This window comes from Mycobacterium sp. NPDC004974, assembly GCF_053600815.1.
Window position 1 is genome coordinate 57,672 of the sequence record NZ_JBSGAQ010000017.1, and the last position, 55,454, is coordinate 113,125.

Annotated in this window: 56 protein-coding genes, 1 tRNA gene and 1 pseudogene (1 of these 58 only partly in view); 20 read left to right on the forward strand and 38 right to left on the reverse strand. The window is 66.1% G+C overall.

Going from position 1 to position 55,454, the window contains the following annotated elements; genetic code table 11:
• Nucleotides 1-1,308: 1,308 nt before the first annotated feature.
• The 4 genes from ACWEFV_RS28495 to ACWEFV_RS28510 all read right to left on the reverse strand — a co-directional run bounded on the left by ACWEFV_RS28495 (nt 1,309) and on the right by ACWEFV_RS28510 (nt 4,024).
• Nucleotides 1,309-2,298, reverse strand: a complete 990-nt coding sequence (locus tag ACWEFV_RS28495) for a S1 family peptidase (protein WP_450072641.1) — start codon at nt 2,296-2,298, stop codon at nt 1,309-1,311.
• Between the two features lie 42 nt (nt 2,299-2,340).
• A complete protein-coding gene (locus ACWEFV_RS28500) occupies nt 2,341-2,505 on the reverse strand; it encodes a helix-turn-helix domain-containing protein (protein ID WP_450072642.1) in 165 nt (54 codons plus the stop codon).
• A 540-nt stretch (nt 2,506-3,045) separates the two neighbouring features.
• A tRNA-Arg gene (locus tag ACWEFV_RS28505) sits at nt 3,046-3,118 on the reverse strand.
• A gap of 291 nt (nt 3,119-3,409) precedes the next feature.
• Nucleotides 3,410-4,024 carry a TetR/AcrR family transcriptional regulator gene (locus ACWEFV_RS28510; protein ID WP_450072643.1) on the reverse strand — a complete coding sequence of 205 codons (615 nt, stop codon included), beginning with the start codon at nt 4,022-4,024 and terminating at the stop codon, nt 3,410-3,412.
• Between the two features lie 70 nt (nt 4,025-4,094).
• Between ACWEFV_RS28510 and ACWEFV_RS28515 the strand changes: the two genes are divergently transcribed.
• Nucleotides 4,095-7,340, forward strand: a complete 3,246-nt coding sequence (locus tag ACWEFV_RS28515) for an arabinosyltransferase domain-containing protein (protein WP_450072644.1) — start codon at nt 4,095-4,097, stop codon at nt 7,338-7,340.
• A 205-nt stretch (nt 7,341-7,545) separates the two neighbouring features.
• On the opposite strand, the gene ACWEFV_RS28520 is transcribed toward ACWEFV_RS28515, so the two are convergent.
• Both ACWEFV_RS28520 and ACWEFV_RS28525 read right to left on the reverse strand, forming a co-directional pair.
• A complete protein-coding gene (locus tag ACWEFV_RS28520; RefSeq protein WP_450072645.1) occupies nt 7,546-9,702 on the reverse strand; it encodes a hypothetical protein in 2,157 nt (718 codons plus the stop codon).
• A gap of 262 nt (nt 9,703-9,964) precedes the next feature.
• Nucleotides 9,965-10,426: an SRPBCC family protein gene (locus tag ACWEFV_RS28525; protein WP_135460264.1), complete on the reverse strand. Its 462-nt coding sequence runs from the start codon at nt 10,424-10,426 to the stop codon at nt 9,965-9,967.
• 130 nt (nt 10,427-10,556) lie between these two features.
• Between ACWEFV_RS28525 and ACWEFV_RS28530 the strand changes: the two genes are divergently transcribed.
• The gene (locus tag ACWEFV_RS28530; protein WP_450072646.1) at nt 10,557-11,066 is read left to right on the forward strand and encodes a DinB family protein; all 510 of its coding nucleotides are present in this window, start codon (nt 10,557-10,559) and stop codon (nt 11,064-11,066) included.
• Nucleotides 11,067-11,133: 67 nt separating this feature from the next.
• Here ACWEFV_RS28530 and ACWEFV_RS28535 read toward each other — a convergent pair whose 3' ends face one another.
• The 3 genes from ACWEFV_RS28535 to ACWEFV_RS28545 form a co-directional block, all read right to left on the reverse strand.
• The gene (locus tag ACWEFV_RS28535) at nt 11,134-11,598 is read right to left on the reverse strand and encodes a nuclear transport factor 2 family protein (protein ID WP_450072647.1); all 465 of its coding nucleotides are present in this window, start codon (nt 11,596-11,598) and stop codon (nt 11,134-11,136) included.
• Nucleotides 11,599-11,623: 25 nt separating this feature from the next.
• The gene (locus ACWEFV_RS28540; protein WP_450072648.1) at nt 11,624-12,229 is read right to left on the reverse strand and encodes an NADPH-dependent F420 reductase; all 606 of its coding nucleotides are present in this window, start codon (nt 12,227-12,229) and stop codon (nt 11,624-11,626) included.
• 75 nt (nt 12,230-12,304) lie between these two features.
• Complete coding sequence (locus ACWEFV_RS28545; RefSeq protein ID WP_450072649.1) at nt 12,305-12,820, reverse strand: MarR family winged helix-turn-helix transcriptional regulator; 516 nt, start codon at nt 12,818-12,820, stop codon at nt 12,305-12,307.
• A gap of 134 nt (nt 12,821-12,954) precedes the next feature.
• Here ACWEFV_RS28545 and ACWEFV_RS28550 point away from each other — a divergent pair, with 134 nt between their 5' ends.
• On the forward strand, nt 12,955-13,332 hold the full coding sequence (locus ACWEFV_RS28550; RefSeq protein WP_450072650.1) for a DoxX family protein: 378 nt from the start codon (nt 12,955-12,957) through the stop codon (nt 13,330-13,332).
• A 92-nt stretch (nt 13,333-13,424) separates the two neighbouring features.
• Here ACWEFV_RS28550 and hchA read toward each other — a convergent pair whose 3' ends face one another.
• The 8 genes from hchA to ACWEFV_RS28590 all read right to left on the reverse strand — a co-directional run bounded on the left by hchA (nt 13,425) and on the right by ACWEFV_RS28590 (nt 20,574).
• Nucleotides 13,425-14,306, reverse strand: a complete 882-nt coding sequence (hchA, locus tag ACWEFV_RS28555; RefSeq protein ID WP_450072651.1) for a glyoxalase III HchA — start codon at nt 14,304-14,306, stop codon at nt 13,425-13,427.
• An 80-nt stretch (nt 14,307-14,386) separates the two neighbouring features.
• The gene (locus ACWEFV_RS28560; protein ID WP_450072652.1) at nt 14,387-15,091 is read right to left on the reverse strand and encodes an anti-sigma factor; all 705 of its coding nucleotides are present in this window, start codon (nt 15,089-15,091) and stop codon (nt 14,387-14,389) included.
• Nucleotides 15,088-15,663 (reverse strand): sigma-70 family RNA polymerase sigma factor, encoded by a 576-nt coding sequence (locus ACWEFV_RS28565; protein ID WP_450072653.1) that lies wholly within the window; start codon nt 15,661-15,663, stop codon nt 15,088-15,090. Before ACWEFV_RS28565 ends, ACWEFV_RS28560 begins: the two co-directional genes overlap by 4 nt.
• 8 nt (nt 15,664-15,671) lie before the next feature.
• Nucleotides 15,672-16,439: a DUF1295 domain-containing protein gene (locus ACWEFV_RS28570; protein ID WP_450072706.1), complete on the reverse strand. Its 768-nt coding sequence runs from the start codon at nt 16,437-16,439 to the stop codon at nt 15,672-15,674.
• 8 nt (nt 16,440-16,447) lie between these two features.
• Nucleotides 16,448-17,716, reverse strand: coding sequence for a class I SAM-dependent methyltransferase (locus ACWEFV_RS28575; protein ID WP_450072654.1), 1,269 nt, complete (start codon nt 17,714-17,716; stop codon nt 16,448-16,450).
• Nucleotides 17,713-18,420: a DUF1365 domain-containing protein gene (locus ACWEFV_RS28580; protein ID WP_450072655.1), complete on the reverse strand. Its 708-nt coding sequence runs from the start codon at nt 18,418-18,420 to the stop codon at nt 17,713-17,715. The genes ACWEFV_RS28575 and ACWEFV_RS28580 overlap by 4 nt, the downstream gene beginning before the upstream one ends.
• The gene (locus tag ACWEFV_RS28585; RefSeq protein ID WP_450072656.1) at nt 18,414-19,715 is read right to left on the reverse strand and encodes an NAD(P)/FAD-dependent oxidoreductase; all 1,302 of its coding nucleotides are present in this window, start codon (nt 19,713-19,715) and stop codon (nt 18,414-18,416) included. The genes ACWEFV_RS28580 and ACWEFV_RS28585 overlap by 7 nt, the downstream gene beginning before the upstream one ends.
• A gap of 43 nt (nt 19,716-19,758) precedes the next feature.
• Nucleotides 19,759-20,574: an LLM class F420-dependent oxidoreductase gene (locus ACWEFV_RS28590; protein WP_450072657.1), complete on the reverse strand. Its 816-nt coding sequence runs from the start codon at nt 20,572-20,574 to the stop codon at nt 19,759-19,761.
• Nucleotides 20,575-20,636: 62 nt separating this feature from the next.
• On the opposite strand from ACWEFV_RS28590, the gene ACWEFV_RS28595 reads away from it, so the two are divergent.
• Nucleotides 20,637-21,734 carry a glutamate--cysteine ligase 2 gene (locus ACWEFV_RS28595; protein ID WP_450072658.1) on the forward strand — a complete coding sequence of 366 codons (1,098 nt, stop codon included), beginning with the start codon at nt 20,637-20,639 and terminating at the stop codon, nt 21,732-21,734.
• 49 nt (nt 21,735-21,783) lie between these two features.
• Here ACWEFV_RS28595 and ACWEFV_RS28600 read toward each other — a convergent pair whose 3' ends face one another.
• The 6 genes from ACWEFV_RS28600 to ACWEFV_RS28625 form a co-directional block, all read right to left on the reverse strand.
• On the reverse strand, nt 21,784-23,010 hold the full coding sequence (locus ACWEFV_RS28600) for an Nramp family divalent metal transporter (RefSeq protein ID WP_450072659.1): 1,227 nt from the start codon (nt 23,008-23,010) through the stop codon (nt 21,784-21,786).
• A 93-nt stretch (nt 23,011-23,103) separates the two neighbouring features.
• A complete protein-coding gene (locus ACWEFV_RS28605) occupies nt 23,104-23,334 on the reverse strand; it encodes a hypothetical protein (protein ID WP_167857974.1) in 231 nt (76 codons plus the stop codon).
• A 54-nt stretch (nt 23,335-23,388) separates the two neighbouring features.
• A complete protein-coding gene (locus ACWEFV_RS28610; RefSeq protein WP_450072660.1) occupies nt 23,389-23,655 on the reverse strand; it encodes a hypothetical protein in 267 nt (88 codons plus the stop codon).
• A gap of 24 nt (nt 23,656-23,679) precedes the next feature.
• The gene (locus tag ACWEFV_RS28615; protein WP_450072661.1) at nt 23,680-24,756 is read right to left on the reverse strand and encodes an NAD(P)H-dependent amine dehydrogenase family protein; all 1,077 of its coding nucleotides are present in this window, start codon (nt 24,754-24,756) and stop codon (nt 23,680-23,682) included.
• An 8-nt stretch (nt 24,757-24,764) separates the two neighbouring features.
• On the reverse strand, nt 24,765-25,556 hold the full coding sequence (locus tag ACWEFV_RS28620) for an SDR family oxidoreductase (protein WP_450072662.1): 792 nt from the start codon (nt 25,554-25,556) through the stop codon (nt 24,765-24,767).
• Between the two features lie 133 nt (nt 25,557-25,689).
• On the reverse strand, nt 25,690-25,971 hold the full coding sequence (locus tag ACWEFV_RS28625; protein WP_135458077.1) for a hypothetical protein: 282 nt from the start codon (nt 25,969-25,971) through the stop codon (nt 25,690-25,692).
• 142 nt (nt 25,972-26,113) lie between these two features.
• Here ACWEFV_RS28625 and ACWEFV_RS28630 point away from each other — a divergent pair, with 142 nt between their 5' ends.
• Nucleotides 26,114-26,593: a glucose-6-phosphate dehydrogenase gene (locus tag ACWEFV_RS28630; protein WP_135458074.1), complete on the forward strand. Its 480-nt coding sequence runs from the start codon at nt 26,114-26,116 to the stop codon at nt 26,591-26,593.
• Nucleotides 26,594-26,745: 152 nt separating this feature from the next.
• The gene (locus ACWEFV_RS28635) at nt 26,746-27,069 is read left to right on the forward strand and encodes a hypothetical protein (protein WP_450072663.1); all 324 of its coding nucleotides are present in this window, start codon (nt 26,746-26,748) and stop codon (nt 27,067-27,069) included.
• 1 nt (nt 27,070) lies between these two features.
• Here ACWEFV_RS28635 and ku read toward each other — a convergent pair whose 3' ends face one another.
• Nucleotides 27,071-27,949 (reverse strand): non-homologous end joining protein Ku, encoded by an 879-nt coding sequence (gene ku, locus ACWEFV_RS28640; RefSeq protein ID WP_450072664.1) that lies wholly within the window; start codon nt 27,947-27,949, stop codon nt 27,071-27,073.
• A 60-nt stretch (nt 27,950-28,009) separates the two neighbouring features.
• Nucleotides 28,010-28,645, reverse strand: coding sequence for a pyridoxamine 5'-phosphate oxidase family protein (locus tag ACWEFV_RS28645; protein ID WP_450072665.1), 636 nt, complete (start codon nt 28,643-28,645; stop codon nt 28,010-28,012).
• A 79-nt stretch (nt 28,646-28,724) separates the two neighbouring features.
• On the opposite strand from ACWEFV_RS28645, the gene pdxR reads away from it, so the two are divergent.
• The gene (gene pdxR / locus ACWEFV_RS28650) at nt 28,725-30,152 is read left to right on the forward strand and encodes a MocR-like pyridoxine biosynthesis transcription factor PdxR (protein WP_450072666.1); all 1,428 of its coding nucleotides are present in this window, start codon (nt 28,725-28,727) and stop codon (nt 30,150-30,152) included.
• 7 nt (nt 30,153-30,159) lie between these two features.
• On the opposite strand, the gene ACWEFV_RS28655 is transcribed toward pdxR, so the two are convergent.
• Nucleotides 30,160-31,083, reverse strand: coding sequence for a carbohydrate kinase family protein (locus tag ACWEFV_RS28655; protein ID WP_450072667.1), 924 nt, complete (start codon nt 31,081-31,083; stop codon nt 30,160-30,162).
• A gap of 23 nt (nt 31,084-31,106) precedes the next feature.
• Nucleotides 31,107-31,724 carry a cutinase family protein gene (locus ACWEFV_RS28660; protein ID WP_135460259.1) on the reverse strand — a complete coding sequence of 206 codons (618 nt, stop codon included), beginning with the start codon at nt 31,722-31,724 and terminating at the stop codon, nt 31,107-31,109.
• A gap of 125 nt (nt 31,725-31,849) precedes the next feature.
• Here ACWEFV_RS28660 and ACWEFV_RS28665 point away from each other — a divergent pair, with 125 nt between their 5' ends.
• Nucleotides 31,850-34,120, forward strand: coding sequence for an ATP-dependent DNA ligase (locus ACWEFV_RS28665; protein ID WP_450072707.1), 2,271 nt, complete (start codon nt 31,850-31,852; stop codon nt 34,118-34,120).
• A 29-nt stretch (nt 34,121-34,149) separates the two neighbouring features.
• On the opposite strand, the gene ACWEFV_RS28670 is transcribed toward ACWEFV_RS28665, so the two are convergent.
• A complete protein-coding gene (locus ACWEFV_RS28670) occupies nt 34,150-34,941 on the reverse strand; it encodes a helix-turn-helix domain-containing protein (RefSeq protein ID WP_450072668.1) in 792 nt (263 codons plus the stop codon).
• A 155-nt stretch (nt 34,942-35,096) separates the two neighbouring features.
• On the opposite strand from ACWEFV_RS28670, the gene ACWEFV_RS28675 reads away from it, so the two are divergent.
• Nucleotides 35,097-35,507, forward strand: coding sequence for a hypothetical protein (locus ACWEFV_RS28675; protein WP_450072669.1), 411 nt, complete (start codon nt 35,097-35,099; stop codon nt 35,505-35,507).
• A gap of 42 nt (nt 35,508-35,549) precedes the next feature.
• Here the strand turns inward: ACWEFV_RS28675 and rnhA are convergent, their stop codons facing one another.
• From rnhA to ACWEFV_RS28695, 4 genes are all read right to left on the reverse strand, one after another.
• The gene (rnhA, locus tag ACWEFV_RS28680; RefSeq protein WP_450072708.1) at nt 35,550-36,008 is read right to left on the reverse strand and encodes a ribonuclease HI; all 459 of its coding nucleotides are present in this window, start codon (nt 36,006-36,008) and stop codon (nt 35,550-35,552) included.
• Nucleotides 36,009-36,074: 66 nt separating this feature from the next.
• Nucleotides 36,075-36,722: a glyoxalase gene (locus ACWEFV_RS28685; protein ID WP_450072670.1), complete on the reverse strand. Its 648-nt coding sequence runs from the start codon at nt 36,720-36,722 to the stop codon at nt 36,075-36,077.
• Nucleotides 36,723-36,764: 42 nt separating this feature from the next.
• A complete protein-coding gene (locus tag ACWEFV_RS28690; RefSeq protein ID WP_135458057.1) occupies nt 36,765-37,091 on the reverse strand; it encodes a hypothetical protein in 327 nt (108 codons plus the stop codon).
• A gap of 171 nt (nt 37,092-37,262) precedes the next feature.
• Nucleotides 37,263-37,556 carry a hypothetical protein gene (locus ACWEFV_RS28695; protein ID WP_450072671.1) on the reverse strand — a complete coding sequence of 98 codons (294 nt, stop codon included), beginning with the start codon at nt 37,554-37,556 and terminating at the stop codon, nt 37,263-37,265.
• 263 nt (nt 37,557-37,819) lie between these two features.
• Between ACWEFV_RS28695 and ACWEFV_RS28700 the strand changes: the two genes are divergently transcribed.
• A complete protein-coding gene (locus ACWEFV_RS28700; RefSeq protein WP_450072672.1) occupies nt 37,820-38,224 on the forward strand; it encodes a DUF5709 domain-containing protein in 405 nt (134 codons plus the stop codon).
• On the opposite strand, the gene ACWEFV_RS28705 is transcribed toward ACWEFV_RS28700, so the two are convergent.
• Nucleotides 38,198-39,409 (reverse strand): MFS transporter, encoded by a 1,212-nt coding sequence (locus tag ACWEFV_RS28705; RefSeq protein ID WP_450072673.1) that lies wholly within the window; start codon nt 39,407-39,409, stop codon nt 38,198-38,200. The two genes, ACWEFV_RS28700 and ACWEFV_RS28705, sit on opposite strands and share 27 nt — an antisense overlap.
• Before the next feature lie 217 nt (nt 39,410-39,626).
• The gene (locus ACWEFV_RS28710; RefSeq protein ID WP_135458049.1) at nt 39,627-40,490 is read right to left on the reverse strand and encodes an LLM class flavin-dependent oxidoreductase; all 864 of its coding nucleotides are present in this window, start codon (nt 40,488-40,490) and stop codon (nt 39,627-39,629) included.
• A gap of 61 nt (nt 40,491-40,551) precedes the next feature.
• On the opposite strand from ACWEFV_RS28710, the gene ACWEFV_RS28715 reads away from it, so the two are divergent.
• A complete protein-coding gene (locus tag ACWEFV_RS28715) occupies nt 40,552-41,745 on the forward strand; it encodes an MFS transporter (protein ID WP_450072674.1) in 1,194 nt (397 codons plus the stop codon).
• On the opposite strand, the gene ACWEFV_RS28720 is transcribed toward ACWEFV_RS28715, so the two are convergent.
• The gene (locus ACWEFV_RS28720) at nt 41,729-43,009 is read right to left on the reverse strand and encodes a diiron oxygenase (protein ID WP_450072675.1); all 1,281 of its coding nucleotides are present in this window, start codon (nt 43,007-43,009) and stop codon (nt 41,729-41,731) included. The two genes, ACWEFV_RS28715 and ACWEFV_RS28720, sit on opposite strands and share 17 nt — an antisense overlap.
• Before the next feature lie 123 nt (nt 43,010-43,132).
• Between ACWEFV_RS28720 and cobF the strand changes: the two genes are divergently transcribed.
• Nucleotides 43,133-43,903 (forward strand): precorrin-6A synthase (deacetylating), encoded by a 771-nt coding sequence (gene cobF / locus ACWEFV_RS28725; protein WP_450072676.1) that lies wholly within the window; start codon nt 43,133-43,135, stop codon nt 43,901-43,903.
• A 6-nt stretch (nt 43,904-43,909) separates the two neighbouring features.
• A complete protein-coding gene (locus ACWEFV_RS28730) occupies nt 43,910-44,293 on the forward strand; it encodes a phage holin family protein (protein WP_358025334.1) in 384 nt (127 codons plus the stop codon).
• Here ACWEFV_RS28730 and ACWEFV_RS28735 read toward each other — a convergent pair.
• The gene (locus tag ACWEFV_RS28735) at nt 44,264-46,027 is read right to left on the reverse strand and encodes an FUSC family protein (protein WP_450072677.1); all 1,764 of its coding nucleotides are present in this window, start codon (nt 46,025-46,027) and stop codon (nt 44,264-44,266) included. The two genes, ACWEFV_RS28730 and ACWEFV_RS28735, sit on opposite strands and share 30 nt — an antisense overlap.
• Before the next feature lie 40 nt (nt 46,028-46,067).
• Here ACWEFV_RS28735 and ACWEFV_RS28740 point away from each other — a divergent pair.
• From ACWEFV_RS28740 to ACWEFV_RS28755, 4 genes and pseudogenes are all read left to right on the forward strand, one after another.
• Nucleotides 46,068-46,310: pseudogene (locus ACWEFV_RS28740) on the forward strand (DNA-formamidopyrimidine glycosylase family protein); the annotation flags it as partial.
• Nucleotides 46,311-46,433: 123 nt separating this feature from the next.
• The gene (locus tag ACWEFV_RS28745) at nt 46,434-46,922 is read left to right on the forward strand and encodes a zinc finger domain-containing protein (RefSeq protein ID WP_450072709.1); all 489 of its coding nucleotides are present in this window, start codon (nt 46,434-46,436) and stop codon (nt 46,920-46,922) included.
• A 44-nt stretch (nt 46,923-46,966) separates the two neighbouring features.
• Nucleotides 46,967-47,716, forward strand: a complete 750-nt coding sequence (locus tag ACWEFV_RS28750; protein ID WP_450072678.1) for an SDR family oxidoreductase — start codon at nt 46,967-46,969, stop codon at nt 47,714-47,716.
• Nucleotides 47,717-47,938: 222 nt separating this feature from the next.
• Nucleotides 47,939-48,352, forward strand: a complete 414-nt coding sequence (locus ACWEFV_RS28755; protein WP_450072679.1) for a hypothetical protein — start codon at nt 47,939-47,941, stop codon at nt 48,350-48,352.
• Between the two features lie 10 nt (nt 48,353-48,362).
• Here ACWEFV_RS28755 and pgi read toward each other — a convergent pair whose 3' ends face one another.
• The gene (pgi, locus tag ACWEFV_RS28760) at nt 48,363-50,012 is read right to left on the reverse strand and encodes a glucose-6-phosphate isomerase (RefSeq protein WP_450072680.1); all 1,650 of its coding nucleotides are present in this window, start codon (nt 50,010-50,012) and stop codon (nt 48,363-48,365) included.
• Nucleotides 50,013-50,062: 50 nt separating this feature from the next.
• Between pgi and ACWEFV_RS28765 the strand changes: the two genes are divergently transcribed.
• Together ACWEFV_RS28765 and ACWEFV_RS28770 are read left to right on the forward strand one after the other, a co-directional pair.
• Nucleotides 50,063-51,511: an NAD-dependent succinate-semialdehyde dehydrogenase gene (locus ACWEFV_RS28765; protein WP_135458029.1), complete on the forward strand. Its 1,449-nt coding sequence runs from the start codon at nt 50,063-50,065 to the stop codon at nt 51,509-51,511.
• Nucleotides 51,512-51,543: 32 nt separating this feature from the next.
• Nucleotides 51,544-53,601 carry a DUF459 domain-containing protein gene (locus ACWEFV_RS28770; RefSeq protein ID WP_450072681.1) on the forward strand — a complete coding sequence of 686 codons (2,058 nt, stop codon included), beginning with the start codon at nt 51,544-51,546 and terminating at the stop codon, nt 53,599-53,601.
• 4 nt (nt 53,602-53,605) lie between these two features.
• On the opposite strand, the gene ACWEFV_RS28775 is transcribed toward ACWEFV_RS28770, so the two are convergent.
• Nucleotides 53,606-53,926, reverse strand: a complete 321-nt coding sequence (locus tag ACWEFV_RS28775; RefSeq protein WP_286175134.1) for a chorismate mutase — start codon at nt 53,924-53,926, stop codon at nt 53,606-53,608.
• Here ACWEFV_RS28775 and pcrA point away from each other — a divergent pair.
• Nucleotides 53,919-55,454, forward strand: partial view of a DNA helicase PcrA gene (gene pcrA, locus ACWEFV_RS28780; RefSeq protein ID WP_167857972.1) — the 5' portion only. 807 nt of this gene lie beyond the right edge of the window; only the first 1,536 of its 2,343 coding nucleotides appear in the window; the start codon lies at nt 53,919-53,921; its stop codon lies beyond the right edge, outside the window. The two genes, ACWEFV_RS28775 and pcrA, sit on opposite strands and share 8 nt — an antisense overlap.

The following is a 55,454-nucleotide window of genomic DNA, read 5'->3' on the forward strand; positions in this document are numbered from 1 at the left end:
ATTTCGGACCGTCTACCAGAATCCTACGGTTTCGTGGCCTACGCGGGTTGCTGGGCAAGTGTGCGCAGCCGTAAACCCCTGAGCGCGAACGGATTCACCGATCTAGTGCTTGACGAACTGGCGTCTAACCCAACCGATTTCGAGACCTATAGTCGAACCGCACCGTTCGCGCACTGGCTTAACGGTTGGAGCCGGGAGCTAGAGAACGCATGGCCCGATATCAATGCGCTCGCTCAACGGCTGGTCAATGCGTATACAGCACAAGCTAATTCAAAGGCACTCAGCGGTCCTGTGGCAGAACGATTCCGGTGTGGTTTTCCCGCGTAACTACCAGTAGGCGACGTGCTTTTGCGACGTTCTGCATGTACTTGGCGTGTGGAGCAGTGGCGCGGACGGAGGTCCAATAGGCTCCTGCACCCGGGCCTACAGCTTGGGTCCTACGAATCCACTTTCGTCGGAACCACCGTTTGGTGAGGAGAGCGCGATACTGCTCCGATTGGATATCCCCTAGTGGACCATAGGGGTTCATCGGAAACCATTGGTAACAGACGTATCTACGATCCGTTGCCACCACCCAATCGACCAACATCCAATCTTGATCGAAGTTCGCAGCCTCTATGCGCATGTCATGAAAGTTCTCGCCCGATTTCACTACGGCGGTGTAGATTCCACTCGACTGGATGCCGCTTGTTGTTTCAACACTTACGCTGGTAGCGGATTCTGAACCGAGATTCATGAGCTTGTAGTGGTGCCATCTCGGTTCGTCTGTTTCTGGGTCATTTTCGGCGTGATCGTAGTGCAGCCACCACTGGACCGGCCTGTACCGTCGCCGAAAACGAAGTTCCGCGATAACGACAAGCGCGAACGTGGCGGGGGACAGAGTCGCCGTCAACCAATCAGCCAAGTTCACGGGTACCGACGCTACAACCGATTGTTTGCCGCAAGTCGGATGGACACGGTGGAAAACTAGCCGATTCGTTCTCCAGTGAATGAATGCCCGGGGCGGGTGTCTCGTGCGTCGTTTTGCCCGCTTGCACGGTGTGAGTGGACGGCCTAGCGGTGCGGGTCTGCCAGCGTGGCCCACAGCCTCACGACGGGGCATCTCGGCAGGTCGGTCGGGACGGTGCGGTCAGGTCGTATCGAACGGGTGTGCGATGGTCTACCAACATTCACTAAGGAATGAATGCCCCTTGAATCATCTAGCCCGAACAGTTCCCGGTACTAGCCCGCCGTGTGGTGTTGGTTCGTGGCTGGCTCTAGGTGCCGGGGCGGCTGTTGCGTTGGTTTTGGTTCGGCAACGGCGTTGCCTCACTCCTGGTCTGGCTGTGTGGGTGTTTCGGTTGGTATGCGAACATTGATTCGTCGCGCGTCGGAGCTGTGCGGGGTCGCGTTCGCCCGCAAGATATCCATGATCGCTGACAGCTTGTGCATCCGAGACAATCCCGCATGGTCGTTTGGGCGCTCGCTCTCCACATCGTTGATGTGGCCCATGTTGATTCCGATGAGAAAGCAGCGCCGGTAGTTCGTAAAACTCATCTTTCCCTTCGCAGGCGGCTTCTCGCTTCCTTGGGGGATGTTCACCTCAAAAGGCGGCAAGCCCTGCTGGGCCACGTATACAGGGCTTCCTGAGTTACCGCCCGTTGAAAAAGCATCAAAGAGAACCTGCTGATTCCCGTCACGGACTTTCGGATCTCCCTCAGTAAGCCGATAGTCTGTCTGCGGGTCGCTGGCTATCATCCCTGATCGCAGTACCGGTCTGATTTGGAGCCGGTCATACCAGATCGGATACCCGGGAAAGGCGACAAAATCTCCCGGTTGGATCTGCGGCCAAAGTTGTTCGCACTCGAGCAAGTACTCCCAACTAAGCGCATGGTAGAACGTCAACGTATTTTCGTCCGCTCCTGCGGCCCACTTGGAAACATCGCCGTAGAACGTTCCGAAAATTTCTATAGGTGTATCGGGTTTGGACGCGATCGGAATGATTGCGACGTCGATGGATGGATCGTCGTGGAACAACGGAGCGGGTTCTGTGATCGTGTGCTCAAGTCTCAATGATGTGCTCTGCCACCACTGCAGCTTGATTTCTTCGACTAGAGTGCCTTCTTTTGCAGGATCAGCCCACCCAAGATCGACTACGTGTCGGTTTGTGACAAGTGCAACTCTGTTATCGGGACTGGGAAACTCGACCAAAAAGCCTGTGCCAAAACCTGACGTGCGCGTGTCCCCATGTGTGTAGTGATGCGTTAAAGAAAGTCTGCATGCTGTGTAGAGCGTGTTTGTGCTGAATCCCGTGTCCACGGCCACGATCCTACCGAGTACGTCAAACCTATGCTGTCGCTTTCACTGATCAATGAACTTGTCTAAGTCGGCTTTACGGAACTTGATCAGCTTTGGCCCAACTCGCAGAGATTTCAACCTGCCCCGCGCTATGTAATTGCGCACTGAGTTTGAGCTGACGCCAAGGTATTCGGCTGCTTCTTTCAGCGACAGTAGTTTCTCAGGCATTCTGATCGATCCTAAAGCCGTGCCGCGCCAACTTGTTGATATCTGCCCGGTCAAAACGAAAACCTCCGCGCATACGGTACATGCAAAGATTGTTCAGTTGACGGTTTCTTTCCAGTAGATCTATCGAGATGCCCAAGCGTTGGGCGGCTTCGTTGAATGACAACGAATTGCGGTACTTCAACATGATCAATCCCTTTGGATGCGTTGGATATTCGGAATGGATAGCCAACGCTCTAGGGGTAGCGTTCTCGGATAATTTGAATCCCTGCGTGCTGAATTCGGCGCTTATCGGGGCGCGGTTTCGGCGGGCTAGGCCATATGAATATGCTAACCCGAATTGGTAGGAAACGTGCATATCCTGTTATTAACTGAATCCCGCTGGGGGTGTCGCTGGGGCCGGGGTGGGTGTCGGGGCCGACTGCATGGCTAACGGTTCACCGGCCCGGTTGTGGGAGCTTGAAAGCACGCGCAGAGCACGCGGTTCGCGCTAGCTACCTTCAAAATGGCCCGCTAGCTGCGGGTCTTGGATTGACAGTTAAGTGCCCCCGGCAGGATTCGAACCTGCGACACCGGCTTTAGGAGAGCCGTGCTCTATCCCCTGAGCTACGGGGGCGGGGACCTACCGAAATAGGCGTCGAAAACCCATAGGGACGACTCATGGTAGTTGGCCAAGCGTCAATCGGCGGCATCGGGGCCGTCGCGGAGTGGTGTTTGTGTTGCGGGCGCGTCTGATGTGCTGTGTGGGTTGTGAGTGACTGCCCGGCGGATGTGTGGCGAAGCCGATCGCCATACTGATCACGCCGCGACGCAGGTCGGCGAAGCCGCCCAGTGCATCTGCGCCGCGTCGCGTGAAGGTTCGACCGCCTCAGTGGCGGTGCCGGCTCGGGATCGGTGTCGTTGGCCGTCAACGCGTTTCCTCAGAGCCGGCCGGGCCGGCGGGAGTGAACGGTGCGAGCAGGAACTCATCGACGAACCTGGCGAAGGTGTCGTCGACGAAGGCGGGGTCGGGAGCGGTGAAGTACTCGATGATGAAGCCCTGGAAGGCTGCCAGCGCGATGCGCGAACGGGTTTCGGCGACATGGTCGGGCATGCCGAGCGCCTGCAGGCGGGCCTTGGAGTTGCGGGTCAGCAAGGACAGGGTGTCCCAGGTGTATTCGCGATAAGGGCTGTCGAGTCCGCACGCGGCGCCGAAGACTTGCAGCACCACACGCAGGCTCTGCTGACGTTCCCCGCGGGTGCACTCATACCAGTCCTCGAAGCACCATTCACGATGTGCCGCAATCGACTCCGGAAGATCCAACTCCTCGGTCCGGGGTATCGCCGCACGCTGCTGACGGTTCAGGACTTCGAGAATGAGTTGTTCTTTGCTGCCGAAGTAGTAGACCAGCATCCGGGCGCTGGTTCCCATCTGGGAAGCAAGCTCGCGCAGCGAGGTATCGACCACTCCGGTGCGCGCCAAGATCGCGCCCGCAGTGGCCAGTAGTTCCTCGCGTTTAGCGTGGTCGACCGGCCGTGGCACGCTTGACTGTAACAGTTGCTTCGGATACTGATGATGCGATGCGCGCGAACACGACAGTCGGGGAGGCCCGATGAGCTTGGTGCGCGACACCACCCCTCTTGCCGGGGGCGCTCCCGCTGAGGAGTCGGTGGCGCGATCGGGCCGACCGCTGCGGGTGACCCGGCTCGTTGCGATCATCGCGGGCCTGGTGGGGTTCGTGGCCAGTGCGCTCATTCCGGTGTTGCCGGTGGTGCAGACCACGGCGACACTGAATTGGCCTCAAAACGGACAGCTGGATAGTGTCGCCGCGCCGCTCGTCTCGCTGACACCGATTTCGTTGACGGCATCGGTGCCGTGCACCGTGATTCGCGAGATGCCAACTGCGGCTGAGCTGGTGCTGGGGACGGCGCCCGCGGCCGGCAAGCAGGCGATGCTCAACGGATTGTTCGTGACGGCCACCGCACAGCGCGTCGACGTGATCGCCCGCAACGTGGTTGTCCTCAGCGTGCCCCGCGCCCGGATGGACGACCCGGCATGCCGGCAGCTGGAGGTGTCCTCATCGACGGCGGGCACGTTCGCCTCCGTCTCCGGCCTGATCGATCCCGAGACCGGCACCGCGCTGCGTAGTGGGTTCGCCGACCCGAACTTGCGGCCACAGATCGTCGGAGTGTTCACCGATCTGACGGGTCCGGCCCCGCCCGGGCTGTCGTTGTCGGCGACGATCGACACTCGCTTCACCAGCTCCCCGTCACCGCTGAAAATGGCGGCGATGCTCGCCGGAATCCTGGGCACCGTCGTTGGGCTGCTGGCATTGTGGCGGCTGGACCGGCTCGATGGCCGCCGCGCGCAACGGCGCATTCCGGCCCGGTGGCGCTACTTCACCGCGGTGGACGCGACCGTCGTCGTGGTGTCGGTGTTCTGGTTCATCGCCGGCGCGGGATCGTCCGATGACGGCTATCAGTTCGGCATGGCCAACACCGCCAGCCATGCCGGCTACATGGCGAACTACTTCCGCTGGTTCGGTAGCCCCGAGGACCCGTTCGGCTGGTACTACGAGCTCATCGCCGCCATGACCCATGTCAGCCACGCCAGTCTGTGGCTGCGCTTGCCGGACCTGATCTGCGCGTTGGTGTGTTGGCTGCTGCTCTCACGTGAGGTGTTGCCCCGGCTCGGTCCGGCAGTGGCTGGTAACCGCGCCGCGGTGTGGGCGGCGGCGCTGGTGTTCATCGCGGCGTGGATGCCGTTCAACAACGGGCTGCGTCCCGAAGGTCAGATCGCCACCGGCGCCCTGATCACCTACGTCCTGGTCGAACGCGCCATCGTCACCCGCCGCGTCACCCCGGTGGGGCTGGCGATCGTCGTGGCCGCATTCACGCTGGGTATCCAGCCGACCGGGATCATCGCGGTAGCCGTGCTGCTGGCAGGCGGGCGCCCGATCCTGCGCATCATCGTCGCCCGCGCGAAAACGGTGGGGATCTGGCCGGTGCTGTTGCCGCTGGCGGCGGCCGGGGTCGTGGTGCTGACGGTGATCTTCGCCGATCAGACCATCGCCGCGGTGCGCGAGGCCACCGAGGTCCGCACGGCTATCGGACCCGCTCAGCCCTGGTACACCGAGAACCTGCGCTACTTCTACCTGGTTCTGTCGACGACCGACGCTGCCCTGTCGCGTCGTTTCGGAATTCTGATCACGATGGCGTGTCTGTTCCCGTCGATGCTGGTGTTGTTGCGGCGCAAGCGGATTCCGGGGATTGCCACCGGCCCGGTGTGGCGGCTGATGGGTGTCATCTTCGCGACCTTGTTCCTGCTGACGTTCGCGCCGACGAAGTGGATCCACCATTTCGGGCTGTTCGCCGCAGCCGGGGCGGCGATGGCCGCGGTGGCCACCGTGCTGCTCGGCCCGACGGTATTGCAGTCGGCACGCAACCGGGTCGCTTTCTTGGCGACCGTATTCTTTGTTCTCGCTTTGTGTTTCGCGTCGACCAACGGCTATTGGTACGTCTCCAGCTACGGGGTGCCGTTCAACGACAGTAGCCCGCACTGGGGGCCGGTCACCGCCAGCGCCATCCTCTTCGCGTTGTGCCTACTGACCGCCGGCTACGCCGGTTGGCTGCACCTGGCCTCACCGACGCGGCCGGAGCCTCGATTGACCCGCGTGCTGACTGCCGCACCCGTGCCGGTGGCGGCGGGGTTCATGGTGGTGGTGTGCGCCGGCTCGATGCTGACCGGAGTGATCAAGGAGTACCCCAGCTACTCCAACGGCTGGGCCAACCTGCGCGAGCTGGCTGGCGGGTGCGGGCTGGCCGACGATGTCCTCGTCGAACCCGACCCGAACACCGGATTCCTGGCCCCGCTACCCGGAGGCTACGGTCCGCTGGGCCCATTGGGTGGCAGTGAATCCGTCGGCTTCGGCACCAACGGAGTGCCCGAACACACTCTGGCCGAGGCGATCTGGCAGAGCCAACCCAAATCCGGAACCGATTACGACTGGGAAGCTGCCACCGCCCTGGACCAACCTGGGGCCAACGGTTCCAGCGTCGCGCTGCCCTACGGCCTGGACCCCGCGCGGGTGCCGATGGCGGGTAGCTTCACCGCCGGGCCTCAACAAGTCAGCACATTGACCTCGGCGTGGTATCGACTCCCTGCTGCGGACAACGACCACCCGCTCGTGGTGATCACCGCTGCCGGCACCATCACCGGGAACAGTGTGCTGTCCGGGCACACCGCAGCCCAGACCGTCGCCCTCGAATACGGCACACCGGGCCCCGACGGCACCCTCGTGCCCGGTGGCCGGCTCACCCCCTACGACATCGGCCCCCAACCTGCTTGGCGCAACCTCCGTTTCCCCCGCGCCGAGATCCCCGCCGATGCCCGCTTCGTCCGGGTAGTTGCCGAAGACCGTTCGCTCAACGTTGGTGACTGGGTGGCCGTCACTCCGCCCCGGATGCCCGAATTACGTTCGGTGCAAGAGTATCTGGGCTCCACGCAGCCGGTTCTGCTCGACTGGGCCGTGGGATTGGTGTTCCCCTGTCAACAGCCCATGCTGCATGCCAACGGCGTCGCCCAAGTCCCCGAATACCGGATCTCCCCGGACTATCCGGCGAAGATCGAGATGCCCGACACCTGGCAGAGCGGCGAGAATGGCGGGCCGCTGGGCATCACCGACCTCCTGCTGCGCGCCCACGTCATGCCCACCTACCTGTCCCGGGACTGGGGACGCGACTGGGGCTCGCTGCGCCGATTCGACCCCATCGTGCAGGCTTCCGAGGCCCACCTGGACCTCGGCACCGCCACCCGCAGCGGCCTGTGGAACCCGGCGCCGATCCGCATCGGACCATAGCGAGCGCGAGGTCAGGGGTCCATGCGCGGGCCCACGAGCCTCATGCGATTGACGAATGTGCCGCCGGGTGAAGCTGGCAGCGTCAGGTACGTTTGCCCGGTCGTGGCGGCTTTGATGGTCGTGATGACGACGCTCGGATTGGTCGGGCGCCCGGTCTACCTGCTGTTGTGGCGCAGGCGTCAGTGACCGTGCGGGACACCGATGTTCAGCACATCGGAAATGATGAACACTTGGGTCCCTTTGTCCTTGGCTGTTCGGGCGACTGACGTGGGCCCGGATCGGATCGCGGAGCCTCACGTTCCGGCGGTGCCTGCCGCTCGGGCTTCTGCCGAACGGGCGCCTCACGCTGGGGCGGTGCCTCCCGGACCGGTGCCTCTCGGACTGGTGCTTGTTGGACCGGTGCCTCCCGGACTGGCGCTTGTTGGACCGGGGTCTCAGGAACAGGTGCTTGGGCCGGTGGTTCTGGTGCGGGCTTCTGCCGCGGCGGCTCCGGAGCCTGGGTGGGTCGTTCCGGTGCGGTGCGCTCTTGCGGTGGCTCTTGCCGCGTCGGCGCCTCCTGTACCGGAGCTTCCTGTGCTGGCGCTTCCGGTGCGGGTGCCTCACGAACAGGGTTGTCCCGGTGCGGTGTTGAGTCCTCGCGGGGCGGTGTCACCACAGGGTCTGACGGGCTGTCCGTTTTCGGTTCGGCCGGAGGTGTCAACTCAGGTTTGGATGAGGTGTCCGGTCTCGGCTCGGCCGGCGGAGCCCCGGCACGGTCTGGTGCGTCCCCCTTCGGGGGTGTCGGCATCTGCTCAGCGGAACGATCGGGGTCCGTTTTCGGCGCCATGTTGTCCGGTGCGGGCTCTGGCTTTTCCCGCGGCTTGTCGATCGTCGGCGGTGTGTCGGCGGGCGCCGGCGGGAGTTTGGGTGCGGAAAACTCGGGTGACACCTTGGACGGTGGCGTAGCCGGCGTGGCTGCCGTCAATGCCGGTGGTGCGAAAGTTGTTTCGTGGCTCGCCTTGGGTGCGGCGGGCCAGTTTTTCAGGGGGGACGCCGGCGCCTGCTCGGTGAGGATGGTCGGCCGCGGCGCGAGTTCTCTGGTGAAGTCACGGGTGGATTTGTCCGCGAGGTTCTTCATCAGCGCCGCGGAGCTGCGGGTCGTCTTGTCGTTTGAGATGAACTGCGCCAGTGAGGCATTCAGGTTCACCACCGGAGATGAGACGCGGATGTCCACCTTGATGACTGGATTGGGGGTGGCCGGCCGTGCCCAGTCGCGGTTACGCGGATTGTGCCAATCCCGGTTCCTGTTCCAGTTTTGGTACCTGTCCGGGTTGAATCCGTGGGCCCGGTTCCACTGCGCCCGGCGGTACACCGGATCGTGGTTCTGGAACTTCCACTGGTAGTACTGCTTGTACGGGTGGTGGCGGTCGTACCAGTCTTGCTTGCGGGGGTCACCGGGATGGTCGCGGCGCTGGCCCCATTCGTTGCAGCCGTTGCGGTCCCAGCCGTGGCGGTCGTAGCCGGCCCAGTTGTAGCCGCCCCAGTTGTACCCCCAGTGGTCATAGCCCCACCGGTCATAACCCCAGCGGTCGTAGCCCCAGCGGTCGTAGCCGAGGAAATCGAAGCCGTACTGGTTGTAGCCGCTGAGGTCGTAGTTGTACCAGCCAGTTTGGTTGTAGCCGTATAGCTGTCCCCAGGACGGGTCGTAGTAACCGAGGTACCCGAGGTTCGGAGTCAGCGGAGGATCCGCGGGCTGGGCCCAGCCGGCTACAGGCTCGACCGGAACGCCGGGTGGCGGTGGGATGAAGTCGTCGCCACCAGCGCCCGTGTACCCCCATGTCGGCGCGGCCCCGCTTGTCGGCGCGGCCCCGCTTGTCAGTGTCGCGTCGGGAATTTGCGGTGCCGCAGCTGGTGCGGGCAGAGCCACCAGTTGTTGCACCGAATCTGGGGTGTACTGCAGAAGTTGTTGTGTCAGTTGCAGATAGAGGTTCTGCAGACTGGTGCGCTGCGGAGACGGGGAGACGTAGTCCAGGCCTTGCTTGGCCTCATTGAGTGCCGTGCGCGCGTCGGTCAGCTGATCGGCGGTCGGCTGCTGTCCGCTTCCGAGGATGTCCTGCGCCGTCTTCAGATCATCGACGACGGCGGTCAGGGCAACGCCTTGCGCGTGCTCGGGGAAGATCGCCTTCTGGACACCCCACAAGGTGCCTCCCGGCGAGGTCGTGTAGGTCGCGCCGAGTAGCCCGGCGACCAGCAACACGACTAATCCACCGGCGATGGCGGCTTTGCCTCGGCGTGACCGGGGGATGAGCCGGCGGCGCGGCGGCAGCGGCTCGACGGGCCGCAAAGTTCTCAAGTCGACGGGTGGGGGGCTGAGAGCAGTCATTCCGACCTCCTCGATGATGACCGGTGCCTGGTCACATCACTCCCGACCGCGTGATTTCCAGATGTACAAGTGCCAATGGTGGGCGCCAAGATGTATGCCTACGCAATATTAAGCATAACTAAATGTCACGCCGGGCCGCTACACGGACCAGGGCCCTGGCGGAATTCTCATCAATACACAGCTTGCGCAAAGGTGCGCACAGGAAGTTGCGTCTGGCCGGCTCGGGGGAGGTCGATCGACAGGGGCACCGGGCTTTGGGCGCCTACTGCCCCGAGCCCTCCACGACGGCCTTGATCCGTTCCAGCGTCTTGCGCATGTCGCGGACGTTGCGGCGCTGGCGGAGTTGACCGCCGAGAACCGAGAACACGGCGGTGAACGCTCCCGGCGGCATCCGGAAGGACTCGGTGACATCGGTGTCCGTTCCGGCCGGTGCCAACTGGTAGTGCCAGGTGTTGACTGCCCGGTCACCCATCATCACCGCGAAGCCGAATTCACGCCCGGGATCGCAGGCCGTCACTTTGCAGGTGGTCCAGTAGACGGGTCCGATCTCATTGCGCTTCACGTGGCCGCGGAACCGCGCGCCGAGTGCGGGCCCGGTCGCCCCGCCGAGCCACTCGGCTTCCATTACCTCGGGCGAGAACTTCCCGGTGTTGCGGACGTCGGAGATGAGGTCCCAGATGCGGTCCGCCGGCGCGGACATCCGCACCGTGACCGAGCCTTCCATGGCCATGGTTTCCCCTCCCGGACACCCTGAACGCGTTCGATCCAGCGCAACATATGCACCGGCGTCAGCACAAGGCCTACCGTCCCGGCGGCGGTGGCGATGTCGGAGTGCGATGGCAGCATCACGGGGCATGACGTCGATCCAGCGGCCGATGCCGCCACTGAATGCTGATGAGCGCATGACGCTGGAGAGCTGGTTGGACTTCTATCGCGCCACGTTGATGTTGAAATGCGACGGCCTGGATGATGCGCAGCTGCGTTCGGCGTCGGTGCCGCCGTCCGGGCTGACCTTGCTGGGGCTGGTGCAGCACGCGGCGGAAGTCGAACGTAACTGGTTCCGCAGAGTGCTCACCGGTGAAGACGCGCCACCGATCTTCGGACCCCGGGATCCGAACGGCCATGACGGTGGCTTTGAGGTATCCGCGCAATCGTCATTCCGCTCTGCCGCCCAGATCTGGAACGACGAGGTCGAGCAGGCACGTCTCAACTGTGCCGAGCGTCGGCTCGATGACACCGCCGCATTCATGGACGGCGAGGTCAGTTTGCGTTGGATCTACACGCACATGATCGCCGAGTACGCCCGCCATTGTGGGCACGCGGATCTGATCCGCGAACGTATCGACGGGCAGGCGGGGGTCTGAGAACGGCGCCTGCTGGCGGAGTTGCCCTGCGAGTACCGAGAACGGCTCCCGGAGGCATCCGGACATGTCAACCCAGATCAGCTCGGGTCGGTGGCGTCAGGTTCGAAGGTGCGTCCCTCAAGTGCTGCGGAGACCCGGAGCGGGTCGAGGTAGTCACGCCAGTGGGTGACTTTCCGGTCTTGACCGTGGCCACCGAGATGTACCTGTTGCCGTACGGCTTGCCGGTCGCCACCACGCGGCCTGCCGATGAGTATTCGAGTACGACAGTGGACGTCGATGGTGAGTGATGCGTCCGCAGGTCGTAACAGCGGTCGAGGAAGAAGGTGTCGCCGTAGCCCCGGTACAGCTCGACCAGGTTGTCGCGGCCCACGACATGGCGTGGGTAGCCGGGGACCGTGATGATGAAATCGAAAACGACGTCCTCGGCCAGTAGGTCGAAGAAGTGCTCGCCGTCGACCAATCCCGCGAGGCCCTGCTCGATGATCCGAAAGAACGGATCGAGTGCACGGAAGTCTTCGATGTCGTCGATCACTGAATTTCTCCCTGGGTCGAGGGGGTCAGTCCTGCTTCAGCAGATGCAGGCCGGACAGGGGTCCTCCGTCGATCTGCATGAGCCGACCGCCGTCGCGCAGGGGCCCGATATCGACTGCGGCGAACCCGAATTCATCGATGAGAGCACCGACGGTGGCCTTGGCGTCGTCGTCATCGCCGGCGTAGAAGACAACTTGGCGGCCGGCTTCGTGGCGGGGATCTGCGTCGATGTAGGCGGCGTACAACGTGTTGAATGCCTTGACGACCCGCGCGCCCGGCGCGTGGGCGGCGATGATCTCGCTGCCGGTCTGGTCGCCCAGTTCGGCGGGAACCAGTGCGCCGTCGACAACCTCGAAAATGTTGGTGGTGTCGACCAGGATGCGACCATCCCAGTTCGGCAGGGAGTCGAGGACGTCGGTCGCCACGGACCAATGTGTTGCCAGGAAGACGATGTCGGCCTGCGCCGCTTCGGCCGCGGTCCCGGCCGTGGCCAACGGACCGAGATCGTCGACGACGGCGGCAAGCGATTGCGGCCCACGGCTATTGGATATGGTCACCGGGTATCCGGCCTTGACGACATGCCGGGCGAGTGCGAGTCCGATATTCCCCCCGCCGATTGTTCCGAATCGCATGGTCTCCTCCTGGTGACGATTGAAGATTCAACTCACGTAACCGTGGCGGGGCGCCCAGTATTTCCGACGGCATCGTCAGCCGCGACGTGCCCGGTCCTCCCACGGCGGGCGCTCGCCGGTCGTGTTGAGCTGTTCGAGGATGACTTCCGACGCGCGCCCGAGCTGGCGCAACTGTTGTGAGGTGAGTGGGTCGATCACCAGCCGCCGCACGGCATCCACGTGTCCCGGTGCACTCGCCACCACTTTGTCGTGGCCTTCGTCGGTGAGTGTCACCAGCGTGACGCGGCCGTTGTCGGGGTCTGGGGCACGGGTTACCCAGCCCCGATTTTCCAGAGCCGATACGGCGTGCGAGGCCCGTGACAACGATCCGCTGGCGAGTAGCGCCAGGTGGCTCATTGCCAGGGTGCGATCGGGTGCCTCGCTCAGGGCCGCAAGCACGAAATAGCCGAAGAGCGACAGTTTCGAGTCGCGGCGCAACTGCGTCTCAAGGGCGCTCGCCAGGGCCATCATCGTCGCGCTGAACGGTAGCCATGCCGCGAGCTCCGCCTCGCTGAGCCAGTGCGTATCCGCTCGGTCGGACGTGTCGGTCACGGGATTGAGGGTAATCCCTTTACTTGATGTTTCCTGTGCGCAGACGGGCGGAATAATGTGAAACTTCAAGTCATTGCTGACGAGGTGGGGCTGTTATTGGCACTGAGCTCCACCCGACAATTGAGGAGAGCACCATGAACATCGCCTTGTGGACCGCCGCCATCGTCCTGGCTGCGGGCTTTGTGGGAAGCGGGTTGATGAAACTGGCTGTGCCCAAAGACAAGCTGGTCAGTTCCGGGCAGGGCTGGGCGCAGGATGTGAGCCCGGCCGCCATTCGTGCCATTGGATCTGTCGAGATCCTCGGCGCGGTCGGGTTGATCGTGCCGGCAGTAACACACATCGCCCCGGTGCTCGTTCCGCTGGCGGCCGTCGGCCTGGCACTCGTCATGGTCGGCGCGGCCACCGTTCACGCCCGCAGGAAGGAATGGGCGAACATCGTCGTCAACGTCGTGCTGTTCGCTTTGGCGGTGTTCGTTGCCTGGGGCCGGTTCGGGTCTTTCCCGCTCGGCTGATGACACTGACCCGCGGCGTGACGGTCAGGTCAAGACCAGACGCGTCACGCCGACCAGGATCATCGCGCCGAACGCCGTCAGGTCGGATCCGATCAGGCCTGACGCTCCACCCCGAGCGCATCGAGCAGGCAGTTGACGGCCAGTTTGCCCAGTGCGTCGGATGCCAGCGGGCTGTCACCGGTGAGCAGTCGGCGGTCTTGATACACGGTGCCGGCCATCTTGTCGTTGACGATGGTGAGCCCCTGCTTGGCCAGCAGATCGGCGACGAGCCACTGCAGGTGCCCGGGCAGGTACCCGATGTCGATGTTGGGACCCTCGTCGAGCGAGTCGGGGAACACGCACACCGAATATCCAGCCAGCGGTGACGGGGACTTGCCGAGGCCGGCGGCCAGCAGTGCCGCCGGACCGTGGCACAGGGTGATGATGAACCGGCCGTGGTCCAGGGCCCAGTTCAGCGTCTGGCCCACCGGTTCGCTGCCCGGCAACCCGACGACGGCACCGTGGCCGCCGGGAATGAAGACCGCCAGGTAGTCGGAGGCTCTGAGATTGTCGACCAGGTCGGACAGCTTGAGAGGTTGTTTGAGCTTGGGTTTGAGGGCCTCATAGGTCGACATCACGGCTGGGTCCTCGTGGGGCAGAGCCCACAACTCCAGCTTGGCCGGGTACCCGGAGATGGTCGCGACGTCGACGTCGAATCCGGTCTGCATCAGGTGGTGCAGCGGCAGCAGCATCTCCACCGGATGATTACCGGTGGAGAACATCTTCCCGTTCTGGCACAACACATAGCGCTCTTCGGTGGCGATCATCAGCACCTTCCACCGGCCCTCGGTGTAGGCGCCCTTGTGTTCGACGCCGGCGAAGTCGGTCTTGGCTGAGGTGTACTGACTCAACGAGTAGGGCGACGGGAAGTAGGCGTTGTCCTCGGCCAGATCGGGGCTGGGCACCTTGCTGAGGTTGTCTGAGTCTTGTGACATCTCGTGTCACCTACTTCCGTAAGCAATTCTCGCGGTCGTCTCAGCAATACCCCGGTTCCGCCCGCCCCATGCATGCCACATCACCGCAGGGGCAACTCGGCGAAGATCGGCGTGGTCGGTGCCGTCGAACCACGACCCGGCTCGACGGTGAAGGCCAATGCCGACGCGTCACCGAGGTTCGGCAACACCGCCGTGGTCGACGGCGCGACGGCCTCCGAGTCCATGGTGCCCGCCGATTCCGGCCCGCCCTCGCGTAGCAGCCACATCTGATAGACCGTGCCGGATTCCGGGGGCGTGACACCGTTCATCACCAGCACGCCGGCGTTGCGTTCGCGGGAGAACACCACCGTTGCGGTGCCGCCGGTGGGAATGGCGCCGGAGACGGTCCGCACATCGGGGGCGGCAAAGATCTGCTCGGCAGTCGATGGTGTCGGGGCCGGCCGCATCGCGATGCCTATCCCTATGCCCGCGATGGCGACCACGGCGGCGGCCGCCGCGGCCAGTGCAGCGGTGCGCCAGCGGTGCCGGGTGGTCCGCAGCTCACCTGCCGACACCGCCGCCAGCAGCCGGTCCCGCAGATCGGCGGGCGGCTCAAGCGCGGTGCTCGCCGCCACGGTTGCCATGGTCTCGCGCACGTCCCGTACTTCATTCGCGAACTGCACGGCGACCTCCGGCGGTGCCGCCACCAGGCGCTGCTCGATATCGGTGCGCTCGGCGTCGGATACCGCGTGCAGTGCGTACGGGGTGGCGAGCGTGGTCAGCTCGGGGTCCATCGGTTCGGTCATGCGGCCCCCAGGCAATTGCGAAGGCCGCGGATCGCGTCCCGCATCCGGGATTTGATGGTGGAGAGATTGGCTGCCAGCCGTTGCGACACTTGGCTGTAGGTCAGCCCGTCGTAGTAGGCGAGGTGGATGCACTCGCGCTGGTCCTCGGTCAGCGAGGACAGGCAGTCGGCCACCCTGCGTTGCTCGTCTCGGGTGATCACCGAGTCGGCGACGTGGTCGACGGGCGGCTCGACGTTGCTCGCGCCGTAGCGGGACTCACGCCGGCTGGCGGCTTGTTCGGCGCGCACCCGGTCCACCGCGCGCCGGTGTGCCAGCGTCATCAGCCAGGCCATCGGGGAACCGGCAGCCGGGTTGTAGGTGTCCGCGGCGTGCCAGACCTGAAGGTAGATGTCCTGGGTGGTTTCCTCGCTGTATCCCGGATCCCGAAGAACCCGGGTGACCAGACCGAACACCCTTGACCTCGTCTGGTCGTACAGAGCCGCGAAGGCGTCGACGTCGTGTCGGGCCACCCGGTGTAGCAACGCGTCGAGTTCGGCGGTCACCCACAGCAGCCTAGCCACTGGGGCCGGCATCGTCCTGCTTATCCGGATCTCGGCGGGGCGGGAATGAAAAATGAAGTGCGCGAGCAGTATTCAGGGAATCCCGGTCGTCCGGCCATGTGTTTCTCGGCGAGTCGCGCACCGGTCGCATACACCAGGAAGTACGTCATCAACACCGGGGACAGCACTGTCACCAGCGATCCCCAGCCGCAGATGCTCGCCAACCACAGCCCCCACCACACGCAGCTGTCCCCGAAGTAGTTGGGGTGGCGCGTCCAGGCCCACAGGCCGCGGTCCATGATCGCGCCTTTGTTGGCCGGGTCGGATTTGAACCGGCGCAGCTGGTGGTCGCCGATCGCCTCGAACGCCAGCCCGACCGCCCAGACCGTCACGCCGGCAATCAGAACCGGCCGCAGGGCCGTGGGCGTCGGTCCGAGGGTGGCCGACAGCTGCACCGGTAGCGAGACGAACCACGTTGCGGCCGCCTGGATCACGAAGATCTTGCGCAGCACGTGACCGGCCGAGAAGTCGCCGCCGAGCAGCTGCCGGTAGCGCGGATCCTCACCCTTTCCCGCCGATTTGAGCACCATGTGCCAGGACAACCGTCCCGCCCAGAGCCCGACCAGGACGAGCAGCAGGATGCGGCGGAAGGGGTCGCCGGTGCCCAGGACAGCGCTGATCGAGGCGACCACGATGAAACCGATACCCCACGCCACGTCGACGACGTTGTACCGCCCGAGTTTTCGGCCGATCAGAAAGGTAGATCCGTGCACGACGGCCAGCGCGGCCAGCGAGACCGCGGCGATCACGAGCAGGTTCACCGGTGTCCTCCCGTCGGTGCGAAGGTCCACTGGTAGACGTCGAGATAGCCGGCGGCGAATCCCGCCTCGGAGTAGGCCAGGTACAGCTCCCACATCCGCTGGAACACATCATCGAATCCCAGTGATGCCAGCGCGTCGCGGCGCGCGAGGAAACTCTCACGCCACAACCGGAGGGTCTCGGCGTAGTGCGGACGCAGCGACATCATGTCGACCGTCCGCAGCCGGGTACCGCGTTCCGTCAGGCCGATGATCGCCTCGGTCGAGGGCAGCAGCCCGCCCGGGAAGATGTACTTCTGTATCCAGGTGTAGGTGTCGCGGGTGGCCAGCATGCGGGCGTGCGGCATCGTGATCGCCTGGATCGCGATGCGACCGCCCGGGAGGACAAGGCGGTCGAGGGCTTGAAAGTATGTGGGCCAGAATCGATATCCGACCGCCTCGATCATCTCGACGGAAAGCACGGCGTCGTAGCAGCCATCGACATCGCGGTAGTCGAGCAGGTCGATGTCGACCCGATCGGCCAGGCCGGCGGCCGCCACCCGGTGCCGGGCCAGCCGTTGCTGCTCGGACGACAGGGTGATCGAACGGACCTGCGCGCCGCGCGCGGCGGCACGGATACAGAGCTCGCCCCACCCGGTCCCGATTTCCAGGACCCGGCTGCCCGGCCCGACACCGGCCGCGTCGAGCAGCCGGTCGATCTTGCGGCGCTGGGCATCTGCCAGTACGTCCGGAGTGGCAGGCAGGTGCTCGAACAGTGCACTGGAGTATGTCATCGTCTCGTCGAGGAACTCCGAGAAGAGCTCATTGGACAGGTCGTAGTGGGCCGAGACGTTCCGCCGGGCCTGCGCGGGCTCGTTGTGCTGGGAACGTGGTGGCCGAGGCAGGGCCACGCTCCGGAACCGTTGCAGTGCAGCGGGAATCAGGTCACCCATCGATCTTCCGAACTCGGTGAGCAATCCGACGAGATCGGTGGAATGCCACTCACCGGCCATGTATGACTCACCGAAGCCGATCAGGCCGTACCGCCCGATTCTGCGGGTGAGAGCCTCCGGTCGGTCGATGACCATGGTGGGCAACGTCGGGTCGGCCGCCCCGATGACGGTTCCGCCGGGCAGCGTCAAACGTACCGGCAATGTGGCGGCGGCCCGCTCCAGCAGCCGTGCGGCCACCGCGCCGGCGATGGCGGCGGCCGGTCCGCCCGGCGGCCGCGCCACGTCGGGCCAGCGCGTCGCGTCGATGGTGGAGCGCGTCTCGATCTGGATGCTCACAGCGACCTTTCTCGGGGTATCACGGGAACCCGGCGCAGCCACAACTTGATCCCTTCGATCCGGATGGCGATGGCGCCTGCCAGCGGGGCCAGCGGCGCGGCCAGTTGAAGGCGGAGGACCTCCGCGGTGGTCGCCGCCCTGCGGTCACCCCGCAGTGTGGCGACAAAGGCCGGATGGCCCTGACGGTGAAGGGAAATCGTCACGTCTACGTGCTCAGCGGGTTCGGGAGCCAGGACCCGGTAGTGCCCGTCGACGGCATTGAACGGTGAGACGTACATGCGCTTGGCTACTCGGGCGCGACCGTGGGCGGGCAGCAGATAGGCGTGACGCTGGCCGTAGGTGTTGTGCACCTCGGCCACCACGAAACGCAACGTGCCGCCGGCATCGTGACACCAGTACAGGCTCAGTGGGTTGAACACATATCCCAGCACCCTCGCCTGCAGAAGTGCGGTCACGCTGCCGCCCTCGAGGTCCACATCGTGCGACTGCAGAAACGCGTCAACGCGTTGACGCAGTGAGTCTTTCGGGGTACCGGCGAAGTGGTCGCCGACCTCGAACCGGGCGAACGGACCCAGCCAGCGAGGTAGGCGCGGCATCCGGTCCAGATCGACGTACCAGCTGTACCCACGGTAGGTGAAACGATGACGCACCGGTGCCTGGCGGAGATGGGTGATCCGGGTGCGGTAGATGGCGGGAGTCAGCATGCCAGCGGCTCCGGTGCCGACTGGCCGGCCCACCGGGCTCCCAGTCGTTGGGCGGCCCGCCACCCCGACAGGGCGCCGTCCTCGTGAAATCCCCAGCCGTGATAGGCGCCGGCGAACACCAACCGGTCATCGTTGAGGGAAGGCAGGAGCTGTTGAGCGGCAACAGATTCAGCTGTGTAGGCCGGATGGCTGTAGATCATCTCGGACAGCACAGCCGAGGGGTCGACCCGATCGGCCCCGCCGAGCGTGACCAGGTAACGGCGGGGGCCGCCCAACCGCATCAGCCTGGTGATGTCGTAGGTGACGGTGACTGCGCGATTGAAGGGATCGATCAGGTAGTTCCATGACGCTCGCGCCCGCGGTAGGCGTGGCAGCAGGGACTCGTCGGTGTGCAGTTGCGCCTGGTTGAGGTGGTAGGGGATGGCGCCGAGGACGGATCGTTCGGCAACGGTGGGTTCGGCCAGCATCAGCAGAGCCTCGCTGGGGTGTGCGGCGATCACGACGGCGTCGAACTGCCGGGGCTCGTGGCCGTCCACAGTGACCGAGACGCCGTCGGTGCATCGCCGCACGGATCGCACGTGTGCGCCGGTGACGGCCTCATGCACTCTGGACACGATGGCGTCGACGTAGGTGCCCGACCCGCCCTGCACCGTGCGCCACGTCGGTGAGCCGAAGGTCGACAGCATGCCGTGGTGCTGCAGGAAGACGAACAGGTAGCGGGCCGGATAACCCAGCGCGTCACCCGGCGGGCACGACCAGACCGCGGCTACCAGTGGGGTCATGAACCGGTCGATGAAGTATTGGGAGAACTCGTGGCGCCGGACGAACTCGTCCAGGGTCTCCTCGTCCCGGCCGGCGGGCCGGCTCAGTAGCCGGGTTGCCAGGCGGTGGAATCGGGTGATCTCGCCCAGCATCAGCAGATAACGAGGCCGCGTCAGGTTGGACCAGGCCGGGAACAGGCCGCCAAGGCCACGTGCGCCCGCGTACTCCAAACCGCTGCCGTCGTCGCGCACCGACATCGACATGTCGGTGTTCTGCGTACGGACTCCGAGTTCGTCGAACAGCCGGCACAGAGTCGGATACGTGCGGTCGTTGTGCACCAGGAAAGCGGTGTCCAGGGCGACCGTGCGGCCGTCCTCGGCGAGATGCTGTGTATGCGCATGTCCGCCGAAGCGGTCGTCGCACTCCAGGAGGGTGACCCGGTCGCGGGCCGACAGGACATACGCGGCGGTCAGGCCGGCGACGCCGCTGCCGATCACCGCTACCGAACGCGCACCAGGATGAATGTGCTCCACACCCGGTATTCGGAGCCGGATGGGGTTCGGATGGAGAGAAGTTCTACCGGAGTTCGGCGATCACCTTCGCGAACGTCTCGGCGTGGGCGATCTGCACGATGACATAGGTGATGCCGTACTTCTCGCGCAGCCCACGAATGTGGTCGGCCATCGCGCTGACCGATCCCGACAGCACTCCGGGGTGCCGCAGCAGCTCTTCGTCGCTGAGCCCCGGCAGGAAATGACGAGGAACGTTGAGGATGGGCATTTCACTGCCGGGAGCTGGCATCGCGGTGACCGCGATATTGAGCTCCAGCTCGTCGAACCGATCGCCGGCGGTGTTGCGCAGGAACGAAATTCGGTCGGCCAGCGGGTCGCCGTCGACATGAGCGCCACCGGTGAGGCCGATGATGTCGGCGGTCTGGGCAGCCACCGTCAGCAGCCGGTCGCCGTTGCCCGCGATGAGGATCGGAATGTCGGGTGCATGCTCGCGTAGATACTCGGTGGTGTGGCGCAGATAGTCGATACGGTCGCGCGCGCTGGGGAACGGTAGCTCCGCGGCGTCGAACTCCTCGCGCACGTACCCCGCGCCGAGACCGAGGTCGAACCGGCCACCGGACAGATCCCGCAGGGCGGTGGCGTCACGCGCCAGCAGCGCCGGCTTGTAGAAGCCCGCGTTGAGCACGAACGTCCCGACGCGCAGTGTGCTGGTCGCCGCGGCGATCGCGGTCAGGGTCGGGAACGGGGCGGGCGCGCCGAGATGGTCGGGCACGTTGAGCACGTCGAAGCCGAGGTCTTCGGCACGCCGGGCCTCGTCGGCAATCTGTGATTGGGATTCGACGGTTCGCAGGCTGACACCAAAGCGGAAATCGTTGGGCATCACCCGATCTTAGGCACGGCGGTTGCAGGTTTGGGGGCGTCTGCTGTGGGCAATTCTGAGCCGTGACGAGTCATCCGACGGTGGGCGTGGAAGAGGAGTTCCTGCTCATCGACCCACAGAGCGGCGAACCGATCGCCCGCAACAAACAGGTCGCCGCATGCGCCGCCCAGCACGGGGTCGATCTGCAACTGGAGCTGACCAGCTGCCAGGTCGAAACCACTACGGATGTGATGGACACCAGCGGCGCGCTGCGCTGCGAACTGACCAGGTTGCGCCGGATTGCCACCGAGGCCGCCGCCGCCAATGGGGCGCAGCTGTTGGCCGTTGCGCTGCCGCCGACCGTGCCGCACAAATTCCCGGTGACACCGACCGCGCGCTACCGCAGGATCGCCCACCGGTTCGGCATGCTCGCCCACGAGCAGGGCATCTGCGGCTGTCATGTTCATGTCGCAGTGCCCGACCGCGAGGCCGCGATTCACGTCAGCAACTGGCTACGGCCATGGCTGCATGTGTTGTTGGCGCTGACCGCCAACTCGGCGATCTACCGCAACACCGACAGCGGGTATGCCAGCTTCCGCAACGTGCTGTGGACGCGGTGGCCGAACTCGGGACCTCCGCCGCATTTCGATTCGGCCGCACAGTACGACGCCGCCGTCAGCATGCTGGAACGAGCGGGCGTTGCGCTGGACGACGGCATGATCTATTGGGATGTCCGGCCGTCGGCGAATTTCCCGACCGTGGAAGTGCGGGTGTGCGATGTGCCGGCCACCGTCGCTGAGACCGTGTTGGTCGCCACGCTGATCCGCGCCGGGGTGATGACGGCGCTGCACGCGTACGACGCGGGCGAATCGGTTCCGCACCTGGCGGACTACCAAATCCGTGCGGCACATTGGGAAGCCGCTCACGACGGCCTGAACGGCGACTGTATCGATCTGCTCGGAGACCAGTCGCCCGTCCCGGCGCGGGAGTTGCTCGGCCGGTTCGTCGAAACGGTGCGGCCGGCCCTGTTGCAGTTGGGCGACTACGACATGGTCCGTGGCGAGCTAGGCCGCGTCGTCGCCGAGGGCAACGGTGCGATGCGGCAGCGTCGGGCCTGGCGGCGTCGTGGTGAAATCGCTGATGTGATAGGCGAATTGGCGGCTGCTGTGATCAGCGATTAGCGCTGCCCAGCGCCGCAGGAACTCGATCCAGGCGTGCGGAAGCAAGCATTCAGCCCCTCACGGTCAGATAGATCAACACCACGTTGAGCACACTTATCAATCCGGCCACACCCCAGCCGAGGGCCGTGGTGACGCGGTGGTTGACGTCGTCGCCCATCAGGGTCGTGTTACTGGTCAACCGCACCAGCGGGATCAGCGCCAGCGGTATGCCGAACGAGAGCACGACCTGGGACAGCACCAGGGCGCGACTGGGGTCGACGCCGATGGCCAGGACGGCGAGAGCCGGGATCAGGGTGACCACGCGACGCAACAGCAGCGGGTAGGAGCGACGTAGCAGCCCCTGCATGATCATCGCGCCCGCATACGCGCCGACCGAGGTCGACGCGAGGCCGGAGGCCAGCAGTCCGATCGCGAACAGCAGGGCGACCGTCGGGCCCAGGGTGTCGCGGACCGCGGCGTGGGCTCCCTCGATGGAGTCGGTGTTGTCGCGCCCCTGCAGGTTGATTGCCGCGACCAGCAGCATGGCCAGGTTCACCGCGCCTGCCAGCAGCATCGCGAGCCCGACGTCGTAGCGCGTCACCCGCAGCAGACGTCGTCGCCGGGGGCCCGGTTCGGGGTGGCCGTGCCGATCACGGGCCAGGCCGGAGTGCAGATAGACCGCGTGCGGCATCACCGTGGCGCCGAGCATCGCGGTGGCCAGCAGCAGGCTTTCGGTGCCCTGGAACCGGGGGATCAGCCCGGCCGCGACCTCGGCCGCCGGGGGAGTCTCGACGAACAGGCTGGTCAGAAAGCCGATCGCGATGATCATCAGCAGTCCGGTGATCACCCGCTCGAACACCTGCTGACCCCGGCGGTTCTGCACGCTCAGCAGCAGTAGCGACACCACCCCGGTGATGACTCCGCCGAGTAGCAGCGGCAGGTCGAACAGGAGGTGCAGGGCGATCGCCCCGCCCACGACTTCGGCGAGATCGGTTGCGACGGCTACCAATTCGGCCTGTATCCAGTAGGCGATACGGGACGGGGTGCGCGTGTGGTCGGCGATCACCTCGGGCAGCGAGCGGCCGGTGACCAGGCCCAGCTTGGCCGAGAGGTACTGCACCAGGCCGGCCATGGCGTTGGCCACCACGATGACCCAGACCAGCAGGTAGCCGAACTGCGCGCCCGCGCTGACATTCGCGGCGACGTTCCCGGGGTCGACGTAGGCGATCGCGGCGACGAAGGCCGGCCCGAGCAGCATCCAGCTCGGCGTCGTGCGCGCCTTGGTGTCCTCTAACAACGGCTCCGCTTTCTATCCGGGTATGCGAATAGAAAAGTTAGGGTAGCCGAAACTTTCCGGCGAAGCCACGTCGGGGGGTGGTCACCAGGGGTGTCACCAACCGACGACGATGCCGCCGAAGCCGAACATCCAGCCGTACCCGGGGCCGTAGTTCCTCATGGCGGGCGGGGAGGTCACGATCTGAGTGCTGCCATTGGTCTGGCACAGCGTGGTGTTGGGTGAGGTGTTGGTGCACTTCGGTGCGGCCGAGCCGGCCGGAGCAGTCAGAATCGCCAAACACGGCACCGCCAGCAGCGCAGCCAGGTACCGAACTATGTTCGTCATGACCTACTCCGATCCTGGAGCAAGTCTACGTCTGAACGGCGCTGTCAGCGCTGGTCAGAGCACGAAAAAATCGTCGTCCCAGGGGAACATCCCGTAGCCGGGCTGCGGCGGAGTCGAGTCGATCTGGACGTTGCCCTCGGTTGCGCATTCGGTGGTCTGTCCACCCTCGACCGAGCTGCCGCCGGTCACCTCGCACTGCGGCAGCAGGCGGGGCTCGCTGGGAGCGCTGGGTTCGGCCGAGGCCAGCGGGGCCAGGGCGATCGCCGCGGAAGCGCCGCCAACCATCAGACAACCGGTAACCGTGCTGAGGAGATTTTTCATCGCGGCGCTCCTTCCAGCGGGGATCTATCCGGCAGCGTACAGACCCCGGCCGGTGATCAACGGCAGATCGAGAGTGGTCCGGATGCCCGGCTTGGCGTCCACCACCGCCGGGATCGCGTTGACCACCCGCGCCGCCGTGGCGACCAGCCCCGCGTGGTTGTGGTCGCCGTTGGGGCTGCTCAGGCGCAGGTCCAGGTGGTAGGACGGTTCACCGGTCACCACGACCCGGTATGAGCCGCCCTCCTGCGCGGGCTGCGGCCACTCGGGGCACAGGTCGTCGCGAAGCCGTGTCACGTGCTCCAGCACCACGGCTGCCTTGCCGTCGCGCATACCGCGCACCTCGAAACGCAATGCGGCAGTGGTGCCCGCCGGGATATGGCCGGCCGCGATGTCGAAGTCCTCCGGCGCCGGTACCCGGGTGTGCTCCTCGGTCACCTCGTCGAGTTCGATACCCAGGCCGGCGGCCAGCTGACGGACCACCGAACCCCAGGCCAGGGTCAACACACCTGGCTGCAGCAGCATCGGAGTTTCGTCGATCGGCTTGCCGAAGCCCATCACGTCGAACATCACCGCCGCGCTGTCGTAGGTCGCGTAATCGACGATCTCCATGCAGCGGATCTGTTCGATCTGTTGGCAGGTGCCGGCAAGGGCAAGGGGCAGAAGGTCATTCGCGAAGCCGGGGTCGATGCCATTAACAAACAGGGTCGAAGATCCCTCTTGCGCCGCCGTCTCGATGGGCTCGATCAGCTCAGCCGGCAGCACCTGCCACGGGTACTGCAGGAACACCGCGGAGCTGGCCACCACGTTGACCCCGGCCGACAGGATGCGCCGGTAGTCCTCAAGGGCCTCGGGCAGCCGGTTGTCGGCAAGGGCGGTGTACACCACGCAGTCCGGTTTGTCGGCCAGGATCGCGTCCAGGTCGTCGGTGGCCAGGATGCCTGTCGAAACATCAAGGCCGGCAAGCTCTCCGGCATCCTTGCCGGCCTTGGCCGATGAGGACACCCACACGCCGGTGAGTTCGTAGTCCGGATTGGTGACGAGCTGCTTGAGTGCGTGCTTGCCGACGTTTCCGGTGCCGACTGCCGCTACGCGAATGGGCATTCTTCTCCTCAGAGGTCAGGGATGGGCAGGTCGAGGTTGGGCATGTTCAGGCCGCCGTCGACTTCGAGCACCTTGCCGGTCAGATAGCTACCCGCCGGGGAGGACAGGTACACCGCGGCGGCGGCGATGTCGGTCGGATCGCCGAGCCGGCGCAACGGGGTGGCCTTCTCCATCGGGTCGCGAAGGGCGTCGTTGGAGGCGACGATGTCGAGGGCCGAGGTGAGGATCGAACCGGGCGCGATCGCGTTGACGCGGATGCGGGGGCTCAAGTCCAGTGCGGACAACCGGGTGTAGTGCGCGAGGGCGGCTTTCGCGGTGCCATAGGCGGCGAATCCCCGCCCGGCCAGGCGCCCCACCGTGGAGGTGATGTTGATGATGCTGCCGCCGCCGGAGTGTTCGAGCATCAACGGCACGGCCGCACACGTCAGCGCGTGCGCGGTCGACACGTTGAACGTGAACGCGTCGCGCAGATCCTTCGTGGACGTGTTCAACAGCGGCGCCGGCATGGTGCCGCCGACGTTGTTGACGACGATGTCTAGTTTGCCGAACGCCTCCACCGCGGCGGCCGCGAGCTCGGCGGTGGCCTCAGGGTGCGCCAGGTCGGCGACGACCACATGCGCCCGCCGCCCGGTCTCGGCGATCTGACTTGCCACCTCGTCGAGTTGGGCTTGCGTGCGGGCCGCGATGAGCACGTCGGCGCCCGCTTCCGCGAATGCCAGCGCGGTTGCCGCGCCCAGTCCACGCCCTGCCCCGGTGACGATCGCAACCTTGTCGTCGAGTCGGAATCTATCCAGAATCACGTGCGCTCCGTTCCCTAGCTCGGCGCCACGCTAGCAGGGCACGACAGCGTCCGTGGGTGGTTTCTGAAACACGTTCTAGTTGTCCTGTGGCGCTCGCCCGCGCGAATCGGAATCTCCCTAGGGGCGGGGAACGCTAGTACAAGTTGTTCGGGCAGGTGACATCGACATAGACGGTGTCACCCGGCATCGGCTCGGGACTTGACGAGGGGTTGTTGACCCGGACCACGGTGCAATCCGACAGCTGCTGCGTGTTGAACCCGCTGAGCCAGTTGATGTTGACGGTGTATCCCTCCGCCTCCAGATCCCTGACGACGGCATCCGCTCCGTCGGCGCCCGCGGGCGGCGCAGCGGCGCCGGCATAGGCGGTGCCGGCTAGGGCGAATACGACCGCGACGGCCCTGGCCCTCGGCAACATTCCCCAAGTATGAGGTGGTGGCCTGGGAGGTCGGGGCCGAACGGGCGCACGACGATGCGCATCTGACCCAGCGCGTCAAAGGACCTCCGCCGCGGCGGTGACGGGCGCACACTGGAGGAGTCAGTTCAAGGTGGGAGCCGCGATGACCCAGCAGCGATATGACTTCTTCGGCGATCTTTTCGCGCGGTACTTCAGGCCCGCGATCGATCAGTACCCGTCGGCGGCGGGCACCCTTGTCCACCGCCTGCTGGCCTGTACCGACGACCTGCAGGACCGATTGGCTCAGGCCCGTCTGGCAGCGGAGGTGTGGGGTGAGGAGGAATTGGGTCACCCCGGCCATCGCGTGCACCCGGCATCGGAATTTTTCGTCATCACCCAGTGCGGCCTGATATACGGCGCGCGTTTCGCCGACGCCCGTCACGGTCTGTACTACCTGGCGACCCCGCACACGGTGTTCGACGCGTTCGTCGACCAGATCGAGCACACACCCCTGAGCCTGGGCTCGGTGGTCGTGGTGGATCGTCGCTGCAGCCATGACCTCGAATCCGCTCATCCCATGGATGCCGCACTGCGCCGGATCCTGGACGAACACGAGGCCCTGCGCGTCGACGTGCCTGCCTGACGGCGCTCCGAGAGCGCTCATGTTAACGCCGTATTTCGGCGGCGTTCTCTGCGTGTGAACCGGTGTGGATTCGGTATGAGATTGTCCGACAACGGATTTCGGCGTTTTAGGTTTAGCCCACTTACCGAAACCGAGAGGACGGGCTGCACCCAGTGAAACGGAACTTGAGAAGCGTGTGTGTCGCCGGCGCCGGGCTGTGTGGGCTGGGGGCGGCGTTGGCCCCGCCTGCTGTTGCCGCGCCCACTGAGTCGACCGCGAGTCAAACCATCAGTGACCTGGAAAGTCAGGGCTACCGGGTGATCTTGAGCAAGGTGGGCACCAGGGCCATCGACGACTGCACCGTGAGTGCCGTTCGTCAAGGTCGTTCGGTCACCGCACCGCAGGTGCCGCCGGGCGCGGCAAGCATCACGTCGTTCAACCCCGGACAGAATCTGCAGTACACGACGGTGTACGTGGACCTGGACTGCCGCCGCTGAGTTACTTCTTGGCCGCCGCTTTCTTGGCGGGGGCCTTTTTGGCCGGGGCTTTCTTCGCGGGTGCCTGCTTGGCGGGCTCTTGCGCCGCGCCGCCGCGCGCCTTCACGCTGGCCTCAAGTTTGGCCAGCAGGTCGGACACGTCCTCGGTCTCGTCGAGCTCGGTCGGCTGTTCTTCGACCGAGAAGGCCTCTCCGCCTTCGAGTTTGGCCTGGACCAGCTCGCGCAGCTGTTCCTGGTAGTCATCGCGGAACTGGTCCGGTTTGAAGTCGTCGGTCATCGACTCGACCACCTGACCGGCCATCTTCAACTCGGCCGGTTTGATCTCGACTTCCTTGTCCAGCACCGGGAAATCCGGATCGCGGATCTCGTCGGGCCACAGCAGGGTGTGGATCACCATGACGTTGCGCTTGCTGAAGTCTTTGACCCGCAAGGCGGCCAGGCGCGTCTTGTTGCGCAGCGAGAAGTGCACGATGGCCACGCGTTCGGTTTCCGCGAGCGTCTTGGCCAACAGCACATAGGACTTCGATGACTTCGAGTCGGGCTCCAGGAAGTAGCTCTTGTCGTACATCAACGGGTCGAGTTGGTCGGCCGGGATGAACTCGACGACTTCGATCTCGCGGCTGCGTTCTTCGGGCAGGGTGGCGATGTCCTCGTCGGTGATCACCACCATCTGTCCGTCGTCGGATTCGAACGCCTTGTTGATGTCGCGGAACTCGACCACTTCGCCGCACACCTCGCAGACGCGCTTGTAGCGGATGCGCCCGTTGTCCTTGGCATGGACCTGATGAAACTTGATGTCGTGGTCCTCGGTGGCGCTGTAGACCTTGACCGGCACGTTCACCAGGCCGAAGGCGATCGAACCCTTCCAGATGGATCGCATTTGCCCAGTATGGCTTGATATCGGCGAGTGCGCGAAGAACCACCGGATCGGTGCGTCGGGTCAGCTGCCCTTGACGAGGCGGTGCACCGACTCGGGTGTGTCGACGTCGGCGCCCACCCACGGCGCCGCGATCGGCTCGCCGGCCACGGTCCGAAGGGGCACCACGCCGGCCCATCCGCCGGAGTCGGCCGCGTCGTCCGGCGGCGCCGGCGGGGCATTGCGCACCTTGACCGTCCAGCCGTCGGGCGTGATCGGCAGCGCGACCGCGAGTGTCGCGGCGAGCTCTCTTTTCGTGCTGGACCGCACCTCGGAACTGCGGCCAGGGATCAGTGAGTCACTCAACAGATCCAGTGCGTATGCCGCGTCGGCCGGGTCGATGACGGTCAGGTGTCCACGTACGACGGCGGATCGGTAGTTGGCCGTGGAGTCGAAAAGCGTGTCCGCCACCACGATTCCGTCCAGCAGCGTGACGCAGAACGCGGCAGGGGCCCCGGCCGCGACATGCCGCAGTGCACCCGCGCCCGTCGACCCGTGCAGGAGGATCCGGTCGCCGTCGCGGGCATAGAGCATGGGCACGACCCACGGCTGTCCGTCCACCACCGTCGCGAGCGTGCCCACCGCCGCGGCGTCGAGTACCGAGTCGAGGTCGGGACGGTCGGTGCGGGCGAGCTCGCGTTCTCTCCTGATCTGCTTCACGGAACGAATTCTGGGGGAATTCCGGCATGTCCAGAAGGTCCAGAACTGGCAGGGAAGTCCAGACCACTATTGTGGCGGCATGGCGCGCCATGCACCCGAGCTGCACTTGGCATTGCAGCTCCCCGCCGACGAGGCGCCGCTGCGGCAGCGCATCGCAACGGCCATCATCGAGCAGATCCGCCTCGGCCGGCTCGGTCCCGGCGACGCGCTGCCGTCGACCCGCAGCCTGGCTGCCGAACTCGCGGTGGCCCGCTCATCCGTGGTCGACGCGTACGACGAGCTTGCCGCGGCCGGCTACATCACCTCTCGGCCCGGATCGGGCACACGGATCGCCGCCGGTGCAGACACCGCGGCCCACGCGGGCGCAGCGTCCCACGTCACCTTGGGCGGCGTCACCACAGTGGCCCCGATCGCTCCCCGTCAACAGCCGCCCGCGTGGGATCTCACCCCCGGGCACCCTGATCCTGGACTGATCCCGACCACCGACTGGCGGCGTGCCTGGCGAGCCGCCGCGGCCGCACCCGTGCCCGCCACCGCGGCAGGGCCCGATGGGCATGCTGAGCTCCGCCTGGCCCTGGCCGGTCATCTGCGTCGCACCCGTGGCATCGTCGCCGACCCGGGCGAACTGATCATCGTGCCCGGCGTGGCCTCGGCGTTGCGCACCGTCACCGCCGCGGCCGGACTGGTCGGCCGCGATATCGCGTTGGAGGAACCCGGCTACGACGAGGCGCGGCGGGCCTTCGAAATGTCCGGCGCCCGAACGCGTGCGGTAGCGGTCGACGGCGACGGCCTCGATCCGGGATCGCTGCGCGCTTCTGATGCAGCCGTGTATTGCACTCCGGCACATCAGTATCCGCTCGGGGCGCGGCTACCGGTGGCGCGTCGTGCGCGTCTCGTGCAGTGGGCAGCTCGGACCGGCAGCCTGCTGATCGAGGACGACTACGACGGCGAGTTCCGGTACGACGTGTCTGCGCTGCCCGCGTTGCGTGGCATCGAGGGCGGCCGCGATTGCGTGGCCTACATCGGGACGGCGTCGAAGATCCTCACGCCCGCGCTGCGGGTGGCCTGGCTGCTGCCACCGCCGGGGCTGCGGGACGCGGTTGCCGACGCATTGGAGAACAGCGGTGAATCAGTCTGTGGGGTGACCACTCTCGCGCTGGCGCGGTTCATCGAGTCGGGTGCGTTGACTCGCCACCTCGCCAGGGCGGCACGCACGTACTCGGCTCGGCGGTCGGCGCTCGTCGGTGCGCTTGGACGACGGTGCGCGGGCCTCCAACTGGAGGGGGTCGAGGCGGGTCTGCACATGGTGGTGCGGCTGGCTGACGGGAGAGACGACATCGCGATCGCTGCGACGCTGCGTGATCGGGGTGTCACCGTGTCGCCTCTGTCCACGTTCTTCGCGGGCGTCGCCGGCGCCCGGGGACTGGTGTGCGGATATGCGCGCCTGCCCGAGACCCAGGCTGACACGGTGGCCGAGCTCGTCGCGGATGCGATCAGTCAACCCTGAGTGGTGCTCAGGCCTGTGCGGCGGCATCTCGTGCGGCGAGATCCGGCAGGTCGGCGCCGGGGCGGGCCACTGTCAACGCCGCCGACAGCGCCGCGGATTTCAGGGCACGTTCGAGGGCCTCGATGCTGATCCGCCCGAGATCGCGGCGGCGGTCCGCGCCGAGCAACCCCAACGTCCACACCGCATCGAGTAGGCCCGCCATGAATGCGTCGCCGGCACCGACGGTGTCCGCCACCTGCACCGGCCGCGCCGTAACCGACACCGTGCCGGCCCGGCATACCGCGAAGGCTCCCCGGTCACCGGACGTCACCGCGACGATCGACGGGCCGACCTCCAGCCAGGCCCGGGCGATCTGTTCGGGGGAGTGCCGGGGGTCCATCCAGCGCAGGTCGTCCTCGGAGGCTTTGACGATGTCGGCGCGCTCGACGAGTCGGTCGATGCGCCCGCGGGCGATGTCGTCGTCCTGGATCACGTCCGGCCGGACATTCGGATCGAACGTGATGGTCGCCGACATCCGGTAGGCATCCAGCAGCGCGGCGGTCGCACGACACCCCGGCTCCAGCACGGTGGCGATCGAGCCGGTGTGGACCAGCAGCGGCGTGGCCACCTCGGGCGTGCCGGTCAACTGCCAGTCGATGTCGAATCGATAGTGGGCCGATCCTGCGGCGTCCAGGGTGGCCATTGCGGTCGGTGTTCGGGTGGCAGTCGTGCTGCCTGAAACCAGTTGCACCCCAGAGTGTTCCACGTACTTGGCAATGCGCTTGCCGCGGTCGTCCTCGGCGATGTGGGTGAGGAAGTCGACGCCGCGGCCCAGCCGGCCGAGGCCGACGGCCACGTTGAGTGGGCTGCCGCCGACGTACTCGCCACTGATCCTGCCGTCGCTTTCGACGACGTCGATCAGCGCCTCGCCGATGACCAGGGCCCGGCTCATGGCTCCATGGTAGGTGGCATCGGCTAGACCCGTCCGGCGATGAAGCCGGCCGCCTGGTCGGGATACGGCGGGAGTTCGTATGCGCTGTGCGCCGCGCGGACGCGGCCGCCCTCGACACAGATCGGATCGCCGGGGCTGCACAGGTCGATGGCGCGTCCGGCGAATTGCCCGGTGCTCGACAGCGGGGTGCCGAATCGGTTGCCGGGATTGCCGAATACCGCGACAGCCGCCACCCGGTCGGCGCTGGGTGGCGGCAGCGCGGGAGCCGAGCCGATGGTGCCGATCCGGTCACCGATCGGCGGCACGCCCGCCAGCATCGACACTGCCGCGGCTCCTTGCGAGAATCCGCCGAGCACCACCCGGGTGTCGGGACACTGGTCGGCCAGCCAGGCGATATGCCCGGCCGCGTCGTTCGCGGCGTCTGCGGTGGTCAGGAAGTTGAGCCCAGCCGGATAGTTGACCGCGTACACGCCGAGGCTGCGTGGTGCGATCAGAGCTCCGAGCCGGTCGACCATCGCCTGCCCCACCCGGCCGATCCCGGGCGGCTCACCGGTGCCGCGGGCGAACACCACCTCGACGTCCGCGCAGGGGTCGGCCGTCGCCGCAGGCGTCGGGCCGGTGAAAACGACCGCCACGGGCATCAATACGACCACGGCCAATCGGGGGAGCAAACTGCGCACGCGATTCAGTGCCATCCGCCCATGCTCACACGTTGACACGGTCTGTGTCTCAGATGTGGGTATACGTTTGCCTCATGGCAGGCGTCATGGAGCGCTATGAGCGGGTTCGGCTGACGAATCCAGACAAGGTGCTCTATCCCGCCACCGGTACCACGAAGGCTGAGGTCTTCGACTATTACCTGAGCATCGCCGAGGTGATGCTTCCGCACATTGCCGGGCGGCCGGTGACCCGAAAGCGTTGGCCGAACGGCGTCTCGGAGGCATCGTTCTTCGAAAAGCAGCTCGCGTCGTCGGCTCCGGGCTGGCTCGAGCGCAGCACCATCGCGCACAAGTCGGGCACCACCACGTACCCGATCATCAACAGCCGCGAGGGTCTGGCCTGGATCGCGCAACAGGCCGCACTCGAAGTGCATGTGCCGCAATGGCGGTTCGGCGCCGACGGGAATCCGGGCCCGGCCACCCGCATCGTGTTCGATCTCGATCCGGGCGAGGGCGTCACCATGTCGCAGTTGTGTGAGGTGGCCCAGGCGGTGCGCGACCTGATGGGCGACATCGGGCTGACGACGTATCCGCTGACCAGCGGTAGCAAGGGCCTGCACCTGTATGTGCCTCTGGCCGAGCCGATCAGCTCCCGTGGTGCCTCGGTGCTGGCCAAGCGGGTGGCCCAGCAACTCGAACAGTCGATGCCCACATTGGTCACCGCCACCATGACCCGCAGTGTCCGTGCTCAGAAGATCTTTCTGGACTGGAGCCAGAACAGCGGGTCCAAGACCACGATTGCGCCGTACTCGCTGCGCGGGCGGGAGTTTCCGACCGTCGCGGCACCCCGGACATGGGACGAGATCGACGACCCGGATCTGCGGCATCTGCGATTCGATGAAGTGCTGCAACGGGTTTCCGAGGAAGGCGACCTGCTGGCGGGGCTGGACGAGGATGCCCCGCGCCCCGACAAGCTCACCGCCTACCGCAGCATGCGCGATGCAGCCAAGACTCCCGAGCCGGTGCCGCAGGACATTCCGGCGACCGGCAACAATGACCGGTTCGTGATCCAGGAGCATCACGCCCGACGGTTGCACTACGACCTGCGACTGGAACGCGATGGCGTGCTGGTCAGCTGGGCCGTTCCGAAGAACCTACCTGAGACCACCGCGGTGAATCACCTTGCGGTGCACACCGAAGACCACCCGATCGAATACCTCACCTTCCACGGCTCGATTCCCAAGGGGGAGTACGGCGCCGGGCATATGGAGATCTGGGACTCGGGCACCTATGAGGCCGAGAAGTTCCGGGTGACCGACGATCCGGAGGCACGCAACGGCGAGGTGATCTTCACCCTGAGCGGCAACCGCATCGATGGCCGTTATGCCCTGATCCAGACCGAGGGCAAGAACTGGCTGGCACACCGGATGAAGGACCAGAAGTCTGCCACACCAGAACCCCGGGATTTCGCGCCGATGCTCGCCACCGAGGGGTCCGTCGCGAAACTCAAGGCCACGCAATGGGCGTTCGAGGGCAAATGGGACGGCTACCGGCTGCTGGTCGAGGCCGAACATGGCCGCCTGCAACTGCGTTCACGCCGCGGACGTGATGTCACCGCCGAGTACCCGCAATTACAGGCGCTGGCCGCCGATCTCGCCGACCACCACCTGGTGCTCGACGGCGAGGTGGTGGCGCTCGACGAATCCGGGGTGCCCAGTTTTGGTGAAATGCAGAACCGGGCCCGCTCCACCCGGGTCGAGTTCTGGGCCTTCGACATCCTGTGGCTCGACGGCCGCTCCTTGCTACGCGCCAAATACTCTGATCGCCGAAAGGTGTTGGACGCGTTGGCCGCCGGCGGCGGTCTGATCGTTCCCGAGCCGCTGCCCGGCGACGGACCGGAGGCCATGGACCATGCCCGCGAGCACCGGTTCGAGGGCGTGGTGGCCAAGAAACGGGACTCGACATATCAGCCGGGCCGGCGGTCGGCCTCCTGGATCAAGGACAAGATCTGGAACACGCAGGAAGCGGTGATCGGCGGCTGGCGCCAGGGGGAGGGCGGGCGCAGCAGCGGCATCGGCGCGCTGCTGCTCGGCGTGCCCGGCCCCGACGGCCTGCAGTTCGCCGGGCGCGTCGGCACCGGGTTCACCGAGAAGGAACTGACCAAGCTCAAAGGCATGCTGACCCCGCTGCACGCCGACGAGTCACCCTTCGACAAGCCGTTGCCGAAGCTCGACGCCAAAGGGGTCACGTACGTGCGGCCCGAGTTGGTGGGGGAGGTCCGCTATAGCGAGCGCACCTCGGATCACCGGCTGCGCCAGCCGAGTTGGCGCGGTCTGCGGCCGGACAAGTCGCCGGATGACGTGGTCTGGGAATCATAGGAACAGACGCAACGCAGACTCTCTTTGCGTTATCGAGCTAGCGATTCAAACGCATCGGCAGTCGCGCGATCGGCGGGAAAGAGCAACTCGATGGCCAATTCGGAGATCGTGACTTCGAACGGCATGTCGAAGGTGCCGAACATGCCGAAGAACGACCACTCGCCACCGTCGGGTGCCCGGACCCTGACCGGACCGAGATTCTGCGTGAAGTCGGATTCGCTTGCCGCACCCTGGTCTTCGTCGGGCAGGTAGTTCTCGAACTCCTCCAGGAGCTGCGCGAGCTGGTGGTCGGCGGTGGCGGCGAGCTGGCGCTGAATCCGATCACGAAAGTAGGACATGACCTCGTGGGCGTTGATGATCTGCGACATCAATTCCAGGCCGACGCGGTGGACGTTGACAGGTGGGTTCAGCAGGGCAGGGTCGATGGTCGCGATCAGCGGCTGTATGGCGGCGTTTGCGGCGACCAGGTTCCAATTGCGGTCGAAGACGACCGCCGGATACGGCTCGTGACTTTTCAGAATCCGCTCCAGCGCTTCGCGGATCGGAGCGAGTTCGGGTGCGCCGAAAGGATGCTCGGGGAATGCGGGAGCATGCCCAGAGGCGAGCAGTAGCCGGTTGCGTTCGCGGAACGGGATTTCGAGTCGTTCTCCAAGGCGCAGCAGCATGTCTCGCCCGGGCTTGGAACGGCCGGTCTCGACGAAGCTCAGATGGCGCGCCGACACGCCTGCGTCGAGTGCAAGCTCGAGCTGGGTCAGTCGACGCCGTTGCCGCCACTCCCGCAGCAGCGGCCCGACCTGAGGAGCGGAGCTGGTGGTCGCCATTCGCACCGACTGTAGCTGCATCGGGTTCGCTGCTCCATTACCTCTAGGTAATCGACAGCACGACCTCTGACCTCAACCATCACTGGTATGACGGTCAGGAGGACGAAATGACTAACTTGCTTCGACGGCTGGTCTGCGGCGCAGCCGGCGCCTTGATGGTGGTCGCATTGTTTCTGCCGTGGGATCAGGTTCAGGACGCCGATCGCGCCGCGTGGGGGTTATGGAAGCTCACTTTTCCGCTCTGCGTGGTCTTGGCCGCGTGTGCGTTGACCACGGCGATCACGGGCGGGCGGATCGGCCTGAACCGGCCGGATGTTTCGATTGTCGGCGCGACTGATGGTCTGGGGGTGATCACCACACTGACGCTGGCCTGGCTGCTGTTTGGCGATTTCCCCGCTCAGGCCGGCCACCAGCCGGCCCTCATCTTGGCGTTGATGTCGGCAGCCGCAGCAGCTTTTGCAGCCGCTGACTACCGCCCACTGCGGGGAGCGCCTCTATTTCCGCGGATGGACGAGGAGCGCGGCAGTGATCACCGTTCCAGGAGTCTTTCTGAATCTCGTGGATGACGGCGTACGTGCATCTCCGCCAGTTGTGGGGGAGTCAGGGAACTAGACGCGGGAACCGTCGACCGCTTCCTGCAGCCCCCGGGTCGCCAGCTCGTCGGCCAGCTCGTTATCGGGCACTCCTGCGTGTCCCTTCACCCAGAACCACTCGACCTGGTGCCGCGCGCAGGCCGCCTGCAGCCGCTGCCAGAGGTCGACGTTCTTCACCGGCTGCTTGGCGGCGGTCAGCCAGCCGTTGCGTTCCCAGCCGAGCACCCACTTGGTGATGCCGTTGCGGACATAGGTGCTGTCGGTGTGGAGGTGCACCACCATGGACCTCGTCAGCGCCTCGAGCGCCATGATGGGCGCCGTCAGCTCCATCCGGTTGTTGCTCGTGGTTCCGGGATCCCCGCCGTGCATCTCGCGTACGCGCTCACGGTGGCGCAGCACCGCGCCCCAGCCGCCGGGGCCGGGGTTCGGTCGGCACCCGCCGTCGGTATGGATGACGACAACGTCGTTGCTCAGGTCTCCGGCGTCGGTCATGCGCTGAGGATAGGCAACCGCTCGGGGCGGTCGGCGCCCCGACACACGTCAGTCGTCACGAGTAGCCGAGATCACCGCCGTCGGGACCGACACACCGAAGTCCTTGTGCCGGACCGTGGTGATCCGGCGGCCCGGCTGCACGGCGTCCTTGACCGGAGCGGTGTGGTCGCCGAAGAACGCGGCGCTCGCGTCGATGTCGTCGACGATGTACGTGATTCCCCACAGCCTCGAGGGACCGTCACTCGTCGTCTCCGGTGAACCGACGACCTCGAGGATCACCTCCCCGAACCGGAAGAAGACCTGACGGACTCGTCGCCCGCCGAGTTCGGTGTCACGTTCCCGGCGCGGGGCCACGCCGATGTCGGTAAGCGATGAGATCGTGCGCCCCAAGTCGGGGGACAACATCACGAGGTGGTCGATTGCGGTGGCGCCGTTCGGATGTTTGGCCGGCGGTGAGGTGGCGGTGGTCGACCGCGCTGTCGGGATGCCGTCGACGTCAAGCGGGCCATCAGATGGCAGGCCGCGCAACGACCACCCGATGATGCCGGTGCCGCGGTCGCTGCCGACCAGTCGAATGCGAACGTCTCCGACCCGGCAGACCGTCCCGGCGTCTCCGCCGGGATCAACACTGAATCCCGCTCGCGTCCAGGCGTCCGGTGGGTCAGCGACTTCGATCTCGTCGACGGTGACGGTCATGGACGTCGAATCTATCCGTCCCGCCGGTCGGTCGCGTCGACCTCAGTCGGAGTCTTGGCCGGCGGCCGCGATCCGTTGGCGTGCTTCGGCCGGCGAAATCCGCAGCCTCCGGGCCAGCACGGCCGCCGGGTCGAACCGAGGCGGCGATGCGGTCTGGGTGGCCACCATCCGTCCGAGCAGCCGTTGTTGCGCGGTCGCCAACCGTCTCTCCCCGGCGTCGAGCCGGCTCAAGACCTCGTGGAGTTCCGACCGTGTCAGGGCGTGCACCGACAACGCGTCTATTTCCTTGCAGGCGGCATTGAGGTGATCGAGGGCCTCACCGACGATCGTCCGCTCGAGATCCCTATCGGATGCCAATATCGAACTCATGTTCGGTACCGTACGCCGACCCACCGACAAGCCGAGTCGACGCGCGACCTCCGCGGCAAAAGAAAATCGGCCGCACAAAGTGTGCGGCCGATTTCAGGTATCCGATATTCACCAAACCGCTATATCCGGTTTGGCGACTCCAACAAATGTGTGCCCTGTTTTATTCCCAACTCAGCAGGCGACGTCGACATATGCCGTCTTTGAAATGACGGTGGTATTGATCGAGCTGCCGCCCCTGGAGTCATTGGTGGCAATGGTCTGTCCCTGGCGCACGCCGAGCACGGTGCAGTTGGTCAGTGGTGCAGCGCCGGTGCGGTTGACGATGACGTGATAGCCGCTGGTCTGAAGGCTTTTCACGGTTTGTTCGGCCGACTGTCCGGTCGGGGCGGCGGCGGCGATGCCGCCGAGGAATGTTCCTGCGGCCAGCGTGCCGGCGGCTAATGTGGCGATGGCATATGACTTCATTTCCCAACCCTCCGTTGCAGGCTGCACCGGGAGTCCCTCTACTTCCGGTTGCTTCCTGCAACGTTTAATTAGGAATCGGGTTCGAAAATTCCAGAATTCTCAGCTTAAAATGCGGAATTTCTCAGGATCGGGGTTCAGCTCTCCTCGACGGTGATCCGCAGGGGCGGCTTGTGCTCGGCGTCGGAGCTGTCGACGCGATCCCACACCACGTCCACCGGGGGTGCCAGCGCTCAGGTAGGCGCGACCTGTGCCATCGTTGAAGAATGAGTAGTGACGGGTACAGCGTCGATGACGACGACCAGTTGACTCAGGAGGACACCCTCATCGATCGGGGTGTCGACGACTTGCTCGACGAGGGTTACTCGCCGCCGGATCGGTGGCGGGAACCGCGGGACCACGAGACCCTCGATGAGCTGCTGGCCGAGGAAGAGCCTGATCCCGCGATGCAGCTCGACGATCGCGACTATCTCGACGAGCAGGGCGGCGATGACGAGGTCGGAGACCGACGGTCGGGCCGGTTGGTGGCCCCCAATGCGGGCTTCGGTGCAGACGAAGAGGCGGAGCTGCTCGGGACCGATGTCGGCATCGACGGTGGTGCGGCCTCAGCTGAAGAAGCCGCCGTCCACATCATCCCGCCGTCGTCACCGGATGGCGGTCCGTCGTTCTAGTGCCACCGACACGGTGAAGACCAGCAGCCCGCCGACGGCCAGCAGTGCGCCGGCCGCGGCCGGCGCGGTGTAACCGAGGCCGGCCGCGATCACCAGGCCACCCACCCAGGCGCCCGTGGCATTGCCGATGTTGAGCGCGGAGTGGTTGAGCGCGGCGGCCAGGGTCTGGGCGTCGTGGGCGACATCCATCAGCCGGGTCTGCAACGCCGGACCGACGGCCGAGCCGGCCACGCCGACGCCGAACAGCAGAGGCAGGGCGGTCCACGGGCTGTGCGACCCCAGCGAGAACGCGGCCAGCAGCACCGCCAGGGAGCCCAGGGACAGGTACAGCGCGCGGATCACCGAGGTGTCGGCGAACCGGCCGCCGATCAGGTTGCCGACGACCATGCCGAGGCCGAACACCATGAGCGCCACCGGAACCATGGACCGGGGTAGGCCGGTCACATCGGTCATCGTGGTGCTGATGTAGGTGTATACCGCGAACATGCCGCCGAAGCCGATCATGCCGACCAGCACCGCCAGCCACACCTGAGGTCGGCGCAACGCACTCAGTTCGGTCAGCGGGCTGGTGACGTGCATGGACTTCAGATGCTTGGGCAGCCACCGCCACTGGGCAGCCAACGTGATCAGCCCGACGCCGACCACCAGACCGAACGCGCTCCGCCAGCCGAGGGCCTGGCCGAGCCAGGAGGCCAGCGGAACGCCCAGCACGGTCGCGACGGTCAGGCCGCACAGCACATAGGCGACGGCCTTGGCCCGGTTCTGCGGACCCATCAGATGGGCGGCGGCCAGCGCGGCGATCCCGAAGAACGCGCCGTGTGGCAGGCCGGCGACGAACCGGGCGACGACCAGGGTCGGGTAGGTCGGTGCCAGCATGCTGGCCACGTTGCCGAGGGTGAAGACCGCCATCAGCGTGAGCAGCAGGGCCTTGCGCGGCCAGCGCGCGGTGAGTGCGGCGATGACGGGCGCGCCGATCACCACGCCCAGCGCGTAGGCGGAGATGACGTGGCCGGCAGTGGGTTCGCTGATGCCGAAGCCGGTCGCGATGTCGGGCAGCAGCCCCATCGCGACGAATTCGGTGGTGCCGATACCGAAGCCGCCGAGGGCCAGGGCGAACACCGCCAGCGAGCGCACCGTGGGGTCAGGTGCGACAACGGCACGCGGGCGTTCGAGAGAGGTCGTCATTCGCAGGCTTTCCGAGTGTTCTGAGTTGTTCCGGGGTGGCCGGACTGAGCTCTCGGGCAGCGTTGGGCGAGAACGGCGGGTGCAACGCTAACGGGGCGGGGAGTGTTCCCTCAAACCGTGGATCGACGGCCCCCGTTTTCTACACCTGGGCTGTCGGTCGTCGCCGGACACAACCCAGGAGTAGAAATCGGCGCAGGGAGTTACCCGCGAAGCGGGACTAGACCTTGGCGATGACGTTCTCGGCGAACTTCTCCAGGTGGCGGATCTTGCGATCCAGCGGCTCGGGGTCCTCGCCCATGACGTAGGGCAGGCGGAAGCCCACGATCACATCGGTGACGCCCTTGTCCTCAAGTCGTTTGATGCCGTCGGGCGTGTACGCGTCGGCCGAGATCACGTGGATCTCAAACGGCCCGGTCTGGCCCTCCTCCGCCCTGATCTCCTTGAGGCGCTTGAGGAGGACGTCGAGGTCGTCGGTGCCGCCGCCGTGCATCCAGCCGTCGTTGCGGGCCGCGCGGCGCAAGGCGGCTTCGGCGTGCCCGCCGACGAGGATGGACACCGGCTTCGACGGCGCCGGGGTCATCTTGGTCTTGGGGATGTCGTAGAACTCGCCGTGGTACTCGAAATAGTCACCGCTGGTCAGGCCGCGGATGATGTCGATGCACTCGTCCATGCGCTTACCGCGCCGCGCGAACGGAACGCCCATCAACTCGTAATCCTCGGGCCACGGGCTGGTGCCGACCCCGAGCCCCAGCCGGTTGTCGAACAGCGCGTTGAGCGAGCCGACCTGCTTGGCCACCAGAGCGGGCGGACGGATCGGCAGCTTGAGCACGAAGAAGTTGAACTTGAGCGTGGTGGTCACCGCACACAGGGCCGAGGCCATCACGAAGGCCTCGACGAATGCCTTACCGTCGAGGAACTCGCGGTTGCCGTCCGGGGTGTAGGGGTACTTCGAGTCGGATTCGAAGGGGTAGGCGACGCTGTCGGCGATCGTCATGGCGTGATAACCGGCCGCCTCGGCCGCCTGGGCGAGCGGGATGTAGTAGGTGGGATCGGTCATGGCTTCGGCGTAGGTGAACCGCATGCCGTACACACTAGAACGTGTTCTAGTTCTATGGGGGCGATCGGGCAGGCATGATGACCGAGTGCCTGCCTGGCTGACGCGCAACGTCCGGGTGCTGTCTGCGGTGTCCTTCCTACAGGACACCGCGAGTGAACTTCTCTATCCGCTGCTGCCGATCTATCTGACGGCCGTGCTCGGTGCCCCACCCGCCGTGGTCGGCGCAGTCGAGGGCGCCGCCGAGGGCGCGGCGGCGATGACCAAGCTGGCCGCTGGCCCGCTCGGCGACCGATTCTCCAAGCGGCCCTTGATCGCCACCGGCTACGGCATGGCGGCACTGGGCAAGGTCATGGTCGCGGCCGCCGGTGGGTGGCCCGGCGTGCTCGCGGGTCGCGTGGTGGACCGGTTGGGCAAGGGCATCCGCGGCGCGCCACGTGACGCCCTGCTGATCGCCGACACCGACGCCGCCGCCCGCGGCCGGGTTTTCGGATTCCACCGTGCCATGGACACTTTTGGCGCGGTGGTCGGTCCACTGTTGGGTTTGGCCGGCTATGAACTGCTCGACCACCAGATCGCGCCACTGCTGTGGGTGGCTGTGGTGCCCGCCGTGCTCAGCGTGGCGCTGGTGTTCCTGGTCTCGGAAAAGGGCACAGCGAAACGCGCTGAGGAGTTCCAGCCCGTCAGAGAGCGTCAGCCGGTGTTCGCCCGAGTGCGGGAACTGCCCGGGCAGTACTGGCGGGTGACGGCCGTGCTGGTGGCGTTCGGTCTGGTGAATTTCCCCGATGCACTGTTGTTGTTGCGGCTCAACGAGATCGGCTTCTCGGTGGTCGAGGTGATCCTGGCCTACGTCACCTACAACGCGGTCTACGCCATCTCCAGTTTCCCGGCCGGGTTGCTGGCTGACCGGATCGGCCGGTTGCCGGTGTTCGGTATCGGCCTGGTGTTCTTCGCGATCGGCTACGTCGGGCTGGGGTTGACCACCGATCCGTTGCTCGCCTGGCTGTTGATCGGGGCCTACGGCCTGTTCACGGGCTGCACCGATGGGGTCAGCAAGGCCTGGGTGTCCTCGCTGGTCGGTTCCGACCTGCAGGGCAGTGCGCAGGGAGTCTTCCAGGGCCTCAGCGGATTCGCCGTGCTGGGCGCCGGGATATGGGCCGGGCTGCTCTGGACTGCTGTTCCAGGTCAGCCCGGCCAACTGCCGCTGCTGATCTCCGGGATCGGCGGGGCGCTGTTCGCGACCGGGTTGCTCGGCCGCTCGCTGTTCAGCCGGCGGCGCTGACTTCGGGCCCGTCGGCGGAGTCCAGATCGAAGGGCGGTTCACCGATCCCGGAGACCGAGTGCGTGCCCTGCGAGGTGCGCTCGGTGATGCGGGCGTCGACGGTACGGGTGCCGATGCTCAGCCGCACCGCCCCGGCGGCCACGGTGCTGGGCGCATCGAGAATCGTTCCGCGCCAGTGGTACTTGCCGTCGATCGGATCCAGGTGACCGGCCAGCCGCACGTGTACCCGGCGATCGCCGTCACCGGTGTCGAGGACGGCGAATCCGTCGTACACCTCGTCGGTGGCGCCGGCGTCGGAACTCGCGGCAGATACCGCGGCCGCGGTGAGGCGCGATGGCGTCTTCGCCGGCAGGAAACCGGAGCGCCGCCACATGCGCCGTCCGATTCGGCCCATCAGTCCGACCTCTTCGAGGAAGGCTGCCAGCGGGGCGAATCCGGAGATCTGCACCTCGTGACGGTGGGCGCTGGCCCGGGCCATCCGGCGCGCGACGCGGGCGTCCAGGCCGACGCGCGCGTACTGGATCTTGTTGGTGAACAGGTAGCGGAAGAAGAACCCGCCGACACCGTTGAGGTTGGCCACCCACACCCGCTTGTACCAGCGCATCGACGGCGTGCGCTGACGCAGGCCGTCACGGGCGAACTGGATGTGGCGGGCCTCCTCGGTGACGTGAATACGCATGAGGCGCTGCACCATCGGCTGCAGGTCGGGGTCGTCCATCATCTGCCGCTGCAGCGAATCGAAGATCTCCTCACCGACCAACGCGGCCACCCACAGCACCGAGCCGCGGAAGAAGAACGGCAGCGAGTTGATGATCATCCGCTGGTACAGCCGCGGGCGCACCGGCTTCGCGCCGATCCTGTCGATGGCCTTGCCGAACATCACCATGTGGCGGGTCTCGTCGCCGAGTTCGGTGAGTTCGTAGTGCGTGGAGTTCGAGGTGGGGTCCTGGTGCATCATCTTGCGCAGCAGCGACTGGTTGAGGATGTTCTCGAACCAGATGCCCGCCGAGAGGGTGTTGGCCAGCTCCTGGCGTGACAGCTCGATCTGCTCCTCGCGGGACATGCTGTCCCACAACGGGGTTCCGTATAGCGACACGATCCTCGGCGGTAGGAAGAACTTGTCCGGATCCAGCGGCGCGTGCCAGTCGATGTCCACCACGGGCGCATACGACTTGCGTACCGAACCCTTGAGCAGGCGTTCGGAAAATGCATCCCGCCGCGCGGCGTTGGTCGAGCCTCCGCCGGGTCTGGCCGAAGTTGTCACCGTTGACGTTCCCTTCGTTTGTGGTCCCCTCTTCCCGACGGTAGGTACCGACAATGCGTGATGTCAATACCCCGGGTACCGGATACTTGGGGTACCTGGTTTCGGTTCGGTTAACCTTCGACAGTGCGTCGCATCCATGTCATCGGAATCGGGGCCGGTGATCCGGACTTCGTCACGGCCCAGGCTATTTCCGCGCTCAATGACACGCAGGTGTTTTTCGCGATGGACAAGGGGCCGCGCCGAGGTGCGGCCGACGATCTGGTCGCGGTGCGCAAGCTGATCTGCGATCGCTTCATTCGTACTGATCCCGGCAAGCCCGGCTACCGCTTCGTCGAATTGGTCGACCCGCCGCGCGCCGCGGCCGGCGACGCACCCGGCTACCGCCAGGTCGTGGCGGACTGGCATGCCGAGCGGGCCCGGATCTGGGCGGCGGCCATCGAATCCGAACTCGGGCCCGACGGTGTCGGAGCCTTTCTGGCCTGGGGGGATCCGTCGCTGTACGACAGCACGCTGCGGATCCTGGAGATGGTGGGCGAGCACGTCGAGTTCACCTATGACGTCATCCCCGGCATCACTGCGATCCAGGTCCTGACGGCTCGGCATCGCATCCCGCTCAACGACGTCGGCGAACCGGTGCTGATCACCACCGGGCGCCAGTTGCGCGAGCACGGGCTGACCGGTAGCGCCGTGGTGATGCTTGACGCGGACTGCTCGTTTCAGCAGTGCCCGCCGCAGACCCGGATCTGGTGGGGTGCCTATCTGGGCACGCCCGATGAGTTGCTGTATGCGGGCACGGTGGGTGAGATCGGAGACGAGATCGTTGCTGCGCGTGCCGAAGCGAGGACGCGCCACGGCTGGATCATGGACACATACCTGCTGCGGTCGGCAGACTAGACCGCCATGAGCTCATTTCTCCTGCGCGCCGCGATAACCGGATTCGCGCTCTGGGTGGTCACTCTCGTCGTGCCGGGGATCTACTTCATCGGAGGTGACTCGACCATCGCCAGGGTCGGCATCATCTTCGTCGTCGCGGTGATCTTCGGTCTGGTCAACGCGTTCGTCAAGCCGATCGTTCAGATCCTTTCGATCCCGCTGTACATCCTCACGCTCGGGCTGATCCACATCGTGATCAACGCGCTGATGCTGTGGATCACGTCGTGGATCACCGACCACACCACGCACTGGGGTCTGCACATCGACCAGTTCTGGTGGACCGCCATCTGGGCGGCCATCGTGCTGTCGCTGGTGAGCTGGCTACTGTCGTTCGTCAAGGCCCTCGCGTAGGGCGGCGGCCTGCTCGCTCAACGCGGCCGCGGTGTCTGCGGCCGCCTCGGCGCCTGACTCCGTATCGCGGTCACGCTCGGCGCCCCAACAAGCCGCCAGTGTGCGGTAGGCGAGTTGTTCGGTGGCCACGACCGTCGGCCACATGCGTTCGGCCCCAAGGCGTTGCGCTGCTGATCCGCCGACATTCGCGTCATAGGCGGGCAACAGTTCCATGGCCCGCAACTGCAGATCGCGCCGATCGGTGCGGGCCGCCGGGGAGGTGGCGTCGTCGGCCGCCAGGTGGGGCAGGGTGGCGGAGACGGCGTCGAGCGTGGTGGTGATCGCAGTGCGCAGGCCCCTCGGGTGGCGGAGACGCTGGGTCGCCCAGTAGACGGCCAGGGCCACCGCGCATCCGATCAGGGTGTCGCTACCGCGGGTGAGCAGCAGTTCGCCGAGATTGTCGACGGGCTGTCCTCCCGAGGCGATGGTGAGTGCGGCGGGCGTGATGAACACGACGGCCAGGGTGTAGTTACGCACCACGTACATCTCGATGGCGAATTGCAGCGCTCCGATCACCAGTGCCAGCCACAGACCCTGCGGGTGCAGCGCCAGGATCGCGCCGGCAACGCCGAGGCCGAGCCAGGTGCCCAGCGTTCGTTCCACGCCCCGGGCCACTGTGCGTTGCCAGTCGAAACCTTGATGCAGCATCAGCACCGCGGCCGCCATCGCCCAATAGGCATGCGTCATCGTCAGGGCCTGTGAGATCAGCACGGCGATGACACCCGAGATCGCGACCGCGATGCCCACGCGCAGCGCCAGTTGCAGTGATACCGAGCCCGGCGTCAGCGCCCGCCGCAGCAGTTGCAACGCGCTCGGCCGGCCGAGCGGAATCCCTTCGGCGCCATGCTCATCGGTGACCGCATCGGCGGGCACGGTGGCCAGGTGCCGGGCCAGGGCCGCGCCGTCATATGCCAGCGTCTCACCGGCGTCGGCGGCGCGCATGGCCTCGGCGAACAACACGTGCAGCCGGCGGTTGACCACCCGCAGCCGGTACAGCGTCTGGTCGGGTTTCGGTTGCACCGGTTGATAGGTGACCAGGGTGACCCACGCGGTGTGCAGCAGCAGCGCGGCCCGGTGCCGGGCGGCTGCGCGGGCGGCCGGCTCACCCTCGATGTTGTCGATGTAGGCCGCCACGGCGGCGGCAGCCGCAGCCACCGCGGCCTTCTCCGGCCCGCGGGGTCGGATCAGTGCGCCGGACATGTGCACCAGCCAGGCGAACGAGCCGCCGGCCAGAACGAGCGCGGCGTGATGGCCCGGGCTGAGATGCAGAGTCGTCGGGGTGCCGGTCCCGGCCGCGCAGGCCAGCACCACCATGTAGGCCCCGGGCGGTCCGATGCTCAGGGCGTGGCAGACCAGGGTGGCCACCGCGGCGATCATCGTCACGGTCAGCACGCCCAGCCATGGTGCCGATGATGCCCAATCCCCGAGTGCCACTGCGGCGGCGAAGCACACCACGACTACCGCCAGGTATCCGCCGCGATTGAGGTAGGGCCGGCCGCTGCCGTACAGCGAGGTGAATCCGCCGATGGTGGCGATCAATCCGGCAGTGGTGTCGCCGGCCAGCCAGCCCACCAGAACAGGTACGGCCATGCAGATTCCGGCCCGCAGAGCGAACGGCCACCGGCGCGGCACGCTGTTGATCACGAAGATACTGCGTATCGGGTTGGTCGCTCCGGGGGCAGGCCGGTTGGACATGTCTACAGCATGCTCGGCATTTCGCTGACACACTGGAGCCATGCCTGAACTGCCCGAAGTGGAGGCGTTGGCCGATCATCTGCGCCGGAACGCGACGGGCCGGGTGGTCACCCGGATCGACGTGTCCGCGTTGTCGGTGCTCAAGACGTTCGATCCGCCGCCGACGGCGTTGCACGGACAGACCGTGACGGGTGCGAACCGCTGGGGCAAGTACCTTGGTCTCGAAGTCGGTCCCTGGCACCTGATCACGCATCTGTCGCGGGCGGGTTGGCTGCGTTGGTCGGACAAGTTGGCGACGACGCCGCTCAAGCCCGGCAAGGGCCCGATCGCCCTGCGGGTGCATTTGGGGGAGGGCGTGGGCTTTGACCTGACCGAGGCCGGGACTCAGAAGCGGTTGGCGGTGTGGCTGGTCGCCGATCCCCTTGATGTACCGCAGATCGCCGCGCTGGGACCTGATGCGCTGTCGCTGGATTCAGCCGGGCTGGCGGGTGTGCTGGCCGGGCAGGGCGGACGGATCAAGACCGTGATCACCGATCAGAAGGTGATCGCCGGGATCGGCAACGCCTACAGCGACGAGATCCTGCACGTGGCCAAACTGTCGCCGTTCGCCACTGCGGGCAAGCTGACCGATGCCCAACTCGGTGCGCTGCACGACGCGATGATCTCGGTGCTCACCGATGCGGTGACGCGTTCGGTGGGACAGCAGGCCGCGACGCTCAAGGGGGAGAAGCGTTCTGGTCTTCGCGTGCACGCGCGTACCGGGCTGCCGTGCCCGGTGTGCGGGGACACCGTGCGGGAGGTGTCTTTCGCCGACAAGTCGTTCCAGTACTGCCCGACGTGTCAGACCGGCGGCAAGGTGCTGGCCGACCGGCGGATGTCCAGGCTGCTCAAGTAGCGGCCGCATTTTTGACAGTTGTCTAACTCGGTTATCCTGCAGCGATGACCCGTCAGAAGATCCTCATCACCGGTGCCAGCTCTGGGCTGGGCGCGGGAATGGCCCGTCAATTCGCGGCCAAGGGCCGTGACCTGGCCCTGTGTGCCCGCCGCACCGATCGGCTCGACGAGCTCAAGGCCGAGTTGGCCGACCGGCACCCCTACGTCAAGGTGGCTGTCGCTGCGCTGGACGTGAACGACCACGAGGCCGTGCCGCGGGTGTTCGGTGAGCTGTCCGAGGAACTCGGCGGTATCGATCGCGTGATCGTCAACGCCGGCATCGGTAAGGGCTGGCCGCTGGGCGAGGGCAAGCCGTGGGCGAACAAGGCCACCATCGAAACCAATCTGATCGCCGGTCTGGTGCAGATCGAGACGGCTTTGGAGATGTTCAAGAAGTCCGGAAGTGGTCACTTGGTGCTGATCTCGTCGGTCCTCGGCAACACCGGTGTGCCCGGCGGCAAGGCTGCCTACTGCGCTTCGAAGGCCGGTATGACGTCGCTGGGCGAGTCGCTGCGCGCCGAGTACGACAAGGGTCCGATCCGGGTGACTGTGATCGAGCCGGGCTACATCGAGTCGGAGATGACGGCCAAATCGGCGACGACCATGCTGATGGTCGACAACGAGACCGGTGTGCGCGCGATGGTCGAGGCCATCGAGAAGGAGAAAGGCCGGGCCGTGGTGCCGCGCTGGCCGTGGGCGCCGCTGACTCAGGTACTTCGGTTGCTGCCGCCGAAGTACACCAAGCGTTTCGCCTGATTTCGGGGTCGGCGCGCGCCGGGGCAGGTAGGTCGGTCGCCGAGACTGTACTCAGGGACAGAAATCGCGCCGATTTTGTCCCTGACTGCAGTCTCGGTGTCATAGGCAGCCCAAACCGCGGCGTACGCGAGGTGGCCTTGGTGCCTCAGAGGGCAGTGTTGCCCGTGAGGCTAATTTCGGGGCCGTGTTTCAGCACCGAGGGAACCTGGGTAGCCCACCCTCATGACCTCAAGACTGATTGCCTCGATGTTCTTTGCAGGCGCTGCGGCTGGGGCCGTCGCATTCGTTCCGGTTGCCGCGGCTGATCCTCCGGCTCCGCCGCCGTGCGTCAACGCCGACGGGACGGCATGCGCCGATGCGGGCATGGCCGGCCCCGGCGGCGCAACCGGCGAGATTCCCGGTGGCCCCGGCGGTACAGCAGGCCCGGGCGGTGCCAGCGGCTCGATTCCGTACGGCCCCGGCGGAACGGCCGGACCGGCCGGCGCCACCGGCGAGATTCCCTATGGCCCGGGTGGGACCGCGGGGCCCGGTGGGGCCACCGGCGGTATCCCGAATGGACCTGTCGGTACGGCCGGTCCCGGCGGTGTCAGTGGCTGCATCCCGAACGTGGGCTGCGCGACGATCCCGGGGCAGTAGGGCCTGAGTCCTAGACCGAGCGTCCGCGCTCGACGCGGTAACGCCGCACCAGCGCATCGGTAGATGAATCCGACTGCTTGCCTGGTGATTCCGATTCGGTGATCACCGGCAGCAGTGCCTTGGCCTGGGTCTTACCCAGCTCGACGCCCCACTGGTCGAAGGAGTCGATCCCCCACACGACTCCCTCGGTGAACACCTGGTGTTCGTAGAGGGCGATGAGCTGCCCCACCACCGACGGCGTCAACCTGGTTGCCAGGATTGACGTCGTCGGTCGGTTTCCGGGCATCACCTTGTGTGGGACCACCGCGGACGGAGTGCCCTCGGCGGCAATGGCTTCGGCGGTCTTGCCGAACGCCAGCACCTGGGTCTGGGCGAAGTAGTTGCTCATCAGCAGGTCGTGCATGCTGCCGGTGCCGTCGGCCGTGGGCAGGTCGTCGGTGGGCTCCGAGAAGCCGATGAAATCGGCGGGAACCAGACGGGTGCCCTGGTGCAGCAGTTGGTAGAAGGCGTGCTGGCCGTTGGTTCCCGGCTCGCCCCAGAAGATCTCACCGGTCTGGGTGGTCACCGGGGAGCCGTCGGCGCGCACGGACTTGCCGTTGGACTCCATGGTCAGCTGCTGCAGGTAGGCCGCGAACCGGGACAGGTCGTTCGAGTAGGGCAGCACTGCACGCGATTGTGCACCAAAGAAATTCGAGTACCACAGCCCGATCAGACCCAACAGTGCCGGAGCATTCTCGGCCAGCGGCGCGGTGCGGAAGTGCTCGTCGACCAGATGGAATCCGGACAGGAATTCGGCGAACCGCTCGCGGCCGATCACGGCCATCACCGACAGCCCGATCGCCGAGTCCACCGAGTACCGCCCGCCCACCCAGTCCCAGAACCCGAACATGTTGTCGGTGTCGATGCCGAACTCCTGCACGAGCTTCGCGTTGGTGGACACTGCCACGAAATGCTTGGCCACCGCGTCCTCGCCGAGTGCATCGACCAGCCAGCGACGCGCGGCCGTCGCGTTGGTGAGGGTCTCGAGGGTGGAGAACGTCTTGGATGCGACGATGAAAAGCGTTGTGGCCGGGTCCAGGTCGGCCAGCGTCGCCACCAGGTCGGCCGGGTCGACGTTCGACACGAAGCGGGCCACTATGCCGGCGTCGGCATAGTGGCGCAGTGCGTCGTACACCATCACCGGCCCCAGGTCCGAACCGCCGATGCCGATGTTCACCACGGTCTTGATGCGCTCGCCGGTGGCCCCGGACCACTCGCCGCTCCGGAGCCGGTCGGTGAACCCACCCATGCGATCGAGCACCTCGTGCACGTCGGCCACCACGTCCTGGCCGTCGACGGTCAACGATGCGTCCGCAGGCAACCGCAACGCGGTGTGCAGTACCGCGCGGTCCTCGGAGGTGTTGATGTGCTCACCGGCGAACATCGCGTCGCGGCGGGCTTCCAGCCCGGCAGCGCGGGCCAGATCGGCCAGCAATTCCAGGGTCCGGCGGGTGATGCGGTGCTTGCTGTAGTCGATGTAAAGGTCGCCGACCGTCAGCGCGAGCTCGGTGCCGCGGTTCGGATCCTCTGCGAAAAGCTCCGTCAGATGGATGTCGCGGATCTCGTCGTAGTGCTTCGACAATGCCTGCCATGCCGGGGTTGCGGTGATGTCAGCACTCATTCCGCTGACCTTAGTGTGGCGCTTGGCTGATGGGTGTACATGATGGATGTATGGCCATTGAAGACTTGATTTCATCCGTGCCCACGGGTCTGTGGATCGGTGGTGAGGAACGCCAGGCCGCATCGACGTTCAATGTGCTGGATCCGAGCGACGATCAGGTGTTGGCCACGGTGGCCGACGCGACCGCCGCCGATGCCGTCACCGCATTGGACGCCGCTTGTGCGGTCCAGGCCGAGTGGGCCGCGACCGCACCGCGCAAACGCGGCGAGATACTTCGCTCGGTGTTCGAGAAGATCACCGAACGTGCCGACGACATCGCCGCACTGATGACCCTCGAGATGGGCAAGGTGCTCGCCGAGAGCAAGGGCGAGGTCGCATACGGCGCCGAGTTCTTCCGCTGGTTCTCCGAGGAGGCGGTGCGCATCGCCGGTCGCTACACCCCGGCACCGGCGGGCACCGGCCGCATTCTCGTCACCAAGCAGGCGGTCGGCCCGTGCTACGCCATCACCCCGTGGAACTTCCCGCTGGCCATGGGCACTCGCAAGATGGGCCCGGCGTTCGCCGCGGGCTGCACCATGATCGTCAAACCCGCGCAGGAAACCCCGCTGACCATGTTGCTGCTGGCCAAGCTGATGGATGAGGCGGGCCTGCCCAAGGGCGTGCTCTCGGTGCTGCCGACCAGCAACCCGGGCGCGGTGAGCACCGCGCTGATCGATGACGGCCGGTTGCGCAAGCTGACTTTCACCGGCTCGACGGGCGTGGGCAAGGCTCTGGTGAAGCAGTCCGCAGACAAGCTGCTCCGCACGTCGATGGAGCTCGGTGGCAACGCCCCCTTCATCGTGTTCGACGACGCCGACGTCGACGCAGCGGTCGACGGCGCGATCCTGGCCAAGATGCGCAACGGCGGTGAGGCCTGCACGGCGGCCAACCGCTTCCACGTGGCCAACTCGGTGCGCGAGGAGTTCACCGAGAAGCTCGTCAAACGGATGAGCGAGTTCACCCTCGGCAAGGGCATCGACCCCACGTCCACGTTGGGCCCACTGATCAATTCCAAGCAGGTCTCCACCGTCACCGAACTGGTCTCCGACGCGGTGTCGCGCGGTGCGACCGTCGCGGTCGGCGGCGTCGCGCCGGACGGGCCGGGCAACTTCTACCCGGCCACGGTGCTGGCCGATGTGCCCGCCGATGCCCGCATCCTCAAGGAGGAGGTCTTCGGCCCGGTCGCCCCGATCACCGGGTTCGACACCGAGGACGAGGGGGTGGCCGCCGCCAACAACACCGAATACGGCTTGGCTGCCTACGTTTACACGCAGTCGCTGGACCGCGCGTTGCGGGTGGCCGAGGGCATCGAGTCCGGCATGGTCGGCGTCAACCGCGGTGTCATCTCAGATGCGGCCGCACCGTTCGGCGGCATCAAGGAATCCGGCTTCGGCCGTGAGGGCGGCACCGAGGGCATCGAGGAGTACCTCGATACGAAATATATTGCGCTAACCCGTTAGCGCCCCGTCGCGCCTTCCCGACTCGGCGCCCGATGCCCCCTAAACTCTGGGGCTCGGACGCCAAGACGGGAGGGCATGACGTGACTGCGGCGCCAGTCCGTGCTGCCAGCCGGCGTCGGCGTGCCTCCATCCGCCGTGACATCCCGGCACTGGACGGCATCCGCGCCATCGCGGTGGCCCTGGTGCTGGCCGGCCACGGCGGAGTGCCGGGTATGGCCGGGGGGTTCATCGGCGTCGACGTCTTCTTCGTGCTCAGTGGATTCCTGATCACTTCACTGCTGCTCGACGAGTACCGCCGCACCGAGCGCATCGACCTCAAGGGGTTCTGGATCCGCCGGGCCAAGCGCCTGCTGCCCGCCATGGTGCTGATGACCTTGGCCGTGGTGATCGCCCGGCCCCTGTTCCCGTCGGATGCGGTCACCACGCTTCGCGAGGACGCCGTCGCGGCGTTCTTCTGGATGGCGAACTGGATGTTCGTCGCCACCGACACCGACTACTTCAGTCAGGGCAGTGCTCCGTCGCCGTTGCAGCACACCTGGTCGCTGGCGGTCGAGGAGCAGTACTACGTCATCTGGCCGCTGCTGGTGCTGGCCGCCGCGTTGCTGGTGCGTCGCCGCTCTGCCGGCGCGGTGCGGGTGACGGTGTTCGTGCTCGCGGTGCTCGGGCTGGTCGGCTCGGCGGTCGCGGCGATCTGGATGTCGGGCGATGCCGGTGAGCTCAACCGCGTGTACTTCGGTACCGACACCCGGGCCCAGGCGCTGTTGGTCGGTGCGGCCGCCGCGGCACTGCTCGTGCGTGACTGGTCGGCGCTGACGATGTCGGGCACGTTGATCCGGGCCCGGTGGCGGCGCTGGATCGCCTGGGTCCTGCCGGTGATCGGGGTGGCGGTCCTGGCGGCAGCCGCGCACCTGGCGACCGGCAGCGCCGACGAGTTCCACCACGGTCTGCTGATCATCGTGGCGTTGGGCGCGGTGTTCGTCGTCGCCCCGGTCGCACTCGACCAGGACGGCTACGTCGCCCGCGCGCTGGCCTGGTATCCGCTCGTCACGCTCGGCGTCATCTCCTACGGCGTCTACCTGTGGCACTGGCCGATCTTCCAGATCCTCAACGGCGAGCGCACCGGCCTGCAGGGCTGGTCGCTGCTCGCACTGCGGTGTGCCGTGACGATCGCGGTGTCGTGGGTGTCGTGGTGGGCGATCGAGCAGCCGGTCCGGCACTGGCGCCCGCAGCATGTCCCGATGCTGCGGCTGGCCGCGGCAACGGTGGCCACCGCCGCGGTGGCGACCATGACGGTCGTTCCGGTCGGGGTGCCGACCCGGCCCGCGGGCCCAGACGTGATGGCCGCGGCCGCGTCCGAGCAGGACGTCGGCGCGGAGCGGCCCGTCCCGGTGGGACCGCCGCCGGCGCTGCCGCCCGGCACGCGGACGGTCGCGGTGTTCGGTGACTCGGTGGCGTGGACGCTGATGCGGTATCTGCCCGCCAGCCCGGGTTTTCACTTCAGCGACTACACGACGATCGGCTGCGGCATCGCCCGCGGCGGCCCGTACCGGTCGGCCGGGGAGACGTTGAACCAGAAGCCGGAGTGCGACTCCTGGCCGGAGCGCTGGGCGCAGCGGATCGCCCACGACCGCCCGGAAACCGTGCTGTTGATGATCGGGCGTTGGGAGGCCGTCGACCGTATGTGGCGCGGGCGGTGGACGCACATCGGCAACGACGCCTTCGACGCCTATCTCAAGGGTGAGCTACAGCGTGCGCTCGACATTCTCAGCTCGACGGGGGCCCGCGTCGTGGTGACCACTGCGCCGTATAACCGGCGCGGTGAGCGGTCGGACGGCACGCTGTACCCCGAGGACCAGCCCGGCCGGGTGCAGGCGTGGAACACCATGCTGCGGAATGTGGCCGCGCAACGGCCGAACGTGTCGGTGCTGGATTTCAATGACAAGCTCAACCCGGACGGCAAGTACACCGCGAAGATCAACGGGGTCAGGATGCGCAGCGATGGCGTGCACCCGACGTCCGAGGCGGTGCAGTGGTTGACGCCTTGGCTGTTGGATTCGCTGAAGGAGCCGGCGAAGCTCGCGGGCCGATAAGGCTCTAGTGGCCCAGCCGGCCGCGGCCGAGCTGCAGCAGCAGGATCGCCATGTCCTTGCCCTCGGGGCCGAGCACGCTGTAGCGCTCGATGACCTGCATCTCGCGGTTGTGCACCAGCCGGGTGCCGCCGGAGGCCATCCGGGCTTTGCCGATCTCCTTGGAGACCTCGGCGCGTCGTTGGATGGCGGCAATGATGGTGGCGTCGAGTTCGTCGATCTCCCGACGCAGGTCATCGATCTCAGGCACAAGCTGATAGTCCCAGTCGGCTCGTGCCAGCGCAAAACTGTCCCCGCTCAGCGGTAAGTTTGAACGCAAGATGACCACTACTTCCCACATGGCACCGCCGGCTGCTGCAGATGTTGATGACCTTCTTGACGGCTTGAACCCTCAGCAGCGCCAAGCGGTGCTGCACCATGGTTCGCCGCTGTTGATCGTCGCGGGCGCGGGGTCGGGTAAGACGGCGGTGCTGACCAGGCGTATCGCCTATCTGTTGGCCGCGCGTGACGTCGGGGTGGGGCAGATCCTGGCGATCACGTTCACCAACAAGGCCGCCGCCGAGATGCGCGAGCGCGTGGTCCAGTTGGTGGGCCCCAGAGCTCGGAATATGTGGGTTTCCACGTTCCACTCGACCTGTGTGCGGATCTTGCGGAACCAGGCCTCGCTGCTGCCGGGCCTGAACTCCAACTTCTCGATCTACGACTCCGACGACTCCCGGCGCCTGCTGATGATGATCGGCAAGGACATGGGGTTGGACACGAAGCGGTATTCGCCGCGGCTGCTGGCCAACGGCATCTCCAATCTGAAGAACGAGCTGATCGGGCCGGAGCAGGCCGCGGCCGAGGCTTCGGAGGCCGCCGAGGAGATGGCCGGCATCATCGCCCAGGTCTACGGCGAGTATCAGCGCAGGCTGCGCGCGGCCAATGCGCTGGACTTCGACGATCTGATCGGTGAGACGGTCGGGATCCTGCAGGCCTTCCCGCAGATCGCGCAGTACTACCGCCGCCGGTTCCGCCACATCTTGGTCGACGAGTACCAGGACACAAACCATGCGCAGTACGTGCTGGTGCGTGAATTGGTGGGTCACCATCTCGACGAGAACGACGGGGTGGCGGCATCGGAACTGTGTGTGGTGGGTGACGCCGATCAGTCCATCTACGCGTTCCGCGGTGCGACCATCCGCAACATCGAGGATTTCGAGCGCGACTACCCGGACGCGACGACGATCCTGCTGGAGCAGAACTACCGCTCCACCCAGACCATCCTGAACGCGGCCAACTCGGTGATCGCCCGCAATGCGGGCCGCCGCGAGAAGCGGCTGTGGACCGAGGAGGGCGAGGGCGAGCTGATCGTCGGCTATGTGGCCGACAACGAGCACGACGAGGCCCGCTTCGTCGCGGAGGAGATCGACGCCCTCGCCGACAGCGAGGGCGTGAAATACGGTGACGTCGCGGTCTTCTACCGCACCAACAACTCCTCGCGTGCGCTGGAGGAAGTGTTCATCCGCGCCGGCATCCCGTACAAGGTCGTCGGCGGCGTGCGGTTCTACGAGCGCCGCGAGATCCGCGACATCGTCGCCTACCTGCGGGTGCTGGACAATCCGGGTGACTCGGTGAGCATGCGCCGCATCCTCAACACCCCGCGCCGCGGCATCGGTGACCGGGCCGAGGCCTGTGTGGCCGTCTACGCCGAGAACACCGGCGCCAGCTTCAACGATGCGTTGCAGGCCGCCGCCGAGGGGCGGGTGCCGATGCTCAACAGCCGCTCGGAGAAGGCCATCGCATCGTTCGTTCAGCTGCTCGACTCGCTGCGCGGCAAGCTCGATGACGAGCTGGGGGACCTGGTCGAAGCGGTG

Excerpts from the sequence above, each read along its gene's own strand:
- ACWEFV_RS28735 (WP_450072677.1), bottom strand. The coding sequence starts at position 46,027 with ATGTCCAACCGGCCTGCCCCCGGAGCGACCAACCCGATACGCAGTATC.
- ACWEFV_RS28730 (WP_358025334.1), top strand. The coding sequence starts at position 43,910 with ATGAGCTCATTTCTCCTGCGCGCCGCGATAACCGGATTCGCGCTCTGG.
- ACWEFV_RS28660 (WP_135460259.1), bottom strand. The coding sequence starts at position 31,724 with ATGCCCGTGGCGGTCGTTTTCACCGGCCCGACGCCTGCGGCGACGGCC.
- ACWEFV_RS28500 (WP_450072642.1), bottom strand. The coding sequence starts at position 2,505 with ATGCCTGAGAAACTACTGTCGCTGAAAGAAGCAGCCGAATACCTTGGC.
- ACWEFV_RS28540 (WP_450072648.1), bottom strand. The coding sequence starts at position 12,229 with ATGCGATTCGGAACAATCGGCGGGGGGAATATCGGACTCGCACTCGCC.
- ACWEFV_RS28710 (WP_135458049.1), bottom strand. The coding sequence starts at position 40,490 with ATGCGGTTCACCTACGCCGAAGCCATGACCGATCCCACCTACTACATC.
- ku (WP_450072664.1), bottom strand. The coding sequence starts at position 27,949 with ATGCGATCCATCTGGAAGGGTTCGATCGCCTTCGGCCTGGTGAACGTG.
- ACWEFV_RS28770 (WP_450072681.1), top strand. The coding sequence starts at position 51,544 with ATGCCCCCTAAACTCTGGGGCTCGGACGCCAAGACGGGAGGGCATGAC.
- ACWEFV_RS28765 (WP_135458029.1), top strand. The coding sequence starts at position 50,063 with ATGGCCATTGAAGACTTGATTTCATCCGTGCCCACGGGTCTGTGGATC.
- ACWEFV_RS28690 (WP_135458057.1), bottom strand. The coding sequence starts at position 37,091 with ATGAGTTCGATATTGGCATCCGATAGGGATCTCGAGCGGACGATCGTC.
- ACWEFV_RS28675 (WP_450072669.1), top strand. The coding sequence starts at position 35,097 with ATGGTGGTCGCATTGTTTCTGCCGTGGGATCAGGTTCAGGACGCCGAT.
- ACWEFV_RS28750 (WP_450072678.1), top strand. The coding sequence starts at position 46,967 with ATGACCCGTCAGAAGATCCTCATCACCGGTGCCAGCTCTGGGCTGGGC.
- ACWEFV_RS28580 (WP_450072655.1), bottom strand. The coding sequence starts at position 18,420 with ATGCTGACTCCCGCCATCTACCGCACCCGGATCACCCATCTCCGCCAG.
- ACWEFV_RS28560 (WP_450072652.1), bottom strand. The coding sequence starts at position 15,091 with ATGACCGAACCGATGGACCCCGAGCTGACCACGCTCGCCACCCCGTAC.
- hchA (WP_450072651.1), bottom strand. The coding sequence starts at position 14,306 with ATGTCACAAGACTCAGACAACCTCAGCAAGGTGCCCAGCCCCGATCTG.
- ACWEFV_RS28605 (WP_167857974.1), bottom strand. The coding sequence starts at position 23,334 with ATGACGAACATAGTTCGGTACCTGGCTGCGCTGCTGGCGGTGCCGTGT.
- ACWEFV_RS28515 (WP_450072644.1), top strand. The coding sequence starts at position 4,095 with ATGAGCTTGGTGCGCGACACCACCCCTCTTGCCGGGGGCGCTCCCGCT.
- ACWEFV_RS28565 (WP_450072653.1), bottom strand. The coding sequence starts at position 15,663 with ATGCCGGCCCCAGTGGCTAGGCTGCTGTGGGTGACCGCCGAACTCGAC.
- ACWEFV_RS28610 (WP_450072660.1), bottom strand. The coding sequence starts at position 23,655 with ATGAAAAATCTCCTCAGCACGGTTACCGGTTGTCTGATGGTTGGCGGC.
- ACWEFV_RS28655 (WP_450072667.1), bottom strand. The coding sequence starts at position 31,083 with ATGAGCCGGGCCCTGGTCATCGGCGAGGCGCTGATCGACGTCGTCGAA.
- ACWEFV_RS28670 (WP_450072668.1), bottom strand. The coding sequence starts at position 34,941 with ATGGCGACCACCAGCTCCGCTCCTCAGGTCGGGCCGCTGCTGCGGGAG.
- ACWEFV_RS28615 (WP_450072661.1), bottom strand. The coding sequence starts at position 24,756 with ATGCCCATTCGCGTAGCGGCAGTCGGCACCGGAAACGTCGGCAAGCAC.
- ACWEFV_RS28705 (WP_450072673.1), bottom strand. The coding sequence starts at position 39,409 with ATGACGACCTCTCTCGAACGCCCGCGTGCCGTTGTCGCACCTGACCCC.
- ACWEFV_RS28625 (WP_135458077.1), bottom strand. The coding sequence starts at position 25,971 with ATGTTGCCGAGGGCCAGGGCCGTCGCGGTCGTATTCGCCCTAGCCGGC.
- ACWEFV_RS28685 (WP_450072670.1), bottom strand. The coding sequence starts at position 36,722 with ATGACCGTCACCGTCGACGAGATCGAAGTCGCTGACCCACCGGACGCC.
- ACWEFV_RS28695 (WP_450072671.1), bottom strand. The coding sequence starts at position 37,556 with ATGAAGTCATATGCCATCGCCACATTAGCCGCCGGCACGCTGGCCGCA.
- ACWEFV_RS28525 (WP_135460264.1), bottom strand. The coding sequence starts at position 10,426 with ATGGAAGGCTCGGTCACGGTGCGGATGTCCGCGCCGGCGGACCGCATC.
- ACWEFV_RS28665 (WP_450072707.1), top strand. The coding sequence starts at position 31,850 with ATGGAGCGCTATGAGCGGGTTCGGCTGACGAATCCAGACAAGGTGCTC.
- ACWEFV_RS28550 (WP_450072650.1), top strand. The coding sequence starts at position 12,955 with ATGAACATCGCCTTGTGGACCGCCGCCATCGTCCTGGCTGCGGGCTTT.
- ACWEFV_RS28530 (WP_450072646.1), top strand. The coding sequence starts at position 10,557 with ATGACGTCGATCCAGCGGCCGATGCCGCCACTGAATGCTGATGAGCGC.
- ACWEFV_RS28755 (WP_450072679.1), top strand. The coding sequence starts at position 47,939 with ATGACCTCAAGACTGATTGCCTCGATGTTCTTTGCAGGCGCTGCGGCT.
- pgi (WP_450072680.1), bottom strand. The coding sequence starts at position 50,012 with ATGAGTGCTGACATCACCGCAACCCCGGCATGGCAGGCATTGTCGAAG.
- pdxR (WP_450072666.1), top strand. The coding sequence starts at position 28,725 with ATGGCGCGCCATGCACCCGAGCTGCACTTGGCATTGCAGCTCCCCGCC.
- ACWEFV_RS28520 (WP_450072645.1), bottom strand. The coding sequence starts at position 9,702 with ATGACTGCTCTCAGCCCCCCACCCGTCGACTTGAGAACTTTGCGGCCC.
- ACWEFV_RS28630 (WP_135458074.1), top strand. The coding sequence starts at position 26,114 with ATGACCCAGCAGCGATATGACTTCTTCGGCGATCTTTTCGCGCGGTAC.
- ACWEFV_RS28700 (WP_450072672.1), top strand. The coding sequence starts at position 37,820 with ATGAGTAGTGACGGGTACAGCGTCGATGACGACGACCAGTTGACTCAG.
- ACWEFV_RS28590 (WP_450072657.1), bottom strand. The coding sequence starts at position 20,574 with ATGCCCAACGATTTCCGCTTTGGTGTCAGCCTGCGAACCGTCGAATCC.